The sequence below is a fragment of the Actinospineispora spinosispora DSM 44797 genome (assembly GCF_000429025.1).
In the GTDB taxonomy this organism is placed as follows: domain Bacteria; phylum Actinomycetota; class Actinomycetes; order Mycobacteriales; family Pseudonocardiaceae; genus Pseudonocardia; species Pseudonocardia spinosispora.
Map to the genome: position 1 here is coordinate 54344 of NZ_AUBB01000025.1, position 55971 is coordinate 110314.

General features: G+C 67.8%; 61 protein-coding genes (2 of these 61 only partly in view). 24 read left to right on the plus strand and 37 right to left on the minus strand.

From position 1 onward, the window contains the following. The 8 genes from G406_RS0111430 to G406_RS0111465 form a co-directional block, all read right to left on the minus strand. On the minus strand, positions 1-322 hold the 5' portion of the coding sequence (locus G406_RS0111430) for an isochorismatase family protein (RefSeq protein ID WP_028933943.1). 338 nt of this gene lie to the left of the window's left edge; only the first 322 of its 660 coding nucleotides appear in the window; its start codon is at positions 320-322; its stop codon lies off the left edge, out of view. Next, entirely contained in the window at positions 319-801 is a 483-nt protein-coding gene (locus tag G406_RS0111435) for a (2Fe-2S)-binding protein (protein ID WP_028933944.1), read from the minus strand. The genes G406_RS0111430 and G406_RS0111435 overlap by 4 nt, the downstream gene beginning before the upstream one ends. Beyond that, positions 798-3158: a xanthine dehydrogenase family protein molybdopterin-binding subunit gene (locus tag G406_RS0111440; protein ID WP_028933945.1), complete on the minus strand. Its 2361-nt coding sequence runs from the start codon at positions 3156-3158 to the stop codon at positions 798-800. The genes G406_RS0111435 and G406_RS0111440 overlap by 4 nt, the downstream gene beginning before the upstream one ends. Further along, positions 3155-3910: an FAD binding domain-containing protein gene (locus G406_RS0111445; protein WP_028933946.1), complete on the minus strand. Its 756-nt coding sequence runs from the start codon at positions 3908-3910 to the stop codon at positions 3155-3157. Before G406_RS0111445 ends, G406_RS0111440 begins: the two co-directional genes overlap by 4 nt. A 3-nt stretch (positions 3911-3913) precedes the next feature. Continuing rightward, complete coding sequence (locus tag G406_RS0111450) at positions 3914-5296, minus strand: MFS transporter (RefSeq protein WP_028933947.1); 1383 nt, start codon at positions 5294-5296, stop codon at positions 3914-3916. A gap of 18 nt (positions 5297-5314) precedes the next feature. Next, positions 5315-6583 (minus strand): FAD-dependent monooxygenase, encoded by a 1269-nt coding sequence (locus tag G406_RS0111455; protein ID WP_028933948.1) that lies wholly within the window; start codon positions 6581-6583, stop codon positions 5315-5317. A 189-nt stretch (positions 6584-6772) separates the two neighbouring features. Next, positions 6773-7294 carry a MarR family winged helix-turn-helix transcriptional regulator gene (locus tag G406_RS0111460; RefSeq protein ID WP_245607088.1) on the minus strand — a complete coding sequence of 174 codons (522 nt, stop codon included), beginning with the start codon at positions 7292-7294 and terminating at the stop codon, positions 6773-6775. A 33-nt stretch (positions 7295-7327) separates the two neighbouring features. Beyond that, positions 7328-7915, minus strand: coding sequence for a TetR/AcrR family transcriptional regulator (locus G406_RS0111465; protein ID WP_028933950.1), 588 nt, complete (start codon positions 7913-7915; stop codon positions 7328-7330). An 87-nt stretch (positions 7916-8002) separates the two neighbouring features. On the opposite strand from G406_RS0111465, the gene G406_RS46215 reads away from it, so the two are divergent. Beyond that, positions 8003-8893 (plus strand): SDR family NAD(P)-dependent oxidoreductase, encoded by an 891-nt coding sequence (locus tag G406_RS46215; protein ID WP_037076116.1) that lies wholly within the window; start codon positions 8003-8005, stop codon positions 8891-8893. A 32-nt stretch (positions 8894-8925) separates the two neighbouring features. Here G406_RS46215 and metF read toward each other — a convergent pair whose 3' ends face one another. Together metF and guaA are read right to left on the minus strand one after the other, a co-directional pair. Continuing rightward, complete coding sequence (gene metF / locus G406_RS46220; RefSeq protein WP_051341952.1) at positions 8926-9792, minus strand: methylenetetrahydrofolate reductase [NAD(P)H]; 867 nt, start codon at positions 9790-9792, stop codon at positions 8926-8928. Beyond that, a complete protein-coding gene (gene guaA / locus G406_RS0111480) occupies positions 9783-11336 on the minus strand; it encodes a glutamine-hydrolyzing GMP synthase (protein WP_028933951.1) in 1554 nt (517 codons plus the stop codon). Before guaA ends, metF begins: the two co-directional genes overlap by 10 nt. 704 nt (positions 11337-12040) lie before the next feature. On the opposite strand from guaA, the gene G406_RS46225 reads away from it, so the two are divergent. The 5 genes from G406_RS46225 to G406_RS53860 all read left to right on the plus strand — a co-directional run bounded on the left by G406_RS46225 (position 12041) and on the right by G406_RS53860 (position 16399). After that, a complete protein-coding gene (locus tag G406_RS46225; protein WP_051341953.1) occupies positions 12041-13660 on the plus strand; it encodes an APC family permease in 1620 nt (539 codons plus the stop codon). Between the two features lie 97 nt (positions 13661-13757). Then, a complete protein-coding gene (locus G406_RS46230) occupies positions 13758-14639 on the plus strand; it encodes a class I SAM-dependent methyltransferase (protein ID WP_051341954.1) in 882 nt (293 codons plus the stop codon). Positions 14640-14679: 40 nt separating this feature from the next. After that, positions 14680-15549, plus strand: a complete 870-nt coding sequence (locus tag G406_RS0111495) for an SMP-30/gluconolactonase/LRE family protein (RefSeq protein WP_037076118.1) — start codon at positions 14680-14682, stop codon at positions 15547-15549. Positions 15550-15559: 10 nt separating this feature from the next. Then, positions 15560-15757: a hypothetical protein gene (locus G406_RS0111500; protein ID WP_028933953.1), complete on the plus strand. Its 198-nt coding sequence runs from the start codon at positions 15560-15562 to the stop codon at positions 15755-15757. Positions 15758-15949: 192 nt separating this feature from the next. After that, a complete protein-coding gene (locus tag G406_RS53860) occupies positions 15950-16399 on the plus strand; it encodes a DoxX family protein (RefSeq protein WP_051341955.1) in 450 nt (149 codons plus the stop codon). On the opposite strand, the gene G406_RS0111510 is transcribed toward G406_RS53860, so the two are convergent. After that, entirely contained in the window at positions 16384-17514 is a 1131-nt protein-coding gene (locus tag G406_RS0111510) for an alkene reductase (protein ID WP_051341956.1), read from the minus strand. The genes G406_RS53860 and G406_RS0111510 overlap by 16 nt on opposite strands. 76 nt (positions 17515-17590) lie before the next feature. Between G406_RS0111510 and G406_RS0111515 the strand changes: the two genes are divergently transcribed. Beyond that, positions 17591-18445, plus strand: a complete 855-nt coding sequence (locus G406_RS0111515; protein WP_028933955.1) for a sigma-70 family RNA polymerase sigma factor — start codon at positions 17591-17593, stop codon at positions 18443-18445. A 1-nt stretch (position 18446) separates the two neighbouring features. On the opposite strand, the gene G406_RS0111520 is transcribed toward G406_RS0111515, so the two are convergent. The 3 genes from G406_RS0111520 to G406_RS0111530 form a co-directional block, all read right to left on the minus strand. Then, complete coding sequence (locus tag G406_RS0111520) at positions 18447-18938, minus strand: beta-class carbonic anhydrase (RefSeq protein ID WP_028933956.1); 492 nt, start codon at positions 18936-18938, stop codon at positions 18447-18449. Positions 18939-19173: 235 nt separating this feature from the next. Then, positions 19174-19644 carry an NUDIX hydrolase gene (locus tag G406_RS0111525; RefSeq protein ID WP_028933957.1) on the minus strand — a complete coding sequence of 157 codons (471 nt, stop codon included), beginning with the start codon at positions 19642-19644 and terminating at the stop codon, positions 19174-19176. Between the two features lie 12 nt (positions 19645-19656). Then, complete coding sequence (locus tag G406_RS0111530; RefSeq protein ID WP_028933958.1) at positions 19657-20403, minus strand: XRE family transcriptional regulator; 747 nt, start codon at positions 20401-20403, stop codon at positions 19657-19659. A gap of 613 nt (positions 20404-21016) precedes the next feature. Here G406_RS0111530 and G406_RS55575 point away from each other — a divergent pair. Next, positions 21017-22390 carry a recombinase family protein gene (locus G406_RS55575; protein WP_211241115.1) on the plus strand — a complete coding sequence of 458 codons (1374 nt, stop codon included), beginning with the start codon at positions 21017-21019 and terminating at the stop codon, positions 22388-22390. Between the two features lie 651 nt (positions 22391-23041). On the opposite strand, the gene G406_RS46240 is transcribed toward G406_RS55575, so the two are convergent. From G406_RS46240 to G406_RS56740, 18 genes are all read right to left on the minus strand, one after another. Continuing rightward, positions 23042-24025 (minus strand): AAA family ATPase, encoded by a 984-nt coding sequence (locus tag G406_RS46240; protein WP_051341957.1) that lies wholly within the window; start codon positions 24023-24025, stop codon positions 23042-23044. Next, positions 24022-25017, minus strand: a complete 996-nt coding sequence (locus tag G406_RS0111540) for a bifunctional DNA primase/polymerase (RefSeq protein WP_051341958.1) — start codon at positions 25015-25017, stop codon at positions 24022-24024. The genes G406_RS46240 and G406_RS0111540 overlap by 4 nt, the downstream gene beginning before the upstream one ends. Positions 25018-25109: 92 nt before the next feature. Continuing rightward, positions 25110-25388: a hypothetical protein gene (locus G406_RS0111545; RefSeq protein WP_028933960.1), complete on the minus strand. Its 279-nt coding sequence runs from the start codon at positions 25386-25388 to the stop codon at positions 25110-25112. 253 nt (positions 25389-25641) lie between these two features. Beyond that, positions 25642-28002 carry a hypothetical protein gene (locus G406_RS0111550; RefSeq protein ID WP_156934791.1) on the minus strand — a complete coding sequence of 787 codons (2361 nt, stop codon included), beginning with the start codon at positions 28000-28002 and terminating at the stop codon, positions 25642-25644. Beyond that, on the minus strand, positions 27995-28126 hold the full coding sequence (locus tag G406_RS59355; protein WP_281172420.1) for a hypothetical protein: 132 nt from the start codon (positions 28124-28126) through the stop codon (positions 27995-27997). The genes G406_RS0111550 and G406_RS59355 overlap by 8 nt, the downstream gene beginning before the upstream one ends. After that, positions 28123-28986, minus strand: coding sequence for a hypothetical protein (locus tag G406_RS53865; protein ID WP_051341959.1), 864 nt, complete (start codon positions 28984-28986; stop codon positions 28123-28125). Before G406_RS53865 ends, G406_RS59355 begins: the two co-directional genes overlap by 4 nt. Beyond that, positions 28983-29189, minus strand: coding sequence for a hypothetical protein (locus tag G406_RS56725; RefSeq protein WP_156934792.1), 207 nt, complete (start codon positions 29187-29189; stop codon positions 28983-28985). Before G406_RS56725 ends, G406_RS53865 begins: the two co-directional genes overlap by 4 nt. Positions 29190-29317: 128 nt before the next feature. Next, positions 29318-29455, minus strand: a complete 138-nt coding sequence (locus G406_RS56730) for a hypothetical protein (RefSeq protein WP_156934793.1) — start codon at positions 29453-29455, stop codon at positions 29318-29320. Between the two features lie 129 nt (positions 29456-29584). Continuing rightward, complete coding sequence (locus G406_RS0111575; RefSeq protein WP_028933962.1) at positions 29585-30085, minus strand: hypothetical protein; 501 nt, start codon at positions 30083-30085, stop codon at positions 29585-29587. Next, entirely contained in the window at positions 30082-30591 is a 510-nt protein-coding gene (locus G406_RS0111580; protein ID WP_028933963.1) for a hypothetical protein, read from the minus strand. The genes G406_RS0111575 and G406_RS0111580 overlap by 4 nt, the downstream gene beginning before the upstream one ends. Continuing rightward, positions 30588-31061 carry a hypothetical protein gene (locus G406_RS0111585; protein WP_169736677.1) on the minus strand — a complete coding sequence of 158 codons (474 nt, stop codon included), beginning with the start codon at positions 31059-31061 and terminating at the stop codon, positions 30588-30590. Before G406_RS0111585 ends, G406_RS0111580 begins: the two co-directional genes overlap by 4 nt. Further along, positions 31061-31402 carry a hypothetical protein gene (locus G406_RS46255; RefSeq protein WP_051341960.1) on the minus strand — a complete coding sequence of 114 codons (342 nt, stop codon included), beginning with the start codon at positions 31400-31402 and terminating at the stop codon, positions 31061-31063. The genes G406_RS0111585 and G406_RS46255 overlap by 1 nt, the downstream gene beginning before the upstream one ends. Continuing rightward, positions 31399-31857 carry an RRQRL motif-containing zinc-binding protein gene (locus tag G406_RS53870; protein ID WP_156934794.1) on the minus strand — a complete coding sequence of 153 codons (459 nt, stop codon included), beginning with the start codon at positions 31855-31857 and terminating at the stop codon, positions 31399-31401. The genes G406_RS46255 and G406_RS53870 overlap by 4 nt, the downstream gene beginning before the upstream one ends. A 455-nt stretch (positions 31858-32312) precedes the next feature. Beyond that, positions 32313-32489 (minus strand): hypothetical protein, encoded by a 177-nt coding sequence (locus G406_RS56735; RefSeq protein ID WP_156934795.1) that lies wholly within the window; start codon positions 32487-32489, stop codon positions 32313-32315. Next, complete coding sequence (locus tag G406_RS46265) at positions 32489-32818, minus strand: hypothetical protein (RefSeq protein WP_037076121.1); 330 nt, start codon at positions 32816-32818, stop codon at positions 32489-32491. Before G406_RS46265 ends, G406_RS56735 begins: the two co-directional genes overlap by 1 nt. A 152-nt stretch (positions 32819-32970) precedes the next feature. Then, positions 32971-33162: a hypothetical protein gene (locus G406_RS0111615; protein ID WP_028933966.1), complete on the minus strand. Its 192-nt coding sequence runs from the start codon at positions 33160-33162 to the stop codon at positions 32971-32973. A gap of 491 nt (positions 33163-33653) precedes the next feature. Further along, positions 33654-34040: a hypothetical protein gene (locus G406_RS0111620; RefSeq protein WP_028933967.1), complete on the minus strand. Its 387-nt coding sequence runs from the start codon at positions 34038-34040 to the stop codon at positions 33654-33656. A gap of 112 nt (positions 34041-34152) precedes the next feature. Beyond that, positions 34153-34410 (minus strand): hypothetical protein, encoded by a 258-nt coding sequence (locus G406_RS56740; protein ID WP_156934796.1) that lies wholly within the window; start codon positions 34408-34410, stop codon positions 34153-34155. Positions 34411-34857: 447 nt separating this feature from the next. Here G406_RS56740 and G406_RS0111625 point away from each other — a divergent pair, with 447 nt between their 5' ends. The 4 genes from G406_RS0111625 to G406_RS0111645 all read left to right on the plus strand — a co-directional run bounded on the left by G406_RS0111625 (position 34858) and on the right by G406_RS0111645 (position 38549). Continuing rightward, positions 34858-35205: a GntR family transcriptional regulator gene (locus tag G406_RS0111625; protein WP_028933968.1), complete on the plus strand. Its 348-nt coding sequence runs from the start codon at positions 34858-34860 to the stop codon at positions 35203-35205. Positions 35206-35361: 156 nt separating this feature from the next. Further along, positions 35362-36957, plus strand: coding sequence for a hypothetical protein (locus G406_RS46270; RefSeq protein WP_037076128.1), 1596 nt, complete (start codon positions 35362-35364; stop codon positions 36955-36957). Then, positions 36957-37307, plus strand: coding sequence for a signal peptidase I (locus G406_RS0111640; RefSeq protein ID WP_028933971.1), 351 nt, complete (start codon positions 36957-36959; stop codon positions 37305-37307). Before G406_RS46270 ends, G406_RS0111640 begins: the two co-directional genes overlap by 1 nt. A gap of 579 nt (positions 37308-37886) precedes the next feature. Beyond that, positions 37887-38549 (plus strand): hypothetical protein, encoded by a 663-nt coding sequence (locus G406_RS0111645; RefSeq protein WP_028933972.1) that lies wholly within the window; start codon positions 37887-37889, stop codon positions 38547-38549. A gap of 192 nt (positions 38550-38741) precedes the next feature. On the opposite strand, the gene ychF is transcribed toward G406_RS0111645, so the two are convergent. Further along, on the minus strand, positions 38742-39833 hold the full coding sequence (gene ychF / locus G406_RS0111650; protein WP_028933973.1) for a redox-regulated ATPase YchF: 1092 nt from the start codon (positions 39831-39833) through the stop codon (positions 38742-38744). Positions 39834-39882: 49 nt separating this feature from the next. Between ychF and G406_RS0111655 the strand changes: the two genes are divergently transcribed. Next, positions 39883-40962, plus strand: a complete 1080-nt coding sequence (locus G406_RS0111655) for a DNA glycosylase AlkZ-like family protein (protein ID WP_211241116.1) — start codon at positions 39883-39885, stop codon at positions 40960-40962. On the opposite strand, the gene G406_RS0111660 is transcribed toward G406_RS0111655, so the two are convergent. Both G406_RS0111660 and G406_RS0111665 read right to left on the minus strand, forming a co-directional pair. After that, on the minus strand, positions 40951-42000 hold the full coding sequence (locus tag G406_RS0111660) for an isopenicillin N synthase family dioxygenase (RefSeq protein WP_028933975.1): 1050 nt from the start codon (positions 41998-42000) through the stop codon (positions 40951-40953). The two genes, G406_RS0111655 and G406_RS0111660, sit on opposite strands and share 12 nt — an antisense overlap. Continuing rightward, entirely contained in the window at positions 41987-43339 is a 1353-nt protein-coding gene (locus tag G406_RS0111665) for a nucleobase:cation symporter-2 family protein (RefSeq protein ID WP_028933976.1), read from the minus strand. The genes G406_RS0111660 and G406_RS0111665 overlap by 14 nt, the downstream gene beginning before the upstream one ends. 214 nt (positions 43340-43553) lie before the next feature. Here G406_RS0111665 and G406_RS46275 point away from each other — a divergent pair, with 214 nt between their 5' ends. Together G406_RS46275 and G406_RS46280 are read left to right on the plus strand one after the other, a co-directional pair. Beyond that, entirely contained in the window at positions 43554-45128 is a 1575-nt protein-coding gene (locus tag G406_RS46275; RefSeq protein ID WP_211241117.1) for a DNA recombination protein RmuC, read from the plus strand. Next, on the plus strand, positions 45125-45742 hold the full coding sequence (locus G406_RS46280) for a DUF6542 domain-containing protein (protein WP_051341962.1): 618 nt from the start codon (positions 45125-45127) through the stop codon (positions 45740-45742). Before G406_RS46275 ends, G406_RS46280 begins: the two co-directional genes overlap by 4 nt. A gap of 374 nt (positions 45743-46116) precedes the next feature. Here the strand turns inward: G406_RS46280 and G406_RS0111680 are convergent, their stop codons facing one another. After that, positions 46117-47091 (minus strand): 4-hydroxy-3-methylbut-2-enyl diphosphate reductase, encoded by a 975-nt coding sequence (locus G406_RS0111680; protein WP_028933977.1) that lies wholly within the window; start codon positions 47089-47091, stop codon positions 46117-46119. Between the two features lie 115 nt (positions 47092-47206). On the opposite strand from G406_RS0111680, the gene G406_RS0111685 reads away from it, so the two are divergent. From G406_RS0111685 to G406_RS58810, 4 genes are read left to right on the plus strand one after another with little or no spacing between them, the layout of a single operon-like run. After that, a complete protein-coding gene (locus tag G406_RS0111685; RefSeq protein WP_028933978.1) occupies positions 47207-47809 on the plus strand; it encodes a lipid droplet-associated protein in 603 nt (200 codons plus the stop codon). After that, positions 47806-49080, plus strand: a complete 1275-nt coding sequence (gene xseA, locus G406_RS0111690; protein WP_084215984.1) for an exodeoxyribonuclease VII large subunit — start codon at positions 47806-47808, stop codon at positions 49078-49080. The genes G406_RS0111685 and xseA overlap by 4 nt, the downstream gene beginning before the upstream one ends. A 15-nt stretch (positions 49081-49095) precedes the next feature. Beyond that, positions 49096-49500, plus strand: coding sequence for a hypothetical protein (locus tag G406_RS58805; protein ID WP_156934797.1), 405 nt, complete (start codon positions 49096-49098; stop codon positions 49498-49500). Between the two features lie 25 nt (positions 49501-49525). Beyond that, complete coding sequence (locus G406_RS58810) at positions 49526-49783, plus strand: exodeoxyribonuclease VII small subunit (RefSeq protein ID WP_028933980.1); 258 nt, start codon at positions 49526-49528, stop codon at positions 49781-49783. Between the two features lie 32 nt (positions 49784-49815). Here the strand turns inward: G406_RS58810 and G406_RS46290 are convergent, their stop codons facing one another. Beyond that, positions 49816-50439, minus strand: coding sequence for a DUF4245 domain-containing protein (locus tag G406_RS46290; protein WP_037076130.1), 624 nt, complete (start codon positions 50437-50439; stop codon positions 49816-49818). Between the two features lie 140 nt (positions 50440-50579). Between G406_RS46290 and glpX the strand changes: the two genes are divergently transcribed. The 5 genes from glpX to G406_RS0111730 form a co-directional block, all read left to right on the plus strand. Next, positions 50580-51629 (plus strand): class II fructose-bisphosphatase, encoded by a 1050-nt coding sequence (glpX, locus tag G406_RS0111710; protein ID WP_028933981.1) that lies wholly within the window; start codon positions 50580-50582, stop codon positions 51627-51629. A 130-nt stretch (positions 51630-51759) separates the two neighbouring features. Beyond that, positions 51760-52398: a L,D-transpeptidase gene (locus tag G406_RS53875; RefSeq protein WP_084215985.1), complete on the plus strand. Its 639-nt coding sequence runs from the start codon at positions 51760-51762 to the stop codon at positions 52396-52398. 61 nt (positions 52399-52459) lie between these two features. Then, positions 52460-53860: a class II fumarate hydratase gene (locus tag G406_RS0111720; protein ID WP_028933982.1), complete on the plus strand. Its 1401-nt coding sequence runs from the start codon at positions 52460-52462 to the stop codon at positions 53858-53860. A 180-nt stretch (positions 53861-54040) separates the two neighbouring features. Continuing rightward, positions 54041-55531, plus strand: a complete 1491-nt coding sequence (locus G406_RS0111725; RefSeq protein WP_028933983.1) for an ATP-dependent DNA ligase — start codon at positions 54041-54043, stop codon at positions 55529-55531. A gap of 142 nt (positions 55532-55673) precedes the next feature. After that, positions 55674-55971, plus strand: the start of a protein-coding gene (locus tag G406_RS0111730; protein WP_028933984.1) for a GuaB1 family IMP dehydrogenase-related protein. Its footprint extends 1142 nt past the window's final position; 298 of the gene's 1440 nt are visible here — the first part of the coding sequence; its start codon is at positions 55674-55676; its stop codon lies beyond the right edge, outside the window.

A 55971-nucleotide genomic window follows, 5' to 3' on the forward strand; every position in this document is an offset into this window, starting at 1 on the left:
GAGCCACCGCCGAGGAGCCCTCACGCAGCGACGCCATGCCGGGTGCCTTGCGCAGCCAGGCCACCGCGCCACCCGACAGCTCCGCGGGCGTGTAGGCGATCGTGGTGAACAGCACCGGCACGTCGGCGGAGCGGCCCGCGCCGATGAGCTGACCGGTGGCCGCGACCACCGAGGACAGGTCGGCACCGGTAGGCAACGAGGGATCGGTGAAGCCGTTGGTCAGGTCGACCACGACGATCGCCGGCCGCGAACCTCGATGCGCACGAGCGCCGAACCCGGCGCGCGCATAAGACTGGTCGGTCTCGGTTCCGTGCATGCTCATGAGCTCCTCCGTGCCGTCGCGCACGAGTCGATGGCCTCGACGATGGTCTGGTATCCGGTGCAGCGGCACAGGTTCGACGCGACCACCTCTCGGATCTCCTCTTTGCTCGCGTCCGGCCGCTCGGCAAGGTAGCCCTCGGCGAGCATCAGGAACCCGGGTGTGCAGAACCCGCACTGCAGGCCGTGGTGCTCGGTGAACGACCGCTGCAGGTCGGTCAGGCCGCCGTCCGGCGCGGCCAGGGACTCGACGGTGCGGATGTCACAGTCCTCGGCCTGCGCGGCGAACATCAGGCAGGCACGAGCAGGCGCGCCGTCGACGAGGATCGTGCAGGCGCCGCAGATGCCGTGCTCGCAGCCGACGTGGGTGCCGGTCAGGCCGAGGTCGTGGCGTAGTACGTCGACCAGCAGACGACGCGGCTCGATGGCCAGGTCGTGCTTCTCGCCGTTCACCGTCAGCTCGATGAGCTGGACGTCGGTCATGCTGAAACCTCCAGTGCCCGGTAGACGGACTCGCGGGCGATCGGGGTGTCGTCCAGTTCGACGCCGGTGAGCCGCAGCGCGTCGTTGACCGCGTTCAGCACGCCCGCGGGAGCGCCGATCGTGCCGCCCTCACCGGCGCCCTTCGCGCCGTTCTCGGTGAACGTGCACGGTGTCTCCAGGTGGTGGATCAGCACGTCCGGGATCTCGGCGGCGGTCGGCACCTTGTACTCCATGAAGCTCGGCGCGAGCGGCTGGCCTTCGGAGTCGTAGACGACCTGCTCGAACAGCGCGCCCGCGATGCCCTGCGCGATGCCGCCCCGGCACTGGCCCTCGACGATCTGCGGGTGGATCGCCACACCGCAGTCCTCGACGCACACGTACCGCAGGATCCGCACGCCGCCGGTGCCGGGATCCAGCTCGACGACCACGCCGTGGGTGGCGTTGGAGAACGTGCCGTCGCCCATGTGGTCGAAGCTCGCGGTCGCGGTCAGGCCCGGTCCGACGCCCTTGGGCAGCAGATGTGAGCGCAGGTAGGCGACCTCGGCCAGCTCGGGGAAGGACATCCGCCGGTCCGGCTCGTCGCGCAGCCGCACGCCACCGGCGCCGTCCAGCTCGGTGTTGTCCACATCGGAGTCCATGAGGTGCGCGGCGATCTCGCGCAGCTGCTCACCGAGCTTGCCCGACGCCGCGCCGACCGCGCTACCGCCGATCGTGATGGAGCGGCTGGCGAACGAACCCCAGCCATAGGTGATCCGGTCGGTGTCGCCCTGCAGGATCTTGACCCGCGCGATGTCGATGCCGAGCCGGTCGGCGACGATCTGTGCCATCGTCGTCTCGTGGCTCTGGCCGTGGCTCATCGTGCCGGACGTGACGACCACGGTGCCCGAGGTGTCCATCCGGATCTCGGAGATGTCGAAGCCGGGGACGACGTTCATCTTGCGCTGCGCGAACGCGCCGGAGCCGTAGCCGGTGCGCTCGGAGAAGCACGAGTAGCCGATACCGATGACGCGGCCGGGGTCGTTGCGCACGTCGTACCAGCCCTCGTCGCGCAGCACCTGCTCGCACAGGTCCAGCGACTCGCGGTACGAGCCGGGGTCGTAGGTGATGTTGTTGATCCCGGTGTACGGGAACACGGTGATGACGTTGCGGCGGCGGATCTCCACCGGGTCGAGGCCGGTGGCCTTCGCGGCCTTCTCCATCAGGCGTTCCATCACCATGACGTACTGCGGCCTGCTGACCCCCCGGTACGGCGCGGTGGGTGCCTTGTTCGTGGTCACCGCCCTGCCGCGCACCCGGTACGCGGGCAGTTTGTACACGCCGGGGAACTCCGCCGAAGCCATCAGCGGCTCGATGCCGGCGGTGAACGGGTAGCAGGAGTAGGCGCCCATGTCGCACACGATGTCGGCGTCCAGCGCGAGCAGTGTTCCCTCGGCGTCGAACGCGGCACGCGCGTCGTAGCGCTGCTCGCGGGCCAGGAACGCGGCGGTCAGCGCGTCGCGGCGGTCCTCGATCCACTTGACCGGCTTGCGCAGCCGTAGCGCGGCGGCCGCGGCGGCGATCTCTTCGCGCCCGACGACGCACTTCTGCCCGAACCCGCCGCCCATGTCCGGGACGATGACCCTGACCTGCTTCTCGAACAGCCCGACGCACCCGGCGAGCACGGTCCGCACCTGGTGCGGCACCTGCGTGCAGGTGTGTACGCGCAGCTGTTCGTCGCGGTCGTCCCATTCGGCGACGACGCCGCGGGTCTCCAGCGGGAGTGCGTTCTGCCTGCCGGTCTTGGTCTGGACGCGCACCACATGGTCGGCCGTGGCGAAGATCTCGTCGATGCCCTCGGTGGCGAACAGCGAGACGTCCACCAGGGTGTTCGCCGGCGCATTGGCGTGTACCAGCGGCGCGTCCGGGGCCAGGGCCTCGGTGTCGGAGGTGATCGGGTCCAGGTCGTCGTACTCGACGATCGCCGCCTCCACGCCGTCCTCGACGGCGTACGGGTCGCGGGCGATGACGATGGCGATGGGCTCGCCGACGAACCGGACCTTGTCGTGCGCCAGAACGGGCATGTCGGTGGCCACGAACTCGTGCGCCGGACGGTCCAGCAGCGCGGTGATGTCGCCGAGGTCCAGGTCCTTCGCCGCGTACGCGGCGACCACCCCGGGCACGGCGCGCACCTCGGACAGGTCGACCGAGGTGATCCGGGCGTGCGCGAGCGGCGACCTGACGAACTGCGCGTGCAGCATGCCGGGCAGCGCGATGTCGTCGACGAACCGCCCGCGTCCGGTCAGCAGCCGGGGATCCTCCCGGCGGGGCACGGACGCGCCCACCCAGGCCCCGTCCTTGCGGAACTTCGGTCCACTCACAGCGCGGCCGCCTCCTCACGGGCTCGTTCGACCAGCGTGTTCACCAACCCGCGCCGGTAATGGGCGCTCACCCCCGGCGCATCCCGCAGCTCGAGCTCGCCCCCCGCGACCACCGGGGTCGGACCGACGCCGCCGAGAACCACGCGGTCGGCATCCAGGTCGACCGCCGCGGCGACGATCGCGAAGTCACCCTGCCGCTCGGCGAACTCGGTCAGCGCGGCACGCGGCGCGGGCCGGGGGAAGATCACCTCGACGATCAGCTCATCGGGCTCCAGCGCGGTGGTGAACACCCCGACGAAGAACTCCTCCGCCGGGATCTCCCGGCGACCGGCCGGCCCCTCCACGACGATCAGCGCCTCCAGCAGAACAGCGAGCAGGCACCATTCGGCGGTCGCGTCGGCATGCGCGATGCTGCCGCCGACCGTGCCCCTGGTGCGGATCGGCAGGTGACCCACCCAGCGCATCGTCCTGGACAGGACCGCGAAGTCGGGCCCGAGGTCGGCGGTCTCGACCGCGTGGTGGGTGACCAGCGCTCCGATCCGCAGCCGGTCACCGTCCCGGACGATCTGGTCCAGCCCCGGCACCTTGCGGATGTCGATCAGGTGCTCGGGCCTGGCCAGCCGGAAGTTCATCATCGCGACCAGGCTCTGCCCGCCCGCGATGAGCTTCGCGCCGTCGCCCAGCTCTTCGAGCAGGTCCAACGCCCCGATGACCGATCCGGGCCGGTGGTAGGTGAATGCGGCGGGCTTCATGCGTCAGCTCTGGACAACGGGGACCACCGCCTCGTCGCCGGTGATCCGGTCCAGCTCACGGCCCCGGGTCTCCGGCGCGGCGACCGCCATCCACAGCACGGCGGCGACCACGACGACGCCGAGCACGGTGAAGGTCAGTGGCAGTCCGAGGACCGGCCACAGCAGGCTGCCGAAGATCAGCGGGGTGAAGCCGGTGACGATGCGGCTCGCCGAGGACGCCCAGCCGAAGCCGCTGGCCCGCAGCTCCGTCGGGTACAGCTCGGAGACGTAGGCGTACATGACCGGGATGGCCATCAGGATCAGGAACCCGAACACCCCGATCATCGTCAGTGCGGCCGCCGGCACGTCCAGGACCAGCGCGAAGATGACCAGCGCCGCGGAGGCGAGCGGAGCGGTCACCCCGATCACCCACTTGCGGCCGACGGCTTCCACGACGAGCACCGACACGACGACACCGAGGAACCCGACCGCGTTCATGACGGTGGTGCCGGCGAACGCCGCGTACTCGCTCATGCCCTGGGCGCGCAGGATGGACGGCATCCAGGTCAGCGCGGCGTAGTAGACGAGCATGACGGTGGTGAACAGCGTCCAGGAGATTCCGGTCAGCACCGGGTTGAACCGCCACACGAGCTTCAGCTGCTCGGCCGCCGCGGCCAACCCGCGCTGACGGCGCTCGTCGTGCACCACGGCGGGGATCACGTACGGCTCCGGCGTGGCGCCGGTACGCACGACCAGGTCATCGATCACCACGCGGGCCTCGGCCTCGCGCCCGGCGCGGGCCAGGAAGATCGGCGACTCCGGGACGCCTCGCCGGACCCAGAACAGCAGCACGGCGGGCACGATCATGATCGCCAGCATCCAGCGCCAGCTGCCGTTCAGCGGCAGCAGCAGGGTCGCGGACAGACCGCACAGCGTGGCACCGATCGGCCACCAGCCGTCCATCGCGGCGAGCACCTTGCCTCGCTGCTTGCGTGGTGAGAACTCGCTGACCAGCGCATAGTCGACCGGAATGCAGCCACCGAGACCGACGCCCGCGATGAACCGCAGCGCCAGGAAGATCCACCAGTTCGGCGAGAGCGCACCCAGCGCGGAGAACAACGCGAAGATCAGCAGGGTCAGTCCGAACGCCCGCTTGCGGCCCATCCGGTCCGCGATGGTGCCCCAGCCGACCGCGCCCACGGCCATGCCGACCAGGTTCGCCGTGCCGACCAGGCCGCGCTCTCCCGGCGTCAGCTGGAACGCGGTCCCGAGCAGCGGCGTCAGGAACCCGTTGAGCGCGACGTCCCAGGCGTCGAACATGTAGCCGAGGCCACCGATGATGAAGATCTTTCCTTGCACTCCCCATTTCCAGGGAAGGTCCTGCACTACCTGGTCTCCGGTTCGCATGGTCGACTCCTCGTGGGGCTAACGGCCGAATGGGTAGTGGAAGGACTCGAGGTCGGGGTCGTTCAAGGGGGTGCCGTTCCAGAGCCAGTCGTAGGACACGTCCGACTCACCGTTGAACTCGCGGAGAACTCTGTCGCGTTCTTCCTGCTCGGGGCCGTCGGGCAGGTGATAGAAGTCCTTGTTGCGCAGCGAAGCATCCTGCACCATTCCGGCGTGTTTGGCCCGCCGCCCGACGTATCGGGTCAGCGCGCCCGCGATGCCGTCGCGCGTCACACCGCCCAGCTCCTCAGCGAGCACGGCGGCGTCCTCCATCGCCTGGGACGCGCCCTGCGCCTGGTAGGGCAGCATCGCGTGGCAGGCGTCGCCGAGCAGCGCGACATGGCCGTCGACCCACACCGGGTCGCGGCGACGCCGGAACATCGCCCACTTCGACGCATCTCCCTCGGCCTTCGACAGCATGGCGGCCACTCGATCGTCCCAGCCGCTGTACGCCTCGACCAGCTCGTCGGCCGTGGCCGGTCCGGTCCAGGTCTGCTCGACGTCCAGGGTGTTCGGCACGATCGCCACGACGTTGAGGTACTCGCCGCCCCGGATGCAGTAGTGCACGAGGTGGCGGTCCGGGCCGTACCAGATCGTCGAGTGCAGGCGGTCCAGCAGAAAGCGGGTCGCCGGGTCGGCGGCGATCTTGTCGCCGGGGATGAGCGCGCGGTAGGCCATCTCGCCGGAGAACTCCAGGGTGTCCGGCAGCCCCATCAGGTCGCGCACCGCCGAGCGGACGCCGTCCGCGCCGATCAGCACGTCGGCGTCGAACCGCCTGCCGTCCTCGCTGACCGCGACCGGCCTCGTCGGGTCGGTGCGGTCGATCTCGGTGACCTTGGCGCTGGTGTGGACCTCGCTGACCGGTCCGACGCCCTCGCCGTCCAGGCACGCGTCGAGCAGCACCCGGTGCAGGTCGGCGCGGTGGTAGTGCCAGTAGGGCGCGTTGTACTTGCGCTTGACCCGTTCGCCGAGCGGCAGCTGCGCGATGATCGCGCCGTCGTGCCAGCGGCGGCGAACCTGGTCCTGCGGCTCGGTGTGGATCGCCTCCAGCTGCCGGCGAAGCCCGAGGCCGAGCAGGATGCGGCTGGCGTTGGGCGCGGTCTGGATGCCGGCACCGACCTCACCGAGCTCCGGCGCCTGTTCGAGCACGATGGTGCGCAGACCGCGCTGGCGCAGCGCAAGCGCGGTGGTCAACCCTCCGAGACCGCCACCGACGATGGTGACTGCATAGGACTGGCTGGGCGGCACGGTTGCCTCCACTCCTTCAGGATCAGGCGCAGGTGGTCCATAGTGGACACCTCCTGAAGGACGCCGGTTTTGACCTTCACAGCAGCTCAGCTGGGTCGCATCAGCGTCCGTCGGAGATAATCCGAACACTGACGATCCCTAAAATCAAGCGCTACGTCAACCCGTAACCGAGTAGAAACTTACGTCGACTCAATCCTCGACGAGGCTCTCCCAATGCTCGGACAGCGCGGTGAGCTGGCGAAGCAGCTCCTCCTGCCGCTCGCGGCCGTAGCCCTTCATCAGCAACAAATCCAGCTCGCGGGCTTTACGATCGGCGTCGCGCAGGATCGCCTCGCCCTCCTCGGTGAGGTAGAGCAGGCGCTTGCGCCCGTCGTTGACCGGCGTCTCGCGGGTGATCAGGCGGCGGTCCTCGAGCCTGCGGACGATGCTCGCCATGGTCGAGCGGTCCAGCGCGACCGAGGAGGCGAGCGAACCCTGCTCGGCGCCCGGGTAGGCGTCGACCGCCGTCAGCACCGCGAACTGCGGCCCGGTCAGCGTCGCATCGACCTGGCGGACCCAGGCCGCGACGTACGACTGATGCAACCGCCGGGCCACATAACCCGGCGCGGCCAACAGAGCCTCGGGCGCCGGAAGCTCCGAGGGCGCACCATCCTGCCGATCACTCACCACCGCGCCACTCAACCATGCCGCCACCCCACGTCGACGCCGCACCCGCCCCTCCACTCCCGTGAGTCGGGGTTTCCGTCAGCGCGAGTCGGGGATTTCGTCAGGGGCGAGCAGTGCCTTGACCGCGTTGGCGACCAGGGTGCGGCGTTCGTCGTGGGTGCGCGCCGCGACCAGGTCGGCGAACTCCGGGGTCAGCGTGTTCCACATGGTCGACATGGCCAGGACCAGCATCAACAAGTCGGCGGCAGGCCAGCGGGACGGGATCGTGCCAGCCCGCTGCGCGGCTTCGATCGAGTCCACCTTGTGCTGGTTGCTCGCCACGATGGCGCGCAGCGGGGACTGGGTGCCGGCACGTTCGAGGCGATACCAGGTGGCGATCCGCAGCACCTCGGGCCGTTCCTGGTAGCCGTCGAACAGGCGCGCGGCGTACTCGGGCAGGTCGCCCGCGTCGATCGGGACCTCGCGGACCGTGCCCACCACCAGCTCGTGGAACACCGCGTCGAACAGCGCATCCTTGCTGCCGAAGTAGTGGTAGATCTGCGCCTTGTTGGACTTGGCCAGGTCCGCGATGCGGTCGACCCGCGCGCCGGCGATGCCGTACTCCGCGAACTCCCGGGCACCGGCCTCGATCAGGCGTTTCTTCGTGGCTTCGGCGTCACCGGGCATACTGAACCCTAGCTGACTAACCGTCTAGTTGACAAACGAGCGCTGCGAGCGTTCGCTTCAACTAACCGTTTAGATGAAGGAGTGGACATGAGTAGGGTCTTCCTGGTCACCGGCAGCTCACGCGGCCTCGGCCGATCCATCGCCGAGGCGGTGCTGGAGACGGGCCACCAGCTCGTCGCCACCGCACGCACCCCCGGGCAGCTCGACGACCTGGTGCGCACGTACGGCGACCAGGTCCGGGCTGTTGCGCTGGACGTGACCGACACGGCCGCCGCCGACCACGCGGTCCGCACCGCCGTCGACGAGTTCGGCAGGCTCGACGTACTGGTCAACAACGCCGGCTACGCCAACCTGGCCTCCGTCGAGGACATCACGGCCGAGGACTTCCGCGAGCAGATCGACACCAACCTGCTCGGCGTGGTCAACCTGACCAAGGCGGCGCTGCCGATCCTGCGCGAGCAAGGCTCGGGCCACATCGTCCAGGTGTCCTCGGTGGGCGGCCGGGGTCCCGCGCTCGGACTGTCGGCCTACCAGGCCGCGAAGTTCGCCGTCGGGGGCTTCTCCGAGGTGCTGAACCTGGAGGTCGCCCCGCTGGGCATCAAGGTCACCGTTCTCGAACCCGGCGGCATGCGCACCGACTGGGGTGGCTCGTCGATGTCGATCCCGCCGGTCAGCGAGCCGTACCGGGCGACCGTCGGCGCCTTCGCCGAGCACATCCGGACGATCAACGACGGCGCGGCGAGCGACCCCGCCAAGGTCGCGCAGGTGCTGCTGCGGATCGTCGAGATGAAAGACCCGCCACTACGCCTGCTGCTGGGCAGCGACGCGGTCGCCGTCGCCGGAGCGATCGAGGCGCAGCGCACCGCCTCGGACGCCGCCTGGCGCACCCTCAGCGGATCCACCGACCACGCCGACTGGACCCCCGCCCACCTCGCGGCGCTCCAAGAAATGCTCGCCAGCACCCGCAGACCCTCGTGAGTGTTGAGTATGGCTATAGCCATACTCAACACTCACGAGCCGTACAGGCGGCGGTGGATCTCCAGGACGGCATCGGCCTTGTTGAGCGCGTAGAAGTGGAAGCCCGGCACGCCGAACGCCAGCAGCTGCTGACACTGCTCGGTCGTGTAGTCGATGCCGAACCGCACCGCGGCCTCGTCGTCACCGACCAACGACTCGAGCTGCTCGTTCAGCGCGGACGGGATCCGGGCGCCGCACAGCTTCGCTATGCGCTGAATCTGCGCGGCCGACCGGATCGGCATCATGCCCGGCACGATGGGCACGTCGATGCCGATCCGGCGCGCGTCCTCCACGAACCGGTAGAAGTCGTTGTTGTCGAAGAACAGCTGCGTGATGACCGCGCACGCGCCCGCGTCGACCTTCGCCTTGAGGAACCGTAGGTCCGACTCACGGCTCTCTGCGCGCGGATGCACCTCCGGGAACCCGGCGACCGCGACCGAGAAATCCTTGATCGCCTCGGTGACCAGCTCGTGGGCGTAGGCGTAACCCTCCGGGTGCGGCGCCCACTCGGCGCCGGGCGCCGGGTCGCCGCCGAGCGCGATGATGTTGCGCACCCCGCCCTCCCGTAGTCGGTCCAGCACGCCCATGACCTCGGCGCGCGACTGGTCGACCACGGTCAGGTGGCACATCATGTCGATGCCGAACTCGCGCTCGATCCGGCAGACCAGCTCGACCGTCTTGTCCCGCGTCGACCCGCCCGCGCCGTAGGTCATCGAGCAGTACGCCGGGTTCAGCGTGGTCAGCCGCTTGATCTCCTGGAAGAGGTTCTCCTCGCCGCGCTCGGTCTTGGGCGGCCAGAACTCGATGGACAGCACCTGCCCCGGACGGGCATAGATGTCCGCGATCCGGTTCACTCCCATTCGATCGTTCCCGGCGGCTTGCTGGTCACGTCGAGGACAACGCGGTTGACCTCGGCGACCTCGTTGGTGATGCGGGTGGAGATGCGCTCCAGCACGTCGTATGGCAACCGCGTCCAGTCGGCGGTCATCGCGTCCTCCGAGCTGACCGGACGCAGCACCACCGGGTGGCCGTAGGTACGCCCGTCGCCCTGCACCCCGACGCTGCGGACGTCGGCGAGCAGCACCACCGGGCACTGCCAGATCGCCTTGTCCAAGCCGGCCGAGGTCAGCTCCTCGCGGGCGATCGCGTCCGCCGCGCGCAGCGTCTCCAGGCGGTCCTCGGTGACCTCACCGATGATCCGGATCCCCAGACCCGGACCCGGGAACGGCTGGCGACCGACGATCGTCTCGGGCAGCCCCAGCTCGGCGCCGACCTTGCGCACCTCGTCCTTGAACAGCGCGCGCAGCGGCTCGACCAGCGCGAACTCCAGGTCGTCCGGCAGCCCGCCGACGTTGTGGTGACTCTTGATGGTCGCCGTCCCGGTGCCGCCGCCGGACTCGACGACGTCCGGGTACAGCGTGCCCTGGACGAGGAACCCGACGTGCGCGTCCGCCGCCACCTCGGTGGTGGCGACCTCGAACACCCGGATGAACTCCCGGCCGATGATCTTGCGCTTCTGCTCCGGGTCGGTGACACCGGCGAGCGCGCCGAGGAACCGCTCCCGCGCGTCCACCGTGTGCAGCTTCGCCCCGGTCGCCGCGACGAAGTCCTGCTCGACCTGCTCCCGCTCACCGGTCCGCAGCAGACCGTGGTCGACGAAGACACAGGTCAGGCTGTCACCAATGGCGCGCTGCACGAGCGCGGCGGCCACCGCCGAGTCGACCCCACCGGACAGACCGCAGATCGCCCGCCCGTCGCCGACCTGCGCGCGGATCGCGTCCACCGTGTCGTTGATGATCGACGCCGTCGTCCAGGACGGCGCGATCCCGGCGATCTCGTGCAGGAACCGGCGCAGCACCTCCTGGCCGTGCGGCGAATGCCCCACCTCGGGGTGGTACTGCACCCCGGCGAGCCGCAGCTCGAGATTCTCGAACGCGGCCACCGCGACCCGCCCCGACGACGCCGTGACGGTGAACCCCGGCGGAGCCGCGACCACCGAGTCGCCGTGGCTCATCCACACCGGGTGCTTCTCCGGCAGCCCGTCGTGCAGCACACCGGTGTGCTCGGACGGCACGGACAGCTCGGTACGGCCGTACTCGCGGGTACCGTCGTGGGCGACCTCGCCACCCAGCGCCCTGGCCATCGCCTGGAAGCCGTAACACAACCCGAGAACCGGGATACCGGCCCGGAACAGCTCCGCGTCGACGGCCGGAGCACCGTCCGCGTACACGCTGGACGGACCACCGGACAGGATCACCGCGGCGGGCTTGCGCGCCACGATGTCGGCTACCGGTGTGTTCGAGGGCACGATCTCGGAGTACACCTGGGCTTCGCGGACTCTTCGGGCGATGAGCTGGGCGTATTGCGCCCCGAAGTCGACGACCAGGACGGTTGGCGGCTGCACTCCGTCATCCTAGGCGGGCCCTCGCGCGTCCAAGTTCCCGGTCGGGGCCCCTCATCGGCTTCGCCTCGAGGGGCCCGCGACCGGGAACTTACGGCGGCTACGCCGTCGCTTCGCTCCGGCTTCGCTGCCGTCGCTGACGCGCGGCCGACTGTTCACCTTCTGCTTCGCCCGTTGCGTTGTGTGCAGTGCTGCGCACTGAACCCCCTCCGGGGAGACTCGCGGAGCGCGACCTCGCAGACCGGGGCCGCCAGGCCGACTTTGCACATCTACGTGCTGCGTCGCACACGTCCGGACATGTGCGACGCAGCACGTAGGTGTGCAAAGTGCCCGCATGAAGGCGCGGCGCAGCCGTGGCCCTGTGGGCGCGCAGAACTCCCCCGTCCCCGCGATCCTGGCCCGCACTTGGCGTGGCCGCCCGCTGTCAACCCTGAAACCTCGCCCCCGAACTACGCGCAACCAGGAACCCGCGCGAGGCCGGCGCCAGCCGGGGGTTGATAGTGGGCGGCCACGCCAAGACACTGATCGGCCAGCGGGGACACACACTCCCGAGCCAGCGCGGCCACACTCCCCGAGCCAGCGCGGACATTCCCCTGCACCATCCGGATACTTTTCTCAGGCAAATCTCAGCCTTGAGGTCGCGTTTTAGGCGAAATGGGTCTCCACTACCCCGGACGAGTGTCACTCAATCGCCCAGGAGGTAGTCGGTGTCGGCAGACAACTCGCAGTCGGGGCTCGACGCCCCTGACCGGCCCGGCACCGGGTTCGAGCAGATGCACCGCAAGATCGGGTTCGGCGGGCTGCTGTTCGCCGCGATGGCATCCATGATCGGCTCCGGCTGGTTGTTCGGGCCGCTCAACGCCGCCAAGTACGCCGGGCCGCTGGCGATCGTGGCCTGGCCGCTCGCCGCCGTGCTGTTCGGGCTGCTGGCGCTGTGCTACTCCGAGCTGGGCGCGATGTTCCCGGTCTCCGGCGGTGTCGTCCGGTTCCCGCAGTACGCGTTCGGCCAGGTCGCGGGTGCGGTCGTGGGCTGGATCGTGTACGTCGGGGCGGTGACGTTCCCGGCCATCGAGGTCGAGGCCGCGCTGCAGTACGCCACCAACTACCTGCCGTGGCTGACCCACAAGGTCACCGAGGGCGACACGAGCGTCGTCGTGCTGACCGGCCCGGGCTTCGGTGTCGCGGCGCTGATGATGGTGCTGTTCACGATCATCAACCTGTACGGCGTGCAGGTGTTCGTCCGCGCCAACAACGCGATCATGGTGTTCAAGCTGTTCGTGATGTTCGCCGTGGCGGTCGCGTTCTTCGCCACCGCCTTCCACGTCGACCGGCTGACCGACTTCGGTGGGTTCGCTCCCGAAGGGGTGAGCGGTCTGCTGACCGCGATCGCCTCCGGTGGTGTGGCGTTCGCGTTCACCGGCTTCCAGCAGCCCGTCGCGGTCGCCGGTGAGGTGACCAACCCGGGCCGCAACGTGCCGCGCGCGATGATGTGGGGCCTGGCCATCACGTCGCTGCTGTACTGCCTGCTGGAGCTGGCCTTCCTGTGTGGACTGCCGACCGAGGCGCTCGCGCAGGGCTGGGCGAAGGTCGGGTTCGAGAACGACTTCGGCCCGCTCGCCGGTCTCGCCACCCTGCTCGGCCTCGGCTGGCTCGCCGCCCTGCTCTACATCGACGCCATCGTCTCCCCCGCCGACTGCGGCCTGAACTGGGCGATGATGAACTCCCGCATCTCCTACGGCATGGCGGAGAACGGCACCGCGCCCGCAGCGCTGGCCAGGCTGAGCCGCCGGGGAGTGCCGTGGATCGGCGTCCTGGTCGGCTCGGTCATCGGCCTGGTGCTGTTCCTGCCGTTCCCCGGCTGGCAGACGTTCGTGGGCTTCATCACCTCCGCGGCCGTGCTGTCCTACGGCACCGGACCGATCGCGCACGCCGCGCTGCGCCGTCAGCTGCCCGACCAGGACCGCCCGTTCCGGACCCTGGGTGGCGACCTGGTGCCGTTCCTCGCCTTCTACGCGGCCAACCTGATCGTCTTCTGGACCGGCTGGAACACCGTGGAGAAGCTGCTCATCGCGGCCGCGATCGGCATCGTCCTGTTCGTGGTCCAGCAGACCCGCGCCACTGAGCGGGCGGGCCGTGAGCAGTGGATCGCTGCTGGCTGGGTGCTTCCCTGGCTGGTCGGGCTCGGGGTCATCAGCTACTTCGGCACGTTCGACGGCGGCACGAAGGCGCTGTCGTTCGAATGGTCGTTCGTCGCGGTGCTCGTGCTCAGCGCCGTGGTCTACGCACTCGCCGTGCGCACTCGGTTGCCGCGCGCACTGGTCGGATGAGGAGCAGGTAACGCCCAGCATGTCGGCCCGGTGGCGAAAAGCTCACGATTCGACCGGCGCCGGGTGCCGGCCCGACGATCTGGGTAGCGTCACCGCCATGTCCGAACGTTCCGGTGATGACGCATGCGCTGATCCGTCAGCACCGAAGGTCCCGCTCACGCTCACCGGCGTGCCCGAGACGTTGCTGTGGAACCTGTACCACCGCTCGATCGCCGCCGCCGACCCCGACAACCCGTTCGAGGACCCGAAGGCGATCGAGCTCGTCGCGCGAATCGACTACCCGTTCGAGGAGTTCGTCACCGAGCACACCGACTACCTCGCCCGCTGGCACGCACTGCGGGTGCAGACGTTGGACGCGGAGATCCGCCGGTTCCTCACCGCCAACCCCGGCGGCACGGTCGTCGCGCTCGGCGAGGGCCTGGAGACGCAGTTCTGGCGGGTCGACGACGGGCAGGTCCGCTGGCTGAGCGTGGACGTGCCGGAAGCCATCGACGCGCGCGCGAAGCTCCTACCGGAAGGGCCCCGACAGGTCAGCGTGGACTGCTCGGCGATGCACGAACGCTGGATGGACGAGGCGGACACCGACCACGGCCTGCTGATCACCGCGCAGGGCCTGCTGATGTACCTGCCGCTGACCGAGGTCGAGGCGCTGGTGTCCCGGTGTGCCCGCCGGTTCCCCGGCGAGTCGTTCGTCTTCGACTCGGTGCCCGCCCGGATGGTGCATTCCCGGGAACGGCTCGGCGGCACGGGCAAGGGCGCCGGTTACCAGCCGCCGCCGTGGGTCTGGGGCATGCAGGCCTCGGTGCGCAGACGGCTCTCGGTGCTGCCCGGGGTGTCCGAACTGCGCGAGGTACCGCAGGTCAAGGGCCACGGTCTGGTGTTCGGGATGCTGCTGCCGACGCTGCGCCGGGTGCCGTGGCTCGCCGAGCTGATGCCCACGTTCCCGGTGCTGCGTACCCAGTTCGCCTCACGCACGTAGTGAACCTGCGGTGCTCGCCGGGCCGTGCCATGCTGCGGGAATGACGACTGTGCGCACCGTCGCGGACGGCTTCAGCTTCCTGGAAGGCCCACGCTGGCACGACGGCCGGCTGTGGGCATCGGACTTCTACACCCGCCGCGTCGTCGCCATCGACGAGTCCGGCACGGTCGAGACGATCGCCGAGGTGCCACAGCAACCGTCCGGGTTGGGCTGGCTGCCGGACGGACGGCTGCTCGTCGTGTCGATGCGCGACCACAGGCTCCTGCGCCAGGAGAGCGACGGTTCGCTCGTCGAGCACGCCGACCTGTCCGGGCTGACCGACTTCCACCTCAACGACATGCTGGTCGACGGCACCGGACGCGCCTACATCGGCGATTTCGGGTTCGACCTGATGTCCGGCGCCGCGATGCGGCCGGGCCGGGTCAGCGTCGTCGGCCTCGACGGTTCGGCTCGGGTGGCCGCGCCCGACATGGAGTTCCCGAACGGCATGGCGCTGGTGGACGGCGGCGCGACGCTCGTGGCGGCCGAGACGTTCGGCAACCGGCTCACCGCGTTCACCCTCGGCTCGGACGGCGAGCTGACCGACCGCAGGGTCTGGGCGAGCTTCGGACCGGAGCCGACCAGCACCGACGTCCACGAGGCGATGGCCGCGCTGGCCGTCGCCCCGGACGGCATCTGCGCGGGGGCCGACAACACGATCTGGGTCGCCGACGCCGTGGGTCGTCGAGCGATCCAGGTCGCCGAAGGCGGCGAGATCGTGGCCGAGGTGTCCAGCGGCGACCTGCACGTCTTCGCCTGCGCGCTGGGCGGCGCGAACGGGAACACCCTGTTCCTGTGCGCGGCGCCGTCGTTCGCCGAGCACGAACGCAAGGACACCCGCGAAGCCGTCGTGCTGGCCGCCGAGGTCTAGCGTTGCCTGGGTGAGCTTCCGCCCTCGCCCAGGTCTGTTCGCCATCACCCCGGTGCTGGCGTTGATCGCGATCACCACGCTGCTCGTCTCCCAGGGCTGGCCCGCCTACTCCTGGTGGGTCGTGTTGATCCTCGCCGGGTTCGCGGTCGCCTCGATCCGGGTCGAGTACCTCCGCTGGCAGCAGTGGAAGAACGACGAGCACCTCTGACCCGGCACCGGCCCGACCCCCGCGAGTCGGTCGTCTCAGCACACCGAGTCGGGGGTGTCAGCACACCTCGATGTGCCCAGATGCCCGACTCGCTGTGCTGACGGGCCCGACTCGCGGAAGCCACCTGGGACACGGTTCGATAACGTGACGGGCTTAGGGCATCCTTTGTCGCCCGCCGCGGTTAGTAGTGGCATGGCTACTTCCTCAGCTTTCTCAGCGAAGTTCTTCGAGAACCGGGTCACCGGGCGCGCCGCGATCGCCAACGTCGTCGCCCGGGTACTCGCCGGACTCGCGTTCCTCCCCGCTGGCGGCATGAAGTTCCTCGACCTCGACGCGACCGCGCAGGGTCTCGTTCCGCTCGGGTTACCCGCGTGGCCGGTCCTGGCGTTGCTCCTCGGGCTCGTCGAGGTCGTCGGCGGACTGATGCTGCTCGCCGGCCTCGGGACCCGCCTGGCCGCGTTGGGCCTGTTCATCGCCATGATCGGCGCCAACATCGAGAACGCGATGGTGATGCCGGCCGCGCTGCCGGTGACGCTGCTCCTGCTGGTCCTCACCGGCTACCTGCTGTGGGCGGGCCCCGGCCCGTACGCGGTGGACAACAAGCTCGCGGCCCGCGCCCAGCCCGTTCAGGGCGCCGCGTAGATCGGGTAGGTGACCAGTCCCTCGCGGCCGCCCGTGTAGTGGGTCGACGGATCGCTGGTCGCCAGGGACTGGTCCAGCGCGAAGCGGGTGACCAGGTCGGGGTTGGCGATGAACGGTCTGGCGAAGGAGACCGCGTCGGCGACCCCGGACTCGATCACCTCGATGGCGCTGTCCCGGTCGAAGCCGTGGTTCGCGATGAGCGCTCCGCGCAGCAACGCGCGGTACCGGGCGAACGCCCCGAGGTCCGGCGCCCCGCTCGGGGCGGGACCTCGCAGGTGGAGAAAGCCCAGGCCCCGCTCGTCGAGCTGGGCGACCAGCTCGTCGTAGCCCGCGAGGGTGCGTTCGTCGGCGACGTACGGGTAGCCGGCACGCTGCTGGTCGGCCACCGGCCGGTCGCGGCTGCTCCAGAACGGTGAGATCCGCACACCCACCCGGCCCGCGCCCCACACGGCCGCGACCTCGTCGAACACCTCCAGTGCGAACCGGCCGCGCCGCTCGCCGTAGACGTCCGTGCGCTGGTTCAGCCGGGGGTTGAGGAACTGCGCGATCAGGTACGTGCCGCCCGCCGCGATCTCGACACCGTCGAAACCGGCGCGTTGCGCCTGCTCGGCCGCCGTCCGGTAGTCGGCCACCGCGCACCGGATGTCCGCGCGGGTCATCGCCTCGGGTGTGACGGTCGGCTTGGGACCGGTCGGTGTGTAGGACGTCTCGCCGGGGTTGACGGCGGACGGTCCGCGCGGCACCCGCCCGCCGAGGTGGTCGGGGTGCGAGTTGGCGCCCGCGTGCCAGAGCTGCGCCACGATGCGGCCGCCCAACGCGTGCACCACATCGGTGACCTCGCGCCAGGCGACGACCTGCGCGTCGCTGTAGAGACCGGGCACGTTGCTGAACCCGACCGCCCGTTCGCTCACCCACACGCTCTCGGACACGATCAGGCCCGCGCTCGCCCGCTGCGCGTAGTACGCCGCGTGCAGCTCGGTCGGCGTCCGCTCGGGATTCGTCGCGCGCGCCCGGGTCAGCGGCGCCATCACCACCCGGTTCGGCAGCCGCAGGTCGCCGAGACCGACCGGTCTCAGCAACGGTGCGGGCCCCTGTTGGCCGTTGTGTCGGATCATGGAATCGTCTCCGTTGCTCACGTCGTCCTTCCTCGGTGTCACCCAGCAGACGGACGGTGACGAGAAAAGGTGACCGATGAACCAGCACGACGATCTGACCAGGAGATTCGAGAGTCATCGCGGTCAGCTGCGCGCTACCGCGTACCGCATGCTCGGCTCGGGCGCCGAGGCGGACGACATCGTCCAGGAGGCGTGGCTGCGGCTGGAACGAACCGACGTCAGCGGTGTCGAGAACCTCGAGGCGTGGTTGCGGACGGTCCTGTCGCGCCTGTGCCTGGACGCGCTGCGGACCCGGGGTTCGCGCCGCGAGGAGCCGCTGGAGCAGCATGCCGCGCCGCCGACCGGCGAGGACGGCCCGGAGCACGAAGCGGTTCTGATCGACTCCGTGGGCCGCGCGATGCTCGTGGTGCTCGACCGGCTGGCTCCCGCCGAACGGGTCGCGTTCGTGCTGCACGACCTGTTCGCCGTCCCGTTCGACGAGATCGCGCCGATCGTCGACCGCACCCCGGTCGCCGCGAAGAAGCTCGCCAGCCGCGCCCGCGCCAGGGTGCGCGGCACCTCCGACGTGCCGGACCCGGCGCGGACGGCCGAGCGGAAGGTCGTCGAGGCCTTCCTCGCGGCGGCCCGCGACGGCGACCTCGACGCCCTGCTCACCGTGCTGGCCCCGAACGTCGTCCGCCGGATCGCTCAGCCGGGCCGGGAGTCGGTGATCGAGGGAGCCGACGCCGTGTCCCGCGAGACGATGGTGCTCGGCCGGGGCGCACGGTTCGCCGAGACCGCGCTGGTCAACGGGTCCGTGGGCATCCTCGTGGCACCCGGCGGACGGCTCGCCGTGGTGCTGGCGGTGACGGTGCTCGGCGACCGGGTCGCCGAGTACACCGTCATCACCGACCCCGCGCGGCTGCGCGAGCTCGACCTGGTGCTGTTGTAGCTCAGGCCCCGACCTCGTCGAGCTTGCCGGTGGCCACGTCGAAGACGAACCCGCGCACCGAGTCCTTGTGCGGCACGAACGGGCTGGCCTTGATGCGCGCGATGGACTGACGTACGTCGGTGTCGAGGTCGGCGAACGCTTCGGCGGACCAGGCGGGCTTGATGCCGGTGTCGTCCTGGATGGACTGCTTGAAACCGTCGTCGGTGAAGGTCAGCATGCCGCAGTCGGTGTGGTGGATCAGGATGATCTCGGTGGTGCCGAGCAGCCGCTGGCTGATGGCGAGCGACCGGATCTCGTCGTCGGTGACCACACCGCCCGCGTTGCGGATGACGTGCGCCTCACCCTCCTGGAGGCCGAGGATGCCGTAGACGTTCAGCCGCGCGTCCATGCAGGCCACCACGGCGACCTGCTTGGCGGGCGGCAACGGCAGCGGACCGGTGAAGTTACTGGCGTACTCGGCGTTGTTGGCGAGCAGCTCATCGGTAGTGGACATACACGTCTCCCATGGATTTAGTCAGGTTTAGGGCGTCGAGCGGCGGCGAACGCTCAGCGCGGACACAGCTCGTCGAAGGCCACGGAGCGACGGCTCGGCCAGAAGAACTCCAGCAGCCGTGCGGGGCACATGCGCGTCACGCCATAAGTAGACGCACCGCGCACGCGCGACCCGCAACCCCGCACCCGCAAAGTCAACCCCGACGGGCTAACCGCACGCTTCTCATGCAGCCGGATCAGGTGTAGAAGGGATCGGCCCGTTCGGAAAGCCCGTGGTCGATGCGGAGCCGAATCGACGGATGAACTCGCAGGTCGCCCAGCTCATCCGGCGCGATCCAACGGACCTCGCTCGACTCGTCGCTGGTCCGGAGTTGGCCCGCCACCGGCCTCGCACGAAAACAGATCGAAAACTCCTGCCGGACCTCGCCATCGGTGAAGCCGATGACGTGCCGAGGATTCGAGTAGATGCCGATCAGTCCGGTGACCTCGATCGTCATCCCGGTCTCCTCGACAGTCTCCCGAATCGCCGTCTCGGTCATCGTCTCGCCGAGCTCGTGCCGCCCTCCCGGTAAAGCGTGCAACCCGTTGTCAGTGCGTCGAATCATCAGCAACCCGCCGGATTGATCTCGAACGAACGCGCTCGCCGCGATGACGATGCTCGTCGGCATAGGCGCGTCCGGGTCGTCGAAGTAGTCGATGCGAGCCATCCGCCAATCAGATCACCAGCTGGCAGGGCGCGACAATCTCCACACGTCGGTGAAGCTCTTGACGTACGTGCCGTACAAGTCTCCCGCGCCGAGCTTGCGCAGGTGAAGCGCCGGGGCGTGCGCGCCGGGCACCCCGTAGACATGGTTGTTGACGATCAGTTCCTCGTCGAATCGGAAGATCGAGTTGTACAGCGTCGTGGCGTGGAAACGGAACTCGATTCCCGGTGTTCCGAGCAGCGGAGAATAAGGCACGAGCCCGTATCTGATGCGGGACGCGAGTACCTCCTCACCCAGCTGCTCCTCATCACCTCGAAGCCGCACGGCATCCGAATCCGGGTCGCCGAACACAATACGAACGGTCACGCCGTCGGCCGCCTTGGCGGCTAGCGTGCGGACGAAGTCAGGGCGCTCGACCAGGAAGAGACCGGCATGAACAAGGATGTCGATCCGGTCGACCGCGGCGGCGAGCAAGCGGTTCCATAGATCCACCGGGATCGCATTACGGTGCGGATAGACACCCACGATCTCCGAGGCCGCGATTCTCGTCTGGCGCTCAGCAGAGACCGCGGCCGGCCACAGATAGTTCTCGGCTAGGCCGAGTAGCACCGAGACCGCGCGCCGATGGCGCGCGTACGGCGTTCGCCCTTCCTGCGTTATCCAACGCTCGACCGACTTCCGGTCGACTCCGATCCGCTCGGCAACCTGCTCCGATGTAAGGCCGGCCTGTAGCAACGCGTCGAGCAGCCGCTCATTGGCCACGAGCCCTCCAGCAACTTGAGTCGGGACATCTACAGCGTCCCGAAGACGTCCCAAGTTGTCCAGTGCTGAGGTGTGGTCGTCCCAGCGGTTCGCCGAAAGTGATCACGGTGAACGCACAGCAGGCCGGCGCGGCGAAAGGCCGAGTTCATACCTTCCGAATGAGTTGCGCGGTGGATCACTTGGAGCACTCCGTCAGCGAGAACAATGTCGTTGCCGGCATGGCTCACGGCGTATACACCGCAGTCTGCGGACACCCCGTGCATGCCCTCCCGATGATCTGCCCGCCTGGACGCCGTTGCCCAGACTGCCGCGACAAGTTCACGACGAGCACGACTTCAGAACGGTGGTGGCACAGCGCAGCACGCTGGACTCATTCGACCTGGACCGGAAGGTGGGTGGTCCGCGGAACGCCTATCCACTCGGCCTCATGGCCCGCAACTCGGACCAACAGCTCGTGACAGTCGCATGTGGGCACTGTCGATAGCAACCATAGCGCTCGGAGTGATCAGGCTGGCGGAACTGCTCTACCGGTTGCGCGGACCTGACCATGCGAAACGCTGCCAGGTCAGACGTTGAACCTGAACTCCACCCAGTTACGGTACAGTCCAACGTCATGAGCATGACCCGTCGTGCCGCCCTGTACCTGCGCATCAGTCTGGACGCCACCGGCGAGATGCTGGCCGTCGACCGTCAGCGTGAGGACTGTCTACGCATCTGCGGTGAGCGAGGATGGACGATCGTCGGCGAGTTCGTCGACAACAGCGTAAGCGCCAGCGATGCCCGCAAAAAGCGACCAGGTTACGACGCGCTGATCAGCGCGTACGACGCCGGTGAGTTCAATGCACTGGCTTGCTACGACCTCGACCGGCTTACTCGCCAACCTCGTCAACTAGAGGACTGGATTGACCGAGCTAGAACCGGCGGACTGGTGATCGTTACCGCTAACGGAGAGGCAGACCTGTCTACCGATGGCGGGATGCTGTTCGCTCGAATCAAACTCGCCGTTGCTCGTGGCGAGGTAGATCGTAAAAGTGCGCGACAGAAACGCGCCCTACAGCAACGCGCAGACCTAGGGCGCCCGCCCCTCGGCGTGAGACTTACTGGCTACACGACAGCAGGCGAGATCGTCGACTCGGAAGCTAGGACCATCAAGCGCATCTTTCGTGAATTTGCGAACGGTGAATCCCTCAAAGGGATTGCAGCCCAACTTGAGACCGAAGGGCAAAGCACACGAAGAGGAGGCCGTTGGAACTCCTCCTCGATCTCCTCTATCCTGCGCAACCCTCGATATGCCGGTTACGCCATATATCGGGGAGAGGTTACGGGCAAGCCCGGAGAATGGGAGCCTCTCGTTTCGCACGATCAGTTCGCGCTAGTTCAGGCTAGACTCAAAGACCCACGCCGGAAGACGAACAAGGTCGGAACACATCGCCGCCACCTTGGCAGCGGATTGTTCTTATGCGGCCCGTGCCTCGCGCGAATTACTTCCTGGTCCGGCGACCGCTACCGGTGTCCGAGTGGCTGCCTAACTCGTTCCCGCGATCCGATAGATGACTACGTCACCACAGTGCTCACGACACGCCTTCAACAGCCGGACGTGGTCAGTCGAATGCGCCGGACACCAGGAGAATCGGCTGCGCCGCTGGAGGCTGAGGCGGCCGCGCTGCGCCAGAGATTAGAACGAATAGAGAACGACTACGACGCCGGACTAATCGATGGTAGACGCTACTCCGTCGCCACCGAGAAAGTACGGACCGATCTTCATGGCATCGAGCAGAGGCTTGCTGCGATCAGCGGACTAGCGCCCGTCGTGGAGCTTCTCGGGCAGGCTGACCCTGCAGCGGCGTTCGAGAACTTGGGACTCATGGCCAAGCGAGCGATCCTAGAAACCGTCATGACTGTCACCCTTCAGCGGGGCAAACACGGCAGCCGCTCGTTCGACCCAAGAACGGTCAATATCTCATGGAACGGCCCGCATTCAGATTAAGTAGGCGAGGATATATAAACAGAGAAGGCCGCTCCCCAGACATGAGGGAGCGGCCTTCTCTGTTAAGCGGCTTCGTCAGTAAAGTAGCGTGCGCCCCGCTCGGAAGTCATCGACTGAGCAGTTCTCCGAGTGTTCTTTGGCGCATGCTCGAATTGAGGACCCATGATAGCTGCCAGCTTGCCAAGCTGTTCCTCGGTCAACGGCGGGGCGGCGGCTACCAGTGCAGTGACGTATTCAGCAAGGTCGACGGCGACCGATCGACGCTTCTGGCATGGCGAACCCATGTTGGCTGGTCTCCCTGATGGTGTTGCCGTGAAGTACTTGCCGTCAGGTCCATGAATGCCGTCTCCTCCCGATGTGGCGTTCAGTGATGCTGTCACCGGCGCTGTCACCGTTTCCGGGACTGTTTGCGCAGGTCAGAAGACTGGAGTGACAGAGTGACAGCGGTGACACCAGTAGGGGTGTCACCGCTTTAGCCGACTGTCGGCTAGCCGTCTTTCGCAGGTGATTCCAGAGTTAAAGACGGCGTTGCCACCGAGCCGTCACCGGCGCTGTCACCGTTCCCAGGGTTGTTTGCGCAGGTCAACAAGCTGGAGTGACAGAGTGACAGCAGTGACACCAGTAGGGGTGTCACCGCTGTCACCAGTTTTGTCACTGCGGTCGGTTGGGGTAGTAGGCGCCGCCTTTCGCGTGTAGTTGTCCGTCGTCGGCCATGCGTTTGCAGGTTTGTCGGGCGCTGTCTCGGCTGATTTTGAGTGCTTCGGCGATGTCGGCTGGTTTGGAGCCGGGGTAGTCGCGTATGTAGCGCGCGATCATCGCTCGGCCGTCGGTGAGTAGTTGTTCTTCGACTGGTCCGTCCATGAGTGACCATGCGCCGATGGCGGGGTCGAAGCTGAGTGCGTAGTCGGTTTCTTCGACGTCGCGGCCGGTGACGTGTAGGACGCCGTCTGCTTGTGCGCGTGAGCGTTCGAGAACGAGAACGGCATCGGCGGCACCGGCGAGTCCGTTGGTCCCGGATACGGTGGCGAGGAAGTCTTCGGAAGATGCTTTCCTGACGTGGTGCACGAGCACGATCGGTATGGCGTAGGTGTCGGCGAGTCGTTTGATCCCGCCGATTGCGGCGTAGTCGGCTTCATACGCTGAACTCGCGCCGACGGGCGGCCTACCGCGCACCTTGGTGAGCACGTCGATGACCACGAGGCGGGCGCCGATGTTCTCGTCCAGCCATCCGGCGATGTACTCGTCTCCTCCTTCTGGGATGGGTGGACAGTAGGTGTCGAGGGTCAGTTCCGCCGATGCGTTGGTTCCGGCGAGGACTTTGCGCATACGGTTCTGCAGTCGGCGTGGTGTGTCTTCCAACGCCAGGTACAGAACGGGCCCTTGCTGCACCGGCAGTGATCCCAGCGCGGGTGTTCCGGCCGCGATGGACACGCCGAGGTTGAGTGATAGCCACGACTTGCCGACCTTCGGCGGGCCGACCAGCAGTGAGACGCCTTCGGCGACGATTCCGGGCACTGCCCATGTCGGATCCGGGAATTCGACGGCCATCAGCTCGTTGGCCCGCCATGCTGTCCGGGGTCTTCCTTCGGGGTGGTCGGGAACGGCGCTCAGCGTGCGTTCTAGCTGGACGCTCACGCCGCCACCTGCCTCGGTCGGTTGGCCCCTGCTCGGATACCGGATGCGATGGTTCGACGGGCCTCACGGTCGCTGTAGGCGCCCAGAGCGATGTGCCTGGCGGCCGCCGAGACGAGCGCGGCGGTGACCTCGGCCTCGGTCAGGCCGCCACCGGCGACTAGCTGGCCGAGAGCGAGTGCGGCGGCGTAGAGGGTGGCGTTGCGCTGGTCTGTCGGCGCCGAGATGACTTTCTTGCTCTCGCCGTGGATGGCCGCGTCGAGGTAGGCGTCCCGGCGGCCTTTGGTGGTTCGGATGGGTGCGGTCGGTGCGGGTGGCGGTGGCTGCGGGGTGAGGTGCTCAACCAGCCAGTCTGGCAGCTGGGCAGGGTCGCGGTCGGCGAGCACTTGGTAGGTGCCGGTCTCGGTGACTGAGCCCGGGGCGACGACGTAGCCGCCGTGTGCGCGGGTGTCGATTTTCCAGCCCAGCCCCCGGCCTCGGTCTCCGCCGGTGTTGCGCAGCGCCACCCCGTCTGGCGCCGTCCAGTACAGGTGCAGGCCGCCGGACGGGGTGATGGTGGTGAACGTGTCGGCCGGGTAGGGCTGTCCCGCTTGCTCGGCGACGACGGCCAGGACGTCCTGTCCGTCGTGCACCCCGGGCTCGTTCCAGGGTGCGGGCACGGTGTCCCCGGGTTTGGCGGTGTCCAGGTCGATCACCACCAGTCCGGAGGGTCCGGTGGCGATGCCGATGTTGAACGGGTGGCGCCCGGACCAGGCGGAGCGGATGCGGTCCGGGTCGGTGGTGGCGCGCTGCTCCCACCCGAGATGACGCTGCTCGCAGGCGCCGGTTCGGGGGCAGCGGTCGTAGCCGTGCAGAGCGGGTTGCTTGGAGCCGGGGCGCAGCGGGAACACGTGCCAGCCCCGCCCGGCGGCGGCCAACGCGTGTTCCAGCAGCTGTTCACCGGTAGCGGTACCGGTGGGGTCGGTGACTCGGGTGATGTGGCTGGTGGGGGTCATGATTGGCCGTCCTCCGCGCGTTTCGGGTCGGGTAGCACCACGCCCGGCCCCCTGGTGACGGGGCCGGGCGTGCTGTAGGGGTGGTTGGCTGGTTAGGCGACGGCTCTGTCGCCGGGGTTGAGGCTGATCAGGGGGCGTTGGCTTGTGGGCTTGACCGTGCATGCCACGGTGGGGTCCTGGCGCCGGTAGAACGCGCAGGTCTGTTCGCCCTCGGCGGGGTTGTCGTCGTAGACCACGACGTCGCGCCCGTCAGCGAGTACCTGCCTCGGGTTAGTGCTGGGGGTGAGTGAGACGGCGGCGGCGACGAGTGCGGCGAGCGCGATCGTGGCCGTATGTCTGGTGCGCGGTGTGGGCATGGTGATGCCGAGCATGGAGACTCCTATTACTGTGAGTGACAGATTTTGGGTAGGGGGTGCCGTCCGGCGGCCGGGTCGTGGTGGCCGTCGGCGAGTTAGATCGGTAGTTAGATCGGGCCGGGCGAGTTAGATTTCTAACTTTCGGCTCGTAACCCCTGATCACGGGCTTGATCAGGGGTTAGTTAGAAAGTTAGCGAGTGAGCACCCTGCTTCCGGCGGCGGAAAACCCGCCGGAAACAGGGCTGCCGGTACTTCTGGTCGGGCTAACTCACTCCTCGTCGTCCCGCGCCGCCCGCCCCTCAAGAGCGTCACGCACGGTGATTGGGTCGACGAGGTTCTTGTTGCCGGTCCGGGCCACCTTGATGCCCAGATCGGCCAGCGCGGCGACGAACGTGGGCACCGTGTACTCGGCGTAGGGCTTCCACTTCGGCGCCAGGTTGCGCAGCGCCCCGAGCACATCGCCCGCGCCGACCCGCTCGTCCTGCAAGACCTCGTCCAGGTCATCGAGCAGGTCCCGTGCCGCCTCAACCGCAGGCTGTTCAGGCAGGTCACCCTCCACCGGTGTGCCCTGAGCGATCTGGGTGAGGGACCGTTCGATGATCTCGGTGGCCTGGTCCCATCCGGAGTCGTCGTCGACCTTGATGTAGAACGTCCGCACGATCTCGAACAGCTCTTCGGTGGCGCCGGTGGCGACCATGGTTCCCCGGTCGACGTTGAACCGCAGGTCCGTGGCCCGGATACCGGCGGCGAACGAGCCGTCACCGAGGAAACCATCGTTGGACCGCCAGGACTTGACCATGAAACAGCCGTTGAACCCGACGTTTTCCACCAGCTCCGCCGGGATCGCGTTCGTCCGAGCGGACTGGGTGTCGAACACCAGGCTGATTCCGGTCTTGCGGCCCCGCTTGGCCACCGCGATCGCCAGCTCAGCGGCGAGCTTGCCCAGCTTGGCGTGCTTGAACATCTCGTGGCACTCGGAGAACCCGGCCAGCAGTGGACGCATGTCGGGGTGCTTCTGTGCGATCGCGCGGGTCAGCTTCTTCGCACCCACCTCCGCCAGACGCGCCTCACGGCGCCCTACCTCGTCGTAGAGCTCCTGCAGGTGCTCGATCGCCGACTCCGCATGCTCGGTGGTGTCACCCTTCTCATACCGCGACAGGCGCTTCGCGTAGGCGTCGAAGTCACCGTTGTTCGCGAACACGTGGATGCGGATCTCGGCCAACGGGTCCAGAGCGGCCCCGACCATCGTGACCCGCACCGCGTTGGACTTGCCCTGACCAGGCAATCCACCGAAAACCGCGTTCGAGCCGTTGATCGGCATCATCACCACGTCACCGCGCTGAGTGATGCCGATCGGCACACCCTCGAACACGTCCGCGCTGCCCTCTTCCAGCAGCGGGTAGGCCGGGGTCGGCTTGTCCATCACCCCGGAATCGGCGACATACAGGTTCAGGTATCCGGCCTTGCCGCCCTTCTCCTTGCCGTAGTCGCTCGGCCAGACCTCCATGGTGTTGCGGTTGATGTTCTTGGCCATTACCTCGACCTGGTCGGCGATCATCTTGGGCGGCACACCCATCGGTAGATCGAGGATCGTCCGGTAGCCCTTGAACTCGCCGTGCCCTTCGCGGGTCGGGGTCAGCTCGAACCGGGGAACCCAGCCGTTCTTGAACGCCTGCTTCAGCGCCGGGATCGGCAGGTGCCGCAACGCGGTCACGATCCCGTCCGCCGTCAACACCGCCCCAGCAGCGTCATCACGCTGACCTTCAGAACGCAGCCAGCTCGGTGTGGCGTCGACGTAGTTGCGCCCGGCATGCCACAGGAACGCGACCGCCCCGCCCGTCGCCACCAGCAGCATCGTCGCGCCGTAGACGGTGACGAACCACCAGGCGAACGCCACCGCGCTGATGATCGCGGCGATCGGGGCGATGACCTGGCTGATGTCTTCGGAGTGGATCGCCAAGATGATGCCCAGCACCAGCAGCAACCCGACCGTGCCGACGATCGCCAACGCGATCGCCTTCAACAGCTCGATCGGGGACTTGATCCAGTCCATCACCCGGTCATGACGACGCTGCTTCTCCGCGACATCACGGGCCTCCCATTCCTGCAACATCTCCACGTTCCCGGCCGCCTCGGCCTGGCGCATCAACCGCTCATAGCGGCCGGTGCCGTGCGTGTCACGCCACCGCTTGGCCACCACCCACGCCCCCGCGAACGGGTACCACAGGTTGCGACCCAACCCCTTGGTCGTCGTGGTCGTGAACGGATGAGTCGCCACCGCACGCGTAGTGCTGATGGCCTTCACCGCGTTGCGTGTGGTGAAGCGGCCCGCACGACGCAACACCACCGCCGTGCCCGGCCGCCCCGGGGTCTCATCGAGGATTTCGGCGTCGAACACCGGCGCATCGGTGTCGGTCACCGGCCCCGTCTCATACACCTCCTCCCCCTCAACGCCACGCTCGCCGACAGCCTCACCGGCGGGCGAGTTGGTGGCTTCGCGAGGGGTGTCGCGGGTGGTGTCGTGACCGGGTCGGCGGGGGAAACCGATCACCCGCCCGGTCGGCTCATCAGCGGCGCCCGACCGGCGTCCGGGCTGGTCGTCGCGCGGGGAAACAGGCTGTTCAGTCACGGTGGTCCTCCTTGCTGTCGGTCTGGTGGTTGGGCGAGTCGGTGTGTCGCAACGTCATGGCCGAGGGCGCGACAACACCTCCCTGAGGGCTGTTCACGGGTGTTCTCGTGTCGGGTTCGGTCATGCCGCCTCCTGCTGATTCGTGAGCTTCCGGTCGGTGTGGTTCGCGAAATCGCTGGTAGCGGGGTTCGCGAGTTCGGTGCGGAGCTGCTTCGCGAGGAACATCGAGGTTCCGTCCGAGCAGCCGGTGACCCGCTTGCACCACGACGGCGACGGGTCCGTTCCCGCCTCGGCGGCGGCGAGCTTCGCGCGGGCCTCGATCAGGTAGTCCGCGCGCAACCGGCGCGGCGCCGGTCGCCCCTTACGGCTGCCCCGCTTGCCCGGACGCCGCGCCGGCACCTTCGCCGGTGTAGTGGTGGCTGTGGCTTCTTCGATCGCCGCCGGTTCACCAGCTGCCTCTACCGCCGGTGCAACCTCGACGGCGGTGGTCCCCGTCGCGGGCGCTTCGGCCGGAACCGGTTCGCTGGTGAGGTGGCGCAGCGCCGCGCCAGCACCAAGAACCAGTACCGGCAGGCTGGCCACGAACACCACTACGGGTATGGGAGCGCGGGTGTAGCCCATCGCGGTCAGCACGTGGTAGCCGACCTGGCCCAGCAGTCCCAGTACCAGCGACGCCAACGCCGACCATCTCGCGTAGCTACGCGCCTTGTCGGTCAACGGCCGCGTGGTCAACCAGGCGCCCAGCGCCATCGCGCTGTAGGCCTCCATCCCCACCGGCAGCGTGATCGCGGTGTTCAGCTCGAACCCGTCGGCGATCCCCGGCAGCAGGTTCACCACCCCGAACCCACACATCCCGCCGAGGCCGACCCATCCGGCCCAGATCGAGACGGCCGCCGGTGCCGCGATCGCCCACAACGGCACCCGCCGCGCCGCCGCCCGCAACCTGTCCCCAGCGCGCTCCCACTTGCCTTTCTGCTTGCTCATCGTGTGTCTCCTTCCTGCGTCCAGTCGTGTCCGATCAGGTCCTCTGCTTGGCTGCCGGTCAGTCCCAGTCCCCCGGCCAGGTGCTCGAACCGCTCCTCGGTGTCGGGCTCCCATGGCCTCGGGGTGGTCACCAGCTCCGCGAGAGTCATCGCGGCGATCGCTTCGAAGCGGGCCATCGGCGGGGCGTCTGGGAGCCACGACACGGACCACCACGGGCTGCCCCACTCGCTAAGCGCCCGGTGACGAGTCAGTGAGCTAGTGATCTCCAGGCGACCGTCGATCAGTCCCCGCCCATAGCCGTCGTCCGTGCTCATTCCCCTGCTGTCGTTCATCACTTGGTCTCTTCCTCGTCGTTGGCCCACATCGACCACACCTCGCCGTCGGCGCCTTCCGCGACGTGCTCGTGTTTGTGGCCGCGCTTGTCGGTGCAGGTGAAACCGTTACCGTCAGACGCTCTACAGGTGGTCATCATGATTTTTTGTGCTCTCCCACTAGACAGACGTGTCACCGGATGGGTAATGCGGGAATTGCGAAACAAGCCGCTGAACCCGAGTGCGTTCAGCGCATCTCGTCGACCAATGCGAGGGTCGATGAGAATTCAGAGTGAGCTGCCGCTCAGATAGCGGGCGCGTTCCAGGCGGACGGTGTAGCGGTCCAGGTAGTCGCCCTGCCGGTTGAGCAGGTTCGTGGCCTGCTCGAACGCCCAGTCTTCCGAGGCTTTCCAGCGCAGGCCGAACTCTTCGCGCCAGTCCCGGAAGTTCTCGTAGTCACCGCCTGCGGACTGGCGGGCGAGCTTGAACGCCTCGCGGAAACCCATCCCCGCATGCAGCTGGTAGAAGCGGGTCTCGGCGGCGTGACCGGCCAGGTCTGAGACCAACCGGCCCAGCTGCCGACGACGCGGCCACGCCGCTGACGGCATTTCATCGGTCACGCACAACCCGCCGTTCACACCACCGAACAACCCGATATCGATCCGCACCGATTTGGGTCGGCCGCCGTTGGCCAGCGCGCCGACGACGTGACCGATCTCGTGCGCGGCCGCCGCCAGATGCTCCGGTTTGCGGCCCTTGTCCAACGCCTTCCCGACGTGGTCACTCACAGGTCACCCCCGTCCAGGTAGCGGGTGCGTTCCAAACGGAGGGTGTAGCGATCGAGGTAGTCGGCGCGGCGTTCGATCAGGCGTGTGGCCTGGTCGAACGCCCAGTCCTCCGAGGCCTTCCAGCGCACCCCGAGCTTGCCGCGCCAGTGCCGAAAGTCCTGGTAGTCACCATCCGAGCTGCCCCGCCCGTACTTGAACGCCGCCCGGTAGTCCATGTCCAGATACAGCTGACAGAACCGGGTCTCGGCGGCGTGACCGGCCATCATGGCCACCAACCGGCCCAGCTTCTTCTCCGAGGGCCAGTCCCGATCCGGGTAGCCGCCGTAGTCGCACCAGCCGCCGGTGAAGCCGCCGAAGATGCCGAACTTCAACCGCACCGACCCCGGACGCTCACCGTTGGCCAGAATCCCGATCGCGTGGCCCATCTCGTGCGCGGCCACCGCCAACTGAACCGGCTTACGCCCCCGATCCAGCGCCGCCGCGATCTGCTTGCCCGTCGCGCTCATCGGCGGCCTTGCCCGGGACGGTCGAAGTCCTTCACGTGCGCCAACAGGTAGATCTCGCCGCGTTCCATCGAGGTGATAGCCCGGTGATGCCCATCCCAGAGCCAGTTACGGCCCCGGTAGCGCACCACCAACGGCAGATCGCCCCCATCTGGACGTGCCCCCGGACGCGAGTGGTGCTTCAATCCATCCCGGGAAATCCACTTCTGCGTGGCGTAGAGCGAGTCCAACCGCACTCGCTCGGTCGGCGTGCGCCGCCACCCGGCCTCGGACCATTCCTTGTTCACAATCACGATGTCCGGATCCCGCAGGACACCAACCCGAGGCCGGTCGATCACGCCCTGGAAGTAGTCGCGCAGATCAATCCGGCGCCGGTGCAGTGGCACCTCACTCGAACCACCCCGCGCCCTTGTCCTGGCCGACGTGGGGGTGTTGCTTGGTGCGTTGGCCGAGCCCCAGTAGAAGAACCCCATCACCGGCCACCCCGCTTTACCGAGGCGCGACGCGGACCGCGTGGGCTACGCGAGACCGACCAGGTCGACATCCGGCCCAAGGTGATCCCGGCCAGGATCGCCGGTGTCCCGAGGACCAGCGCCAACGCCGTCGAGTCGGTGGTGTTGATGACCACCAGCCACTGGATCAGCACGATCACCAGCCCCGAGACCGCCGCCGTTCCCAGCACGCGCCCGCCCCGGGTGACCGACCGGATACGCCGTTCCGCCGCCCGGCCAGCGCGGGCACCGGAGGCGAAGATGTACATCAGGCCCAAACACGCCAACGCGACCAGCGCGCACATCACGCTCGTGGTGTTCACGCCGCTACCTCCTGCCCTACCATCGAGTTCTCCTTGCTGTCGCTCTGGTGGTTGGGAGACCCAGCCCGGTGGAACGTCTTGGTCGAGGGACCACCGGGCTGGACCACCCCCGCCCCGGCGCCCAGGCCCAACCGGACCGCTGTCGCCTTCGCCAGCGCCGCCAACTGCGCCGCCGACGCCGTCCGCTTGGTCCTGGCCAGATCAAGCCGATACAGCGCCGCCCAACGCGGCCGCGACGCCCGCCCCCACGCCAACCACCCCGCCACCGGCTGACCACCCGGACGCAAACCGGCGGCCCGCAGCTGCCGCGTCGTGGCCAAACCAGACGGAGCAGCACGGAACCGGAACACCGGCACCCCCGCGAACTCACCCGCCGCCAGATACGGGCGGCCATCCCACAACACCGTCAACGCCGGACCCACGCCCGGACGCGGAACCTCATACACGCCACTCATGAGATAACCTCGCCTCTTTACTGGTCGGCTACTCGGCAATCTTTTTCTTGATTCGCTCTACCTCCCGGTCCGGGACGACTGATTCCCAGTCGCAGTGCTTGCAGCCGTCACCGTCACACGCTGGGCACGTCACCCATTTCGTTCCCGTAAACCATTCACGGGCAGGGTCCTTCGCCATCTGTTTTCTCCTTGATTCCAGGTTGTTGCTGTCTTTCAGGTTGTTCTTGGCCGCCGCGAGTAATGCGGTTCGACCGCCCGGAGCCGCGATCAGCGCTGTGCCGGGCGTACTACCGGGTTCAGACCTTTACGTCGGAAGCTGTTGGCCACGACCTCGGCGCTGACCGGACCAGCGCACGTGAATCGGGCGCCCGGAATCTCAACCACCATCGGATCGGAGTCGTACAACTCCCGATACCGCTTCTCACTCATCCGCTTCGGCTTCGGCGGCACACCCGTCACGACCACCACCGCCGCTTCCGCGCGCGCTCAATCTCGTCCCAGTGAGGCGCGAGCTTGTCGCTGATCTCGTCGTTCACCCACTGCAAACTCAGGTCCCGACCCTTCTCCGCCTTCTTCTCGGCGACCCTGTAGGCGGTCCACGCTTGTTTCTCCCGCTTACTCAACCGCCCCATCAGGCCACCTCACCGAGGTCACGCAGGTCCCCGACCGCGAAGATGAACAGGTCTCGCCCGCTCAGCTCGGTCAGATCGGTCAGCGCGGCGCCCTTGCCCTGGCCGGGCATTCCGGCGGCCGAGGCGGTCCGTAGCAGATCAGCCAGGGTCCGGCGCTGCATCCGGCGTAGCCGCCGCTCAGCCGCCGATCCGTCCAACAGCGCCGACGTTGCTTCCGGCAGGTCGGCGATCTCCTGGTCAACCCCGCTGATCAACGCCTCGATCGCGTTCTCGTCAAGCGCATCCGGGAAGTAGTCCGCCGAACGCGCATTAGTCGAGTTGCTCTTCACTGTGTTCCTCCTGGAAATCGGTTCCGCATTGGGGACATTGACCCCCGACACCCCGCACACCACCGACAAGCCGGTGTGCGGGGATCGGCGTACAACGGCGACAGCGGAACGTTTCAACACCTCAGAAACGGCGACGCGCGCCGGTCGTTCAGTCAGAGCAGCTTGCGCCATACCTTCGCGCGGTCTTCCGCCTTAGCGGCGGCCTTGTAGTAAACGCTGGCCTGTCGATAGTTCCCGGCCTTCTCGTGCTCCTTCGCTGTATCACGCAGCGCACTAGCCGTGGATTCCTCATCCGCCGCGTTGTAACGAATACTCTCGTCGAGTTCCTTCTTGAAACCGCCCACGATCAGTCCTAACGAGTCGAGTCACAGAGCTACACAATCAGATGTTCAGTGCCCCTATCGGGCAGCGAGAGATCAAAGAGCACCCCCGCACCGCCGACAAACCGGCGGTGCGGGGGATCGGCGCGCAACAGCTCGCAGCGTCAAAGTCTTCCGGCGACAGCGGCCTCATTGACCTTGTCTCGACACTTCTTCTGGCCGCACACCGTTACTCCGGCGATCTGCGTAAGCCTGATGAGGACAACGGACTTGCAGCCCCAACAGACCGACGCAGAGCTTTTACCGGCAAGAATGCGCTTGGTCCGACGACTCTGGTACATCTTCACTCCCGAATTTCACGAACGGTGTCAGACTTATTAATCAGTGGTTTTGATTTCCGGGGGCGTCGCCAAACACACCTCCTTGCTGTCGCTCTGGTGAATGGGGGATGGCTCCGGTGAAGCTTCTTGGTCGAGGGATCACCGATTGCCACGCTCACTGCAAATACTGAGGACTTACTCGACTATGAACACCGTGTCTGGCCATACGCGCCTGATGCGTGAGCCGTCAGTCCAGATCGGCTCAGAACGCCACATCTCGGCTACAACCTTCGGCAGCTCGAAAGGCCCGGCACCCTCGATTCCGGACACGATCACTCCTGGCCAAAGATCCTTTGCCTTGATCTTGCGATTCTCGCGGAACGCTTTCCCCGGATCAAAGATCTCGATCGTTGCGGTGACGTGGAAATGACTGTAGTACGAGCCATCCGTCCAGACCGGTTGATACCAGTTAGTTTCGAGTGGTCGAATCTCGACCAGGACCTTCGACATGGTGAACCTTGGCTTATTTCCGATTCGGGAAACGATCATCCCTCGCTTGAGGTCTTCCACGTGAACCTTCACTCCAACTCTCTCCTCATTCCGTTTACTTCTCCCAACAAAGCTCCATCGATCCCGAAACGCCTCGCACACCAGGACTACGGAGGGCGCGCAAAGCGGGAATTAAGGAGCGAATTCACGCCGCTCGTTCCGTCACTGCACCTGTATCGCGGGCCATCCGTCCGGCCATGCGCTGGTCTCGGCGACGGCGGGCGCTTCCGTCAAGCAATGCACGCGTTACTACCGGCGGACCGAGACGTACTTCGGTCAGCTTCCTAGAAAGCCGTTCACGGACAACGAAGTACTGAAACTCCATATCCAGCGAGCACCACTGGATCGTGGGGCTCGCAGCCAGCGAGTCAAGTTCAAGCTGATCAGCATCAATTTCGTTCATCACGATGCTCCTCACAGGTTTCGAGTGATGGGCGGTCAAGTCCGTTGATCCCCAAACCTCCACACTCCAGCAATATGTGGCACCAGAGAGTGAAGGAATGGCATCCAACGGATCAGGATGCGAGCCACAGAACGCGCGGCCCGTAAACGACAAGAGCGGGTCAGCGCATGCGATTTTGAGCATGCTGCCGCCCTGTCAAAACTTCCACTATTGTCTTATCTCACGATTGACGGATGAGCTTGCAAGAGTTTTACCTCGTTGCCCATTACCCGTCTGACACTCGCGTGAGCGGCGTAAAACCGAACCTCAAACCGAACTACATTCACTGCGATGTGCTAGTTCGTCTCGTTCGTACTAGTACATCGTAGCTCAGACACTCCCCTTGAAGGCCATCGCCCGTTCGGGTTGCTCTAGTACGAGCTAGTACACAGCCGGTAGAGTGGCGGCATGAAACTGTCGCCGACTTCTGGTCACCCCTACCAAGCGCTGGCGGCCGCCTTGGTCGCCAAGATCCGCCGAGGCGAACTCCGACCAGACGACAAGCTGCCGCCGGTCCGGTCGTTGGCCAAGGAGTACGACGTCACGTCCGCTACCGTGCAGCGCGCCGTACAACAGCTGGCCCTCGATGGGCACGTCAAAACCGTGCCCAACGTTGGGAGCTTCGTGCTGATGCCGGTCGAGGACGACGGCACCTCGATCACCGCTAGGTCCGTCAACCAGCGCGTCGACGAACTCCTCTCGACGCTGGCCGACCTTGAGCGGCGAGTCCAACGACTTGAGAACCCCGCCAGTTGAGTCACTCATCATTGCCTGCCTCCCCGGCTTCCGTACTCCGTCTTGCTGCTATCCATTCAACTGCGGAAGCGGGTCGACGCCGATGAACCGGCAGTGCACTCACAGTGCACCGGCAGTGCACTCAACTAACACGACGGCGACGCAAGGGGGCAGAGCATGGACGTGATCGACGTCTGGACTGGTCGACGGGCTAACGCGTTGCAACTTGCCTTGCGCCTGAGTAACGAGGCATTCGCCACCAAGCTCGGAACAGCGACGAGGACTGTCGCCAAGTGGAGTGCTCAACCTGACGTGGAGCCACTCAGCGAGCTGCAACAAGCACTCGACACTCTCCTTTACCAGGCTCCCGGTCCGGTACAGGCACGCTTCGCGCTAATCCTTCAGCGGAGCCAGGAGGCAGTCTCAGAACCGAATGAGGTCAGCCCTGAGACAGTGGAGGCCGAACTCAAAATAGCCGCTGACCCACATGTCAGCGCCGCCTTAGAGTGGCTCGATCACCGCGCCGGATGGGCTCCTGGAACCAGTCGCCGAAAAGTGGCAACAAAGATCGCGACGACCGATCTCCGCTCCCTCCAAGATCTGGGACAACAACGCCGGAGAGTGGATCGGCAACAACTTGCAGTCGCCCTTGGCGAATATTACTCGGCAGGCATCGCAGGCTTCGGGACCTACGGATCAACTTACGAGGATGACCAGACAATTCAGACTAGCATCCTCACTCAGGAGCGTTGGCTAGATCTCGCTTCTCCACTGGAGGCCCATCACGACAATCTCGAACTGACGGATTCATCAACTGAGACCGTCATGGAGGTGGATGACCTCATCGCGGGAGCTGCAGCTAGCCGACTGGCTGAGTCGCTTGCCGTCGGGGCTCGAATTATCGATGCACCTCTTTACCGACTCACTCATATCGATATTACGCCCGGCCACATCGGAGGAACAGTAGGCCTGACGACATTCGTCCAATATGCGCTGACAATGGACCTACTAGAGGGGGAATGCGTTGACGCGCTCGCTACAGGTAAGCCAGTTGCTCCTAACGCTCTCCCGCTGCGCGACAAGCTCTTGCCCCACCTCACCTCTGTTCTCGACACTGGGAGTCGAATCTGCGCAGGTGGCGCGCTTGCTCTCTGCGCTATCGCTCGTCCGTCGGGCCGGTCACGTCGAGCCAAACCTGACTATCTGCTTCTAGTCCAAGAGCGCTCAGGACGTGTGCTCAACGCATCGCGGCGACTCGCGGTCATCCCGAAGTGCTTCCACCAGCCATTGACTGATTACGCTGATGACGCTCAAGTCGGCGCTACGCTCAGGCGTGAAATGGAAGAGGAGCTGTTCGGCCGAGAGGATGCCGATGGCACAGTTGGAACGATCCGACATGCAGACCCTATGCACTGGAGTCGCCTGTCTGAGCCGATGCGATGGCTGGTCGACAATAGCGATCAGAGCCAGTGGCGGATGGAGTGCACAGGATTCGGCCTGAACCTTGTGAGTGGCAACTTCGAGTTCGCTAGCCTAATCGTGATTCACGATGAAGATTTCTGGGAGCAGTATGGCGGGTACATCGCGGCCAATTGGGAGTCCGACGGACTTCGTCAGTACTCATCCCTGGACCGCGAACGCGTCACTAAGCTGATTGGCGATCCGGCGTGGAGCAACGAAGGCGTCTTCGCTCTACTGCAAGGAATCCGCCGCCTCAAGGAAGTCGGCGGTGACCGCGTCGACCTACCGACCATAGGTTGGGAGATCAATTAATGTCAGCAAAGTGGTACACCGGTAACGCTGTCGATGACGGAGACAAGAATCGCGGTTGGCTGCTCGGCCATTTCATCCAACCGATCGAGGACATCCGCTCAACGAGTGACCTCGAAGTCAAGTGGGGCATCCACCCCGCAGGACAGCAACGACCGGAGTGGACGGCGGACGACCGACGAACAACGCTTCTGCTCCTCATCAGCGGCCGATTCCGCCTGGATCTCACGGTCGACAGCGTCACCCTTGCCAGGCAGGGCGACTACGTGATGTGGGGACCAGGTATTGACCACTCCTGGCAGGCCGAGGACAACTCCACAGTGGTAACGATCCGGTGGCCATCGCTGTCCTGATCAGAAATCAGTCCGCCGCAGCCAGCCCAACGCTAGTTGCAGACAGTGTTCGACGACAGCGGTGACAGGTAGGAACTGTCACCGCTGTCACTCTGTCACTCTGAGCCTCTGGCCAGCAGAAAGACCGGTGACAGTGCGGTGACAGCCCGGTGACAGAGCCTTCTTTTCAAGATCTCTCTCTCTAATTTACTGTCACAGAGTCACTACTACTGAAGAGCTGCTGGAACACTGGTGGGGGGCGCCCCCCGGTGTTCCAGCCGCTTTTCGACGAGGCAGCCGTCATCTCCCTCAGAACCGGGTCTAGAGGCTCGGTCAGAGAGCACCAGGGTCGCTGGAGCACCTTGACGACACGGCACCGTGACAGCGGCGGCGTACAGAGGTCTCTGAGCGGCTTCTAATCCGAGTTGGCTCGATTTAGTGCCCCTCCTTGGTGGGCGCGGATGGTGTTGAGCGCGGTGTGGAGACGGACCGGTACCTGCAGTGGCTCGAACGTGACCGGGCCGCCGATCCTCGAAGGGGGTTCCTGGCGTAGTCAAAACCAACCTCGTACGTCAGGGTTGGCCCGTACGATCCTGGTCCATGCAGTACAACCTCAGGTGGTGTCTGGACTGTCTTGCTGACCAGGAGACGGACGAGCGTGGGCCATGTACGTACTGCCGCAGCGAGCGGGTTATGGGGCCGATGACGTACGGCCCTGGGTCGGTCGTCCTCAGCATCGAGGAAGGCAACTACACGGAGTACGGGACAGCCCGGCCGTGGCAGGAGCAGTGGTACCAGGTCATAGTGCACTTCAAGGAGTTGAAAGCGCTCTACCAGCCTGGAAGAAGCCAACGGTCCGACTCGGTCACCAAACTCGCCGTTGAGGACTTCTTCGACCACTGTCTTCGCTTGCGCGAGTGGGTAAGAGACGAAGCGCTGACCACCAAACAGGGCAAGAACAAGGTGGAGAACCTCTTCAATAACAACGAGTCGCTAGATCTCGGTAGAGACATCGCCAACACGGCCAAGCATCGCGGGCGCAACAAGGAAGGTGACCGGAACGCCGTCGTGCGCAGGGTGTATCACCGGGAGGACAACTCGGCGTCCGCTCTCATCGAGTGGTGGATACGTGGCGATGAAGGCAACCGACACAAGCAGGACGCCCTCGAGATCGCCGAGGGATGTATGGAGGCTTGGAAGGACTTCCTCAAGCGCCATAACCTGAGGCTGTGGGAAGTCAAGACCCGGCGCAACAACATCTGATGCAGCCGCAGCCCCACCTTCCGTGCCGCCTACGGTCACGGTGACGGTTACGCCCGCTCCAGTGCCCGGCCACCGTGCCGATGCCCGGCGGTGGCTACATGCCTACGGCGCCGTGACAGCGGCGTACAGAGGGGCCTCTGAGCGGCTCTAACCCACCATCGATCACCCGCGAGGGCCTTGCCGCTTGCCGGGTTACTTCGTGGAACCAGACGTTGGACTGAAACGGAACTCCACCACGTCGCCGTCGGCCATCACGTAGTCCTTGCCCTCCATGCGGACCTTGCCCGCCGCCTTCGCCGAGGCCATCGAACCGGTCTCGACCAGGTCGTCGTAGGACACGATCTCGGCCTTGATGAAGCCCTTCTCGAAGTCCGTGTGGATCACACCCGCGGCCTGGGGCGCGGTGGCGCCGATGCGGATCGTCCAGGCCCGAGACTCCTTGGGACCGGCGGTGAGGTAGGTCTGCAGACCGAGGGTGTGGAACCCGGCGCGGGCCAGGGCGTTGAGGCCCGGCTCGTCCTGGCCGATGGACTCCAGCAGCTCCGCGGCCGACTCGGCGTCCAGCTCGAGCAGTTCCGACTCGACCTTGGCGTCCAGGAACACCGCGTCGGCCGGCGCGACCAGCGCGGCGAGCTCCTTGCGCTTCGCCTCGTCGATGAGCACACCTTCGTCGGCGTTGAACACGTACAGGAACGGCTTCGTGGTGAGCAGCGTCAGCTCGCGCAGCGGCTCGGTGTCGACCTTCGCGGCGAACAGCGTCGTACCACCGTTGAGCAGCTCGCGGGCCGCTTCGGCCGCCTCAAGGACGATCCGGCGGTCCTTCTGCAGCCGCGCTTCCTTCTGCAGGCGCGGGATGGCCTTCTCCAGGGTCTGCAGGTCGGCAAGGATCAGCTCGGTGGCGATCGTCTCGATGTCGGCGGCGGCGTCGATGCGACCGTCCACGTGCACGACGTCCGGGTCGTCGAACACCCGCACGACCTGGCAGATGGCGTCCGACTCACGAATGTTGGCGAGGAACTTGTTGCCGAGACCGGCGCCCTCGGACGCACCGGACACGATGCCGGCGATGTCCACGAACGACACCACGGCGGGCACGATCTTCGCCGAGCTGTACATCTCGGCGAGCTTGTCCAGCCGGGGGTCGGGCAGCGGCACCACACCGACGTTGGGCTCGATCGTGGCGAACGGGTAGTTCGCGGCGAGCACATCATTGTTGGTCAGCGCGTTGAACAGGGTCGATTTACCGACGTTGGGCAGACCGACGATGCCGAGGGTGAGACTCACGGGGGTCCAGGGTAGTCGTCGACCGGTGACGAGCCCCTACCGTGTCACCGTGGCGACCCGTCGGCAGGTTCTCGGCTCCAGAATGCGCGCGCAACAGCTGGATCGGGAGTCCGGCATCGTCGCCGACACCGCCGTGCTCGACATCGGGGTGCAGGACAGCGGCACGGACGGTGCACTGTGGGCGCTGACCAACCGCGGCGTGGCCGTCACCGAGGCGGTCGAGGAGCAGCTGGCCACCGTGTGGACCGCCCGAGGGGCACCGCACGTGTACCGGCTCGCGGAGCTGCCGTCGGTCGCGGCGGCCGTCGCACCGTTCTCCGAGGCGGACGCGGGCAAGCGCATCTACGACGCGGCGAAGCCCTTGAAGGCCGCCGGAATCCCTGTCCTGAGTGCGATGGACACGGTGGCCTCGGCACTGCGTTCGCTGGTCGTCGAGCCGACCGCGAAGGGCACCGTGTCCGGCGGCCTGAACGCCCTGCTCGACGCGCCCTATCAGCGGGACTGCCGATCGTGCAAAGCCACACACATCTACGAGATGCCGTTCCGTCTCGCCGCGCTGCATGCCGGGCTACAGCTGCGGCCCGGCACCTCCCCGCCGGTGCTCGAACGCATTCCCGGCTTCGAACAGGCGCCTCACCCCGACGAGCGTCACGACGTGATCCGCGCCTACCTGCGGCTGCTCGGCCCGGCGACGCCGAAGGACGTGGCGAGCTATCTCGACGCGCCGGTACGCGAGATCAAGGATCGCTGGCCGGCCGACGCGGTCGAGGTGGTCGTCGACGGTGTGACGACCTGGTCGCTGGGTCCGCTGTCCGACGACCCACCGCCGGTCACCCGGCTGCTCGGTCCGTTCGACCTGTTCCTGCAGGCCAAGGACCGGTGGCTGGTGATGCCCGACCAGGCGCGCGCGAAGGCACTGTGGCCGGTGCTCGGGCGTCCCGGCGCGGTGCTGCACCACGGCGAGATCGTCGGTACCTGGCGTCCGCGCAAGTCGGCGAAGACGCTGACGCTGCAGGTCGAACCGTGGGCTCGACTGACCGCCGAGCTGACCGAGGCGATCACCGAGCAGGCCGAGCGGCTCGCCGCGCACCGGGGCACCCGGTTCGCCGGCCTCGAGCTAAAGACCTGACCCGGCCGCGATCCGGCGGGCCTCGCGCACGGCGGCGGTGTTGCGCTTGCCCTGGCGGGACCCGGCGAGCTTCGCCCTGATGTGGTCGCGGACGGTGATCGGCTCGTAGGCCAGCTCCGAGTCGAGCCCGAGGTGGCTGTCCAGGGTCTCGACGACCACCTCGGGGTTGCCGTCGTGGAAGAACGCGGCCGAGCGACGCCGCTGGATCGCGCCGTCGACGATCGGTGGCTTGACCCGGTGCAGCGTCGAGGACCAGCGGTCGTTGGTGATCCGCGCGGTCAGGTCGCCCAGGTTGACCAGCAGCGCGCCGTCGGCCGGGGACACGTCGTGCCAGCGGCCGTCGCGGTCCAGCACCTGCAGACCCGCGACCCGGTCGGCCCACAGGACGGTGACGATGCCGAAGTCGGTGTGCTCGCCCATGCCGGTCAGGTCGCCGTCGAGGGTGACCGTGCCTTCCGGCAGCGCGTAGTTGTTCATCCGCAGCACGTCGATGGAATGGTCGGTCAGGCGGGCGAAGTAGTCCGGGCCGACGTCGAGCGCGTCGGCGAAGATGCCGGTCAGGGTCCTCGCCACGCGCGCGGCGTGGTCGAAGTAGCGCCTGACCGACTCGGTGAAGCCGTCGACCTCGGGCCACAGGTTGAGCCCGTAGTCGGCTTCGGACAGGTCGAGGTGCGGGAACGACCGCGCCTCGACGCCGACGTTGTACGCCTCGAAGAAGTCGTTCATCTTCGAGGCCGCCTCGACCCCGGCGCTGAGGCTCAGCGACTCGCTCTTCGGCGGGCTGTAGCCGCGGTTGGCGTCCGGCACCCGGTAGGTCTTCTTGGTGTCCAGGGGCAGCTCGAAGAAGGAGTCCATCGCGGTGGCCAGGCCCTGGGTGACCGCATCGGGGACGCCGTGCCCGAGCACCTGGATGAAGCCGACCGTCGCGCAGGCGGAGTCGATCGCGTCCGCCACCTCGGCCCGCTCACCCGGCGACCCACCGGTCACGTACGGGGAGATGTCCACGGCGGGGACGGTGAATCCATCAGACGGGCGCATCGGCCGACGGCTCCTCTCGAGAGGTCCGGTGCGCTCGCGCCGCGACACCGAGCCGGGTGTGGTTGAACAACAGATTCAACGCGAACGCCACGATCGCGGCAAGGCTGAGACCGCTGCCCAGCAGGATCTGCGCGGGCGCCGGGAAGCGCTCGAACATGCCGGGGACGAAGGCCGGGAGCAGCCCGATGCCGATCGAGGTGGCCGCGATCGTCGTGTTGATCCGGTCGCCGAGATCGACCCGGCGCAGCGTGTTGATGCCGACCAGCGCGACGGTGGCGAACAGAATCACCCCGACGCCGCCGATGACCGGGGCGGGCAGCGCCGCGACCAGCGCGCCGAGCTTCGGCACCAGACCCAGCACGATCAGGATCACGCCACTGGTCGCGGTGACGAACCGGCTGAACATCCGGGTGGTGGCCAGCGCACCGACGTTCTGGGTGAACACCGTGTCGATGAACGCGTTGAACACACCGCCGAGGATGCCGGACAGCCCTTCGCCGACCAGGCCCCGCGCCAGGTCGGGGCCACGCAACGGCCTGCCGGTGATCTCGCTGACCGCCATCATGCTGGCGGTCGACTCGGTGAACACCACCATCATCACGATCACCATGGCGACGACCGCCGCGACCGGGAACGTCGGCGCCCCGAAGTGGAACGGCGCCGAGACACCGAACCAGCTCGCCTCGCCAACGCCGCTCAGATCGAGCAGGCCCATCGAGAGCGCGATCGCGGTGCCGACCAGCATCGCGACGAGCACACCCAGCTGCGTCCACAGCCCCTTGCCGAGGCACAGGAAGGCGATCGCCACCGCGATCACCACCGCGGCGAGCGCGATGCCGGACGGCGCGCCGAACGTGGGTGCCTCCGGGTCGGTGCCGACGATCAGCCCACCAGCGACCCCGATCAGCGACAGGCCGACGACGGTCAGCACGATGCCGGTGATCAGCGGCGGGAAGAAGCGGACCAGCTTGGCGAACGGGACCGCGAGTGCCAGTCCGATGGCACCGCCCGCGAGCATCGAGCCGTACACGGCGGGCAGCCCGTACTGCTTCCCGATGACGATCATCGGCGACAGCGCGGCGAACGTGGCACCGCACACGACGGGCAGCCGCAGGCCGACGAGCTTCCCGATCCCGAGGCTCTGCACGATCGTGATGACACCCGCGACCAGCAGGTCCGCATTGATCAGCAGGCCGATCGTCGCGCGGTCCAGGCCGAGCGCGGCGCCGAACACCAGCGGGACCGTGATGCACCCGGCGTACATGATCAGCACATGCTGGACGGCGAACGCGCACAGACGAACGACGGGTGGGCGCTCGTCGACGGGATGCAAGGTCATCGGCGGGTCTCCGTCCGAAGCGGGAACGTAAATCTTACACTCAATTAACTCCCACGGTTGTTTTCTCGACGGATCCACTAGGTAACAACGGCATTACCCGACACGCCGTGGAACCGGACCGCCCGACCGACCCGAAGGTCCGCTCGCATTCGAACAGCCGGTCGACGGCGCGCCGGGGTCGAAACTGTCGGAGTGAGCGTCCACACTGATCGACATGGGGATTGTCAGTGCGCTCAACATGCTGCTGATCGGGCTTCTGTTAGGCCTGGCGGTCGGCGCCGGGCTGGCCTGGGTGCTGATCGGCGCCCGGAACCGGGTGGCCGAGGCAGAGGCCGCCCGAGCCCGCGCGGACGCGTCCGCAACCCTGCGCTCCGAGCTCGCCGGCCTGCACGTCGAGCGTGACTCGCTGCTGCAGCGGGTCAACGAGATGTCCGAGAAGACTGCGAACGCGGAGGAGCGCGCCCGACGCGCGGAGACCGAGGCGGTCGGGGCCAACGCCGCTCTCGACGCCGAGCGCACCGCGTCGATGGAGCGCGAACGCATGCTCACCAGCCGTGACTCCCAGCTCAAGGAGACGTTCCAGGCGCTGTCCGCTGACGCGCTGGCCCGCAACAACGAGAACTTCGTCGCGCTCGCCGAAGGCCGCCTCAAGGAGGTCACCGCTGCGCTCACCGCGAAGGCCGAGGGCGACGCGACGGCGCACACCCAGGCGATCAACGCGCTGCTCGACCCGATGGCGGTCGCGCTGCGCAGGGTCGAGGGCCAGCTGCGCACCGTCGAGATGGAGCGCCAGTCCGCATACGCCGGCCTGAACGAGCAGGTCAAGGCCATGAGCCGCAGTTCGGACCAGCTGCACGAAGAGACGAAGCAGCTGGTCAACGCGTTGCGTGCGCCGCAGGTCCGGGGTCGGTGGGGCGAGCTGCAGCTGGAGCGCATCGTGCAGCTCGCCGGCATGGTCGAGCACTGCGACTTCGACCAACAGGTGGTCAGCTCCGGCGAGGACGGCGGTGTCCGCCCCGACATGGTCGTGCGACTCGCCGGTGAGAAGCAGATCGTGGTCGACGCGAAGGTCCCGTTCGCGGCCTACCTGGAGGCCGTCGAGTCGAGCGACCCCGACGTGCACGCCGACCGCCTCGCCGCGCACGCCCGCCAGCTGCGTGCGCACGTCGACTCGCTGTCCTCGAAGTCCTACTGGATGGCCTTCGAGCCGAGTCCCGAGTTCGTCGTGCTGTTCGTCCCCGGCGACCCGTTCCTCGAGGCCGCGCTGCGCGCCGACCCGTCGCTGATGGAGCACGCGTTCGCCCGCAACGTCATCGTCGCCACGCCGAGCACCCTGATCGCGCTGCTGCGCACCGTCGCCTACACGTGGCGCCAGGAGGCGCTCGCCGCGAACGCCGCCCAGGTCCACCAGCTGGGCCGCGAGCTGCACTCCCGGCTCGCCACGATGGGCACACACGTCGCCAAGCTGGGCCGCACGCTGGACAGCGCGGTCGACAGCTACAACAAGACGGTCAGCTCGCTGGAGTCCCGCGTGCTGGTCACCGCGCGCAAGCTCACCGAGCTGAAGGTCAGCGACGAGGAGCTGCCCGCACCCGGCCAGGTCGAGCGGTCCCCGCGCCAGCTACAGGCGCCCGAGCTCGTCGCCTCCGCCGCCGAGGCCCTCATCGCGCTGCACCAGTCCGACCGGGCCGACCGCCCCTACGACGTGAGCGGCGAACGCGCCGGTGACCGAACCGGTGGCAGAGCCGACGACACGGGCCAGGACGGACGGTCTACCGTGACCAGGTGACCACCCGCTCCCCCGCACGCCCGGTGCCCGCCGGATGGCCGGTACTCGAGCGGTCCATCCTCAGCAGCGTCCTCGGGCTGCCCGGCTACGCCGCCATCGCCATCGCGTTCGGCTTCACCGGCCTTGGCGTCTTCATCGACCTGAACCGCATCGACGGCCTCGGGATGGTCTTCAAGGGCTGCTACTTCGCCGGGTGCGTGCTCGCCGCGTGCTGGGTGAAGCGCCGCGCCCTGTTCGGCCCGCTCGTCCAGCCCCCGCTGCTGCTGGCCGTCGCGGTCCCCGGCGTGGTGCTGCTGACCAGCGGCGGCCCCGGCGACGGCGGTGGGCTGGCCAACAACCTGCTCAACATCGGCGCCCCGCTGCTCAACGGTTTCCCCACGATGGCGACCGCCACGACGTTCACCCTGGCCATCGGCATCGGCCGCTACCTGATGCAGCGCCCCGACCCGGTGGCACCCCCGCCCCGCGTCCGCCGCTCACCCCCGCCCTCGGACGCCGACCCACGCGACCCCGCGAGCCGCCGCGCAGCCAACCGTTCCACCCAGGGCTCCCCCGGCGGCCACTCCCGCGCGGCATCCGCACCTGAGCGCTCCTCAGGCCGCCGCCGCGCCTGACCGCTGGGCTCCGTCTCCTCGCCGGCTTTGCGGGTCTTCGGGGTGTCCCCGCTGGCCATCCAGTGTCTTGGCGTGGGAGGGCGGTATCAACCCCCGGCTGACGCCGGCCTCGCGCGGGTTCCTGGTTGCACGTAGTTCGGGGGCGAGGTTTCAGGGTTGACACCGCCCACCCACGCCAAGTGCAGGCCAGGATCGCGGGGGAAAGGGGAGCTCTGCGGCGCTCTTCTGGCCACGGCTGCGCCGCGTCCCGCCGTGTGCACCGGTGTCCAGGAGGGGCCGCGGGGGACCGTTTTCATGATCACCACCGTCTGGTGGCTGTTTTAGAGCCGAAAAACAGCCACCAGACGGTGGTGATCATGAAAACCCAACCGGAGCTACCGCGCGACTCGCCTCGGGCGCAGCTCGCGGGGCAGGGAGAAGGTCAGGGTCTCCTCGGCGGTGCTGATCTCCTCGACGTCCTCCCAGCCGCGCTCGGCCAGGAAGTCGACCACGCCGCGCACCAGCAGCTCGGGGACCGAGGCGCCGCTCGTGATGCCCACCGTGCGCACGCCGTCCAGCCAGGCCTCGTCGATCTCCCTGGCGAAGTCGATCAGGTAGCTCGCGCCGGCACCGGCGTCGAGGGCCACCTCGACCAGTCGCTTCGAGTTGGACGAGTTGCGCGAACCGACGACCAGCACCAGATCGCACTCCGGCGCCATCGCCTTCACCGCGACCTGGCGGTTCTGCGTGGCGTAGCAGATGTCGTCGCTGGGCGGATCCTGCAGCTTCGGGAACCGTTCGCGCAGCCGGCGCACGGTCTCCATGGTCTCGTCGACGCTCAGCGTGGTCTGGGACAGCCAGATGACCTTCTCCGGGTCGCGCACCTGGACCGACGCGATGTCGTCGGCGCCGTCGATGAGCTGCACGTGGTCCGGCGCCTCACCGGCGGTGCCCTCGACCTCCTCGTGGCCGTTGTGACCGACCAGCAGGATGTCGTAGTCCTCCTTGGCGAACCGCTTCGCCTCGTGGTGGACCTTCGTGACGAGCGGGCAGGTCGCGTCGATCGTGCGCAGGTTCCGCTCGGCGGCCTTCTCGTGGACCGTCGGGGCCACGCCGTGCGCGGAGAACACCACGATCGCGCCCTCGGGCACCTCGTCGGCCTCGTCGACGAACACGGCGCCGCGCTCGGCGAGGGTCTCCACGACGTGGCGGTTGTGCACGATCTCCTTGCGCACGTACACCGGCGCACCGTGGGCGTCCAGGGCCTTCTCGACCGCAAGGACAGCGCGATCGACCCCCGCGCAGTAGCCACGCGGCGCGGCCAGCAGGACGCGTTTGGCTCCGGAGGACGGCACGATCGAGGCAGTCATGACACCAGGGTAAGCGGGACGGGGTGCGGCTCGCCGCTCGCGGTGACCAGTCCAACCCGCAAATATAGGGTGTCCCATTCCACATCAAAGCTACTCTCAGGTAAGAATGGCAGGTATGAAACCGCTGCCCATGCCGATCCGCCTCGCCGCCGGCCTGGTTGCCACCGCGCTGGAAGAGGCGCAGGAGCTGCCGCGCAAGCTCACCGAGCTGCCAGTGACAGCGGTCAGTCAGGCGCTGCAGGTGTCCATGCGGCTGCAGCAGCGGGTCACCGACCTGGCGATCAAGGGCGACCGCGCGCTCGGCTCGTTGCGGCCGGTTCCGGAGACGCCGACCTGGGCGCGGTTCGACGAGGACGAGGATCTCCCGGCGCGGCCGACCAACGGTTACGCGGGCGCCCGTCCCGCCGAGCCGCTCTACGTGCCGACGCCGCCGAAGGTCACGCCGGTACGGATCCTGCCCGACCCCGAGCCGGAACCCGATGAGGTCCGGACCGAGGTCCCTGCCCAGCGCCGGCCCGAGGCCGCCGAGCCCACCGCGACCGGCCCGGAAGGCCTGGAGGAGTACGAGGAGTGGAGCCTGCCGCAGCTGCGCGCCCGGTTCCGCAACCTGAGCCTCGACCAGCTGCAGGCGCTGCTGGTCTGGGAGACCTCCCACCAGGACCGTCCGCCGTTCGTGACGATGCTCAGCAACCGGATCGCCAGCGTCACCGACAAGTGACCACGGACAACCTCCCGGCACGGACCCCGAACCCGCCCGCGACCTCGGCCGAGCAGCCGTGGCCGGTGCGCACCGTCGCCCGCAAGGTCGCGGGATGGATCGACAAGCTCGGTGCCGTCTGGGTCGAGGGTCAGCTCACCCAGGTCAACGCGCGGCCCGGCACCGGAACGGCGTTCCTGGTGCTGCGCGACCCGGCCGCCGACGTCTCGCTGACGCTCACCTGTCCGATCGGGCTGGTGCGCGGCGCCGAGGTCCCGATCGTCGAGGGCAGCCGGGTCATCGTGCACGGCAAACCGACGTTCTTCCTCGGCCGGGGAACGTTCAGCCTGCGCGTCGACGAGATCCGCTCGGTCGGCATCGGTGAGCTGCTGGCCCGGATCGAGCGGCTGCGCAAACTGCTCGCGGCGGAAGGTCTGTTCGACCGTGAGCGCAAGCGCCGGCTGCCGTTCCTGCCTCGCCAGATCGGCCTGATCACGGGCCGGGCGAGTGCCGCGGAACACGATGTGGTGAGCAACGCACAGAATCGCTGGCCGGCCGTTCGCTTCCGGATCTGCCACACCGCGACCCAGGGTGCGCTCGCCGTCGCGCAGCTGATCGAGACCCTCGAGATGCTCGACCGGGACCCCGAGACCGACGTCATCGTGATCGCCAGGGGCGGGGGCAGCGTCGAGGATCTGCTGCCGTTCTCCGACGAGGCACTGTGCCGCGCGGTCGCGACGGCCCGCACCCCGGTGGTGTCCGCGATCGGCCACGAACCGGACACCCCGCTGCTCGATCATGTGGCTGACCTGCGATGTTCCACCCCGACGGCCGCCGGCCGGACGATCGTGCCGGACCTTGCCGAGGAGTCGGCGCGCATCGCGGGGCTGCGGGACCGGGCCAGGCGCGCGCTCGGCGGCTGGGTCGACCGGGAGCGGCGGCTGCTCGACTCGCTGCGCGGCCGACCGGTCCTCGCGCATCCGCATCGAGAGCTGGACCGGCGTGCACAGGACGTTCTCGGGTTGCGTCAGTCGGCGCGCAACTCGATACAGCGAACGCTCGTCGAACGCACCAGCGACCTCTCCCACCTGCAATCACGCTTGACGAGCCTCGGACCGGCAGCCACTCTGGCGCGTGGATATGCCGTGGTGCAGCAGGTGACGAACGGCGCCGAGCCCGGTGCCGGCTCGCCGGTGCTGCGTTCGGTGGCGGACGCCACGCCGGGCACCCGGTTGCGTATCCGGCTCGCCGACGGGGCGATCCCCGCGGTGGTCGACGACCCCGAACCGTGATACCTGGAGGGCGACATGTCTGCTGTGTTCAGCAGCGTCGCCCCCTACCCACCGGCGGGCGCGGCCGCGTTCCTGCCGATGACGTTGTCCGCGATCATCGGTACGCCCGGCCTCGGCGGGCTCGCCGACGACGCCTGGGCCGCCGAGTATGCCGCCGAGGCGACCTGGCAGGCGTTGCTCGGCGGGTGTACATGCGTCCGCAGGCGCAACTTCCCGGAGAGTCTGCGACGGCTCTCCGCTTCGGTCGCCGCCTACGCCGGTGACGGCGCGGGCCGTCGGCAGCGCGACCGGATCGCGTCCTTCGAGCTCTGGGCGGTCGAGGCGCTCGCCGAGGGTGACGGCGCCGAGTTCGCCGAGGCCTGCGCGGGCTACGACGCCGCGCTCGCCCGGGCTCTGGTCACCGCCCCGCACCTGTCCTGAGCCGACCGTCCGGCACGATGGTGGGGTGAGCACCTCCGAGAGCCCGGCCGACAAGACCGACCAGATCGAGCAGCTGGGCTACGAACGTGCCCGCGACGAGCTGGCCGAGGTCGTGCGCGCCCTCGAGGTGGGCGGGTTGAGCCTGGACGACGCGCTCGCGCTGTGGGAGCGCGGTGAGCGCCTCGCCCGTCGTTGTGAGCAGCAGCTGGCCGGCGCGAAGGAGCGGGTGGACGCGGTGCTGCGCGCGGACGAGACCCCCGCCGAGGGCCGGGAGACCCCGTGAGTGCCTCGGCTGCCTATAGGCGGCCGAGGCACTCACGGGTTGCGCGGTAGTGGCTGAGCCGACTCGACGGCCCTCGCCAGCACGGTGAACTCCGAAGCCACCCCGTCGCCGGTGATCAGCCAGATGACCCCGTCGGCCTGTCTGGTCCAGGCCTGCTCGCTGTTCGCGCCGGTGTAGCTGACCCATTGTTGGCCCGCCACGTCGACCGGGCCCTGCGCGATCGGCTGCCCGCCGCCCGTCTCGTCGGCGACGAGCGCGCCCTCCTCGGCGGTCGTCTGCGTCAGCCGCAGGTAGCGCCCGCCGTCGGTGATCCAGCTGACCCGCACGGCGCTGGCGTTGCCGGGCGCGAGCCGCTGGTTCACGGTGCTCGCGCGCCAGCCGGCGGGCAGCACCGGCTCCCGGATCGGGAAGCTCAGCCGGTGCGCGGCCTCGGTGTAGGTCGCGTGCGCGTCGGCCTTCGGCATCTGCGCCGGGTCGACCGTCGGGCCGCCGGGACTGAACGAACAGCCCCGGCTGAGCAGCGCGACGAACGCGACGATCGGCAGCAGTACCGCCATCGAGATGATCATGTCGCGGTAGCCGGAGCCGAGTCCGCTCCTCGAGCGTGGAGGCTTCGGTTCCGGCGGGCTCTCGGGCTGGGCGTTCACACCGCTCATTGTTGCTCTCCCGGCCCTCGGGACCGGTGCCCGGGGCCTGAGAATCTCAGGTCCCGCACTACCCGACTGTGAGCACCGATACCCGAATCAGGACCTCGCGACAACACGATTGTCGGAGGGATCTGCCAGGATCGGTGGTCATGAGCACCTCGCAGCCCGAAAGACGCCGTGAAGCACCGGACCGCAACCTGGCCATGGAGCTCGTCCGGGTCACCGAGGCGGCGGCGATGGCGGCCGGCCGCTGGGTCGGCCGCGGCGACAAGAACGGCGGAGACCAGGCAGCGGTCGACGCGATGCGCAAACTCATCGGCGGTGTGTCGATGAGCGGCATCGTCGTGATCGGGGAGGGCGAGAAGGACGAGGCCCCGATGCTGTTCAACGGGGAGCTCGTCGGCAACGGCGACGGCCCCGAGTGCGATGTGGCGGTCGACCCGATCGACGGCACCACGCTGATGAGCAAGGGCATGCCGAACGCGCTCGCGGTGCTCGCGCTGGCCGAGCGCGGCGCGATGTTCGACCCGTCCGCCGTGTTCTACATGGAGAAGCTCGCCGTCGGCCCGGAGGCGGCCGACGCGATCGACATCACCGCGCCGATCTCGGAGAACGTCCGCAGGGTCGCCAAGGCCCGCTCGATCGACGTCGCCGACGTGACGGTGTGCATCCTCGACCGGCCCCGGCACGACGAGCTGGTGCACACGGTCCGCGAGACGGGCGCCCGCATCCACTTCATCTCCGACGGCGACGTCGCGGGCGCGATCGCCGCGGCCCGCCCCGGCACCGGTGTGGACATGCTTCTGGGCATCGGCGGCACCCCGGAGGGCATCATCGCGGCCGCCGCACTCAAGTGCATGGGCGGTGCGATCCAGGCGCGGCTGTGGCCGCACGACGACGCCGAGCGTGAGCGCGCGATCGCGGCCGGACACGATCTCGACCGGGTGCTGCAGACCGATGACCTGGTCGCGGGTGACAACGTGTTCTTCTGCGCGACCGGCGTCACCGACGGCGACCTGCTGCGCGGTGTGCACTACACCCCGGGCGGCTGCACCACACAGTCCATCGTGATGCGGTCCAAGTCGGGCACCGTGCGCATGATCGACGGCTATCACAAGCTGACGAAGCTGCGCGAGTACTCCTCGGTCGACTACGACATCGACGAGAGCACGGAGCCCTCGCCCCGCCTGCTGCCTTAACCAGACCTTAAAGTCCACTCGATCGTGTCGCGCTCAGCCGATCGCGCATCCGGATCGGGCCCCACGCGTCTATTCAGATAGGCGGCAGGTGCCAGATCCGGTGCGCCGGCTACGCGGTCGAGGGACATAGATGATCAACAGAACTGCCGTGACGGTGCTGGTGTTCCTGGTGTGGGCATCGGCCACGATCACGGGTGCCGTTCTGCAGTCCGACCAGAACTTCGAGACCAGGATCAACGGGGAGCTGGCCGCCAGCCGCTCCGATCTGGACGACGGACCGCCGTTGCCCGCCTCGCCGCCCACCTCACCGCCGGCGATCCCCGGGGTCCCGACCGTCACCCCGAACCCGCTGATCATCGCCCCGCCGCCGCCTCCCCCTCCGCCCCCGCTGCCACCACCGCCGGTTCCGGTGCGCGGCACACCGTGCCTGAGCAACGTCAGCGCGTGCGTCAAGCTGTCCACCAAGCAGGCCTGGCTGATCAACAAGGGCAAGGTCGTCCTCGGCCCGGTGTCGATCACCAGCGGAAAGAAGGGTGAACCGACGCCGACCGGCATGCACCGCGTGCTGTGGAAGGACGCCGACCACCTGAGCAGGGAGTTCGACGACGCGCCGATGCCGTGGTCGGTGTTCTTCGCCTCGGGCGGCATCGCGTTCCACACCGGCAGCCTGCGCGCCGCGTCGAGCGGGTGCATCCACCTGTCCGACTCGGTGGCGAAGCGGTTCTTCAGCAACCTCTCGGTCGGCGACGCCGTCCAGGTGCTGCGTTGACCTGATCAAGGGTGACCGACTCCACCCGGACGGGGAACCGGATTGACGCCAGACTGGGCTCATGAGTGAGTTCCGGGTTGAACACGACACGATGGGCGAGGTCCAGGTCCCGATCGACGCGCTCTACCGCGCGCAGACACAGCGGGCCGTGGACAACTTCCCGATCTCCGGGCGCGGTCTCGAACGCGCCCAGATTCGAGCGTTAGGGCTGGTCAAAGGTGCCTGCGCGCGGGTGAACGAGCGCGGCGGCGCGCTGGACCACGACCGGGCGCGGGCCATCGCGGCGGCGGCGGACGAGGTCGCGGACGGCCAGCACGACGCCCATTTCCCGGTCGACGTGTTCCAGACCGGTTCCGGCACCTCCTCGAACATGAACGCCAACGAGGTCATCGCCACCCTCGCGCAGCGCAAGCTCGGCTCGGACACCCAGGTCCATCCGAACGACCACGTCAACGCGTCCCAGTCGTCCAACGACGTGTTCCCGACGACCATCCACCTGGCCGCGACCGAAGCGGTTGCGAAGGACGTGATCCCGGCGCTGGAGTACCTTGCGGCGACGCTGCGGCGGCGCGCGAAGGACTGGAGCGAGGTGGTCAAGGCGGGTCGTACGCACCTGATGGACGCGGTGCCGATCACCCTGGGCCAGGAGGCCGGCGGCTGGGCGACGCAGGTCGAGCACAGCGCGGCGCGGCTGACGGACTGTCTGCCCCGGCTCGCGGAGCTTCCGATCGGCGGGACCGCGGTGGGCACCGGGCTGAACGCACCGGCCGGGTTCGGCGGCGAGGTGGTGGCCGAGCTGCGTGCCGCGACCGGGCTCGACGTACTGAGTGAGGCGGCCGACCACATCGCGGCGCAGGCGTCGAGGGACGGCCTGGTCGAGGCGTCCGGCGCACTGCGCGCGGCGGCGGTGTCGCTGTTCAAGGTGGCCAACGACCTGCGGTGGCTCAGCTCCGGTCCGCGCACCGGTCTCGCCGAGATCCATCTTCCGGACCTGCAGCCGGGCAGCTCGATCATGCCGGGCAAGGTCAACCCGGTGATCTGCGAGGCCACGATGATGGTCGCGGCACAGGTCATCGGCAACGACGCGACCGTCGGGTTCTCCGGCGCGCAGGGCAACTTCGAGCTGAACGTGATGATGCCGGTCATGGCGCGCAACGTGCTGGAGTCGGCGCGACTGCTCGCCTCGGTCGCGCCGCTGCTGGCGGACAAGGTGCTGGACGGCACCGAGCCGGACGTCGACCGCATGCGCGAGTACGCCGAGTCCTCCCCGTCGGTGGTGACGCCGCTGAACCGCTACCTCGGCTACGAGGAGGCGGCCTCGATCGCGAAGCAGTCCCTGAAGGAGCGCAAGACGATCCGCGAGGTCGTCCTGGAACGGGGCCACGTCGACAACGGCAAGCTGACCGGCGACCAGCTGGACAAGGCCCTGGACGTCCTGTCCATGACCCGCCCATCCTCGTGAGTGATGAGGCCGTCTACCCCGAAGGGGCGCCGCAGGCGTAGCCGGTCTACGCACTCACGACAGCTTTATCGTCGTGAGTGCGTAGACCGGCTATAGGCGGCCTCAGCACTCACGAGGGGTCCGAGGCCCGGACGACTGCACTCACGAGGTTTTGTCAGGGGCACGTGGGAAGCTGCGCACATGCTGTTGGCCCAGGTGGTAGACGTGTCAGCTGCCGTAGCCGCGACCAGGTCGCGCAAGGCGAAGGTGCAGTCCCTCGCCGGCCTGCTCTCCGACCTGGCCCCCGACGAGATCGAACCCGCCGTGGCCTGGCTGTCCGGCGAGCCCCGCCAGGGCCGCCTGGGCACCGGCTGGCGCACCCTCTCCGCGCTGAAGGTGGAGCCGGCCGAGCAGCCGGCCACGACCGTCGCCGAGCTCGACATCACCCTGACCGAGCTGGTCGGCACCTCCGGCGCGGGCTCAGCCAAGCGGCGCACCGAGCTGTTGACCACGGTCTTCAGCGGGGCGACCGCCGACGAGCAGCAGTTCCTGTTCCGCCTGTTCACCGGGGAGCTGCGCCAGGGCGCACTGGAGGGGGTGCTCACCGAGGCCGTCGCCGCGGCGTCCGGCGTGGCGTCCGAGCTGGTCCGGCGAGGTTTCATGCTGTCCGGTTCGCTCCCGGCGACCGCGCGGGCGGCGCTGCTGGACGGCACCGAGGCCGTCGCGGCGTTCCGGCTCGAGGTCGGCCGGGGTGTGCGCCCGATGCTGGCCTCACCGGCCAGCACCCTGGACGACGCGGTGGCGGAGCTGGGTGCGGTCACGGTCGAGTACAAGCTCGACGGCGCGCGCATCCAGGTGCACCGGGACGGCGAGGACGTCCACGTGTTCACCCGGAGTCTGCGTGACATCACCGCGAAGGTGCCCGAGCTGGTCGAGCTGGTCCGCGCGCTGCCGTGTCGCTCGGTGGTGCTGGACGGTGAGTCGCTCGCGCTGACCGACGACGGCAGGCCGCGCCCGTTCCAGGAGACGATGAGCAACGCCAGTTCCGGCACGCTGGCGCCGCGGTTCTTCGACTGCCTGCACCTCGACGGCACCGACCTGCTGGATGTCCCGCTGCGCGAGCGGCTCGCGGCGCTGACCGAGGTCGTCGGCGACCTGCGGATGCCCGGTGTGCTGGACGCGACGGCCGAGCAGGCGGCGCAGGTGCTGGACGACTCGCTGGGGGCCGGGCACGAGGGCGTCATGGTGAAGGCGCTCGACTCGGTGTACGCGGCGGGCAGGCGCGGCAAGTCGTGGCAGAAGGTCAAGCCGGTGCACACGCTCGACCTGGTGGTACTGGGCGTCGAGTGGGGGTACGGGCGGCGCACCGGGATGCTGTCCAACATCCATCTGGGGGCGCGGGACCCGGACGGCGGCGCACCGGTCATGGTCGGCAAGACGTTCAAGGGCATGACCGACGCGCTGCTGACCTGGCAGACCGAGCAGTTCAGCGCGAGGGCGCTGCACGACGACGGCCACGTGGTGACCCTGCCACCGGAGTTCGTGGTGGAGATAGGCCTGGACGGCGTCCAGACCAGCACCCGCTACCCCGGTGGCGTGGCCCTGCGCTTCGCCCGCGTCATCCGCTACCGCCCCGACAAAACCCCCGCCGACGCCGACACGATCACCGCCGTCCGAGCGTTGCTCGCCTGACCTCTATCCGCGAGTCGGGCATCTGGCCACACCGAGTCGGGCGTCTCAGCACACGACACTGTGCACGAGAGCCCGACTCGGTGTGCTGAGGTGCCCGACTCGCGGACAGGTCCGTGTGCGGCAGGCGTATCGTTTCATTCTCGTGCGGTTCCTTCCTGGGCATGACGCCCATTCCCGTGACCTGACCTACGACGACGTGTTCCTGGTACCCAGGCCGTCGTCGGTCGCCTCCCGGTTCGATGTCGATCTCAGTACCAGCGACGGCTCCGGGTCGAAGGTGCCGGTCGTCGCAGCGAACATGACCGCGGTCGCGGGCCGCCGAATGGCCGAGACGCTGGCCAGACGGGGTGCGCTCACCGTGCTGCCGCAGGATGTGGCGCCGGAGGCGGTCGCGGACATCGTCGCCTGGGTGAAGTCCCGGCACACGGTGTGGGACACGC

Coding starts and splice junctions, on each gene's coding strand:
- G406_RS0111665 (WP_028933976.1), bottom strand. CDS start 43,339: ATGACCTTGCATCCCGTCGACGAGCGCCCACCCGTCGTTCGTCTGTGC.
- G406_RS46230 (WP_051341954.1), top strand. CDS start 13,758: ATGTCCGAACGTTCCGGTGATGACGCATGCGCTGATCCGTCAGCACCG.
- G406_RS53865 (WP_051341959.1), bottom strand. CDS start 28,986: ATGAGCAAGCAGAAAGGCAAGTGGGAGCGCGCTGGGGACAGGTTGCGG.
- G406_RS0111645 (WP_028933972.1), top strand. CDS start 37,887: ATGCAGTACAACCTCAGGTGGTGTCTGGACTGTCTTGCTGACCAGGAG.
- G406_RS56735 (WP_156934795.1), bottom strand. CDS start 32,489: ATGGGGCGGTTGAGTAAGCGGGAGAAACAAGCGTGGACCGCCTACAGG.
- G406_RS46270 (WP_037076128.1), top strand. CDS start 35,362: ATGGACGTGATCGACGTCTGGACTGGTCGACGGGCTAACGCGTTGCAA.
- glpX (WP_028933981.1), top strand. CDS start 50,580: ATGAGCACCTCGCAGCCCGAAAGACGCCGTGAAGCACCGGACCGCAAC.
- G406_RS0111625 (WP_028933968.1), top strand. CDS start 34,858: ATGAAACTGTCGCCGACTTCTGGTCACCCCTACCAAGCGCTGGCGGCC.
- G406_RS0111450 (WP_028933947.1), bottom strand. CDS start 5,296: ATGCGAACCGGAGACCAGGTAGTGCAGGACCTTCCCTGGAAATGGGGA.
- G406_RS0111465 (WP_028933950.1), bottom strand. CDS start 7,915: ATGCCCGGTGACGCCGAAGCCACGAAGAAACGCCTGATCGAGGCCGGT.
- G406_RS55575 (WP_211241115.1), top strand. CDS start 21,017: ATGAGCATGACCCGTCGTGCCGCCCTGTACCTGCGCATCAGTCTGGAC.
- G406_RS0111545 (WP_028933960.1), bottom strand. CDS start 25,388: ATGCTCGGCATCACCATGCCCACACCGCGCACCAGACATACGGCCACG.
- G406_RS46215 (WP_037076116.1), top strand. CDS start 8,003: ATGAGTAGGGTCTTCCTGGTCACCGGCAGCTCACGCGGCCTCGGCCGA.
- G406_RS56740 (WP_156934796.1), bottom strand. CDS start 34,410: ATGAACGAAATTGATGCTGATCAGCTTGAACTTGACTCGCTGGCTGCG.
- G406_RS58805 (WP_156934797.1), top strand. CDS start 49,096: ATGTCTGCTGTGTTCAGCAGCGTCGCCCCCTACCCACCGGCGGGCGCG.
- G406_RS0111680 (WP_028933977.1), bottom strand. CDS start 47,091: ATGACTGCCTCGATCGTGCCGTCCTCCGGAGCCAAACGCGTCCTGCTG.
- G406_RS53870 (WP_156934794.1), bottom strand. CDS start 31,857: ATGAGTGGCGTGTATGAGGTTCCGCGTCCGGGCGTGGGTCCGGCGTTG.
- G406_RS0111435 (WP_028933944.1), bottom strand. CDS start 801: ATGACCGACGTCCAGCTCATCGAGCTGACGGTGAACGGCGAGAAGCAC.
- G406_RS0111520 (WP_028933956.1), bottom strand. CDS start 18,938: ATGTCCACTACCGATGAGCTGCTCGCCAACAACGCCGAGTACGCCAGT.
- G406_RS0111725 (WP_028933983.1), top strand. CDS start 54,041: ATGCTGTTGGCCCAGGTGGTAGACGTGTCAGCTGCCGTAGCCGCGACC.
- G406_RS0111495 (WP_037076118.1), top strand. CDS start 14,680: ATGACGACTGTGCGCACCGTCGCGGACGGCTTCAGCTTCCTGGAAGGC.
- G406_RS0111640 (WP_028933971.1), top strand. CDS start 36,957: ATGTCAGCAAAGTGGTACACCGGTAACGCTGTCGATGACGGAGACAAG.
- G406_RS0111660 (WP_028933975.1), bottom strand. CDS start 42,000: ATGCGCCCGTCTGATGGATTCACCGTCCCCGCCGTGGACATCTCCCCG.
- G406_RS0111685 (WP_028933978.1), top strand. CDS start 47,207: ATGAAACCGCTGCCCATGCCGATCCGCCTCGCCGCCGGCCTGGTTGCC.
- G406_RS0111580 (WP_028933963.1), bottom strand. CDS start 30,591: ATGAGCGCGACGGGCAAGCAGATCGCGGCGGCGCTGGATCGGGGGCGT.
- G406_RS0111720 (WP_028933982.1), top strand. CDS start 52,460: ATGAGTGAGTTCCGGGTTGAACACGACACGATGGGCGAGGTCCAGGTC.
- G406_RS59355 (WP_281172420.1), bottom strand. CDS start 28,126: ATGACCGAACCCGACACGAGAACACCCGTGAACAGCCCTCAGGGAGGT.
- G406_RS53860 (WP_051341955.1), top strand. CDS start 15,950: ATGGCTACTTCCTCAGCTTTCTCAGCGAAGTTCTTCGAGAACCGGGTC.
- G406_RS46275 (WP_211241117.1), top strand. CDS start 43,554: ATGGGGATTGTCAGTGCGCTCAACATGCTGCTGATCGGGCTTCTGTTA.
- G406_RS0111445 (WP_028933946.1), bottom strand. CDS start 3,910: ATGAAGCCCGCCGCATTCACCTACCACCGGCCCGGATCGGTCATCGGG.
- G406_RS0111525 (WP_028933957.1), bottom strand. CDS start 19,644: ATGGCTCGCATCGACTACTTCGACGACCCGGACGCGCCTATGCCGACG.
- metF (WP_051341952.1), bottom strand. CDS start 9,792: ATGGGAGTGAACCGGATCGCGGACATCTATGCCCGTCCGGGGCAGGTG.
- G406_RS53875 (WP_084215985.1), top strand. CDS start 51,760: ATGATCAACAGAACTGCCGTGACGGTGCTGGTGTTCCTGGTGTGGGCA.
- G406_RS0111585 (WP_169736677.1), bottom strand. CDS start 31,061: ATGGGGTTCTTCTACTGGGGCTCGGCCAACGCACCAAGCAACACCCCC.
- G406_RS0111515 (WP_028933955.1), top strand. CDS start 17,591: ATGAACCAGCACGACGATCTGACCAGGAGATTCGAGAGTCATCGCGGT.
- G406_RS56730 (WP_156934793.1), bottom strand. CDS start 29,455: ATGACCACCTGTAGAGCGTCTGACGGTAACGGTTTCACCTGCACCGAC.
- G406_RS0111510 (WP_051341956.1), bottom strand. CDS start 17,514: ATGATCCGACACAACGGCCAACAGGGGCCCGCACCGTTGCTGAGACCG.
- G406_RS0111540 (WP_051341958.1), bottom strand. CDS start 25,017: ATGACCCCCACCAGCCACATCACCCGAGTCACCGACCCCACCGGTACC.
- G406_RS46290 (WP_037076130.1), bottom strand. CDS start 50,439: ATGAGCGGTGTGAACGCCCAGCCCGAGAGCCCGCCGGAACCGAAGCCT.